Here is a 57,671-nt window from a genome sequence, read left to right as displayed (position 1 = left end):
TCCGGCCACACCCGCAAGGGCTCCGGGTAATTATAGTTAGCAGGGTAGCTCATCATTTCGAGTCCGCCATATTGCTGGTTCAGCTGCCCCTGCGCCACACACCAGCGCGCCGTACTGCCGTCTGCTTCTTTCCGGTTCTTTCCTTCCGAAGTAAAAATAACGCTGTTATCCTTGTTCCAGGCTTCTGTGGCACGGATGCCAAGGCCGCCGTACCGGTATTCCAGCAGTTTTACAGGGCTGGAGCTGGCGCAGCTGAGCTGTACCGTTACATCCATGATGTAATAGCTGTTGTTGCGGCTGTCCGGCCGGTAAATCCGAATGGTTTGCAGCTCGTTGATGGCATTTTTTTCGGTTCCGTCCTTTTTAAAGGCAATATGCTCGTGCAGGGCTTCAAAACCCGAGTAGACGGGCCCGTTATACAGGGCGCCGAATCCTGCAAAGCGTACGGTTCCTTTACGGTCTTTCAGGTTCCAGAAGTCCACGGTATCTTTTTCAAACAATACATGCGTCCACGGGTTCCACATGCCCCAATGGTGATAGTGATCGGGGGCGTTGATCCTTGTTAGTTCTTCGCCGTTAGGCGTCCACAAAGGATGAATAAAGCCGCTGCGCTTATAGGCTGTATCAATGCCTTTGGGGGGATACACGGTTTCTGAATGATACCGGAGGAGGTTTTTACTACCGTACTGAATGGTAAGCGCGCCCTGGTTCATGCGGCCCTGCAGGCTGGTAGCTGTGTTATTGCCGGCTGTTGTTTTGGTGAGCTCAAAACTGCGGATCTTTTGTTTGCCGGGCTCCAGCATCCAGTATAACCGGCGGGTGCCACTGGTTTCGATCTGGAAGGGAACGATAGTTTTTTGCCCGCCCGTTGTTTCGAGCAGCTGCAGGCTGCTGTCTGCTTCAAATGTAATTGCATCCAGGTCCATGTTCATCGGGATGGAGAAGGCTTCTTTGCCGGTTGTTTTTACCTGCCAGCTGCTGATGCGTTGGGCACAAAGCGGGGCCGCCCCGGCTAATAGCGCAAAAGCCAGGAGGTAAAGCGTCTTCTTTGTCATGGTACTATTTGGTTTCTGATTTTTTTGCGAGTTCCAATGCTGCGGTGGTGGTAAAATATTTGGCAATCATATTGGGTACTTCCCAGGCGGGCATCTTCTTTTCTTTCAGGAACTGAAGGTAACGCTGCATTACCTGGCCAAAATGTGCTTCATGTCCCGTATTGTATTTTTCAGGGATCACTACCTGCCATCCTGCGGCGGTCTTTGTAAGTTCAATACCCGGGTATTTTGCCTGTACCTGTGCTAATGCGGCCGTGAGGTCCTTTTCAAAACCGGCATCTGATTTTTTAGCAGGTTCAATATACAGTACCGGTTTATACTTTTGTTCGGCTCCCTGGCGAATGATCAGGTTGGCCCGGGTTCCCCTCATAATGGAATAATGGGTGTCGCCTGTTCCTGCTGGTGCTTTGTACCCCCAGGTTACCGATACCCGGGCGTTTACACCACGTAATTTATAGTTGAAGCTTCCGTTGCTGTAGATGTTGAGTATCGAATCGTTTTTAACATCCTTCTTCAGATAATCCGGAAAAGCGGGTTGCTTTGTAAGCTCCGAAAACTGGCTGAGGGTTACAGGCGTTGTCCACCGTTTTGCAGACACCATCTCAATGTCCTTTTGGTAGTCGATTGCCTGATCGGGGAAGCATTCCCATTGTACCAGATCTACCAGGTGTGTGGTTACATCTACAATTCCCTCGCCTTGCTGGGTAACATCCAGGAACCAGGCTGGGCGCTGCAATACGGATCCTGAAACCAGTTTATAAAGGTAATGCACGCTTTCTTTGGTAACGGCGGGGTTTTCAGGCGTGCCTTTTTCGAGGTCGCCAAATACCTCCCTGATCTGTGAAAATTCCCGTTGTAGCTGGGTGTTGATCTCAAAACGCTCGGTCATGATATCATATAGGAGCACGTTCTTTTCTGCTGCTTTTGCAAAGGCATTTTTTACCAGTTCAAAACCCGCTTTATCAATGGCCATGGGTTTATCTGCCAGCACATTCAGCCCCGCGTCCACGGTATTGAGCACATATTCTGCTTTCTTCTGGTTATTGCCGCTCATGACCACAACATTGCCCTTTTTCTCCGCGATCATTTTCTGGAAGAAATCGGCTCCGGTATAAACGTTTTCTTTCCAGTGTGTTGGGTTTTCTGCACGGGTATTATAGGATTCGATCCTTTTTAAATGCAGGTCCACATCCTGGCCTTCGGGGGCATATACGTATACGTTGCTGTCCACATCGGGGTACATTTCCTTTTGTACCAGGGCAGCATGAAAATGCCCGGGGTCCAGCGTGATCAGCGTGATCCTGGAGGAATCTGCTGTAGCGGAATTGCCCGATTCGTTGTTTTTACAGGAGATCATTGTGGCGAGCAGCGCGGCGGGTAATAGAAATTGCTTCATTTATTTTTTCAGTTTATTCAATACATAATTAGTGCCGTAGGGGTGGCGTTGCGGTCTTGATAAAAGCTTATTGGCTTCAATATTATTTTTAAAGACTTCTTTTTTGGGATCCCAATACAGTTTGGTTCCCAGTTTCATGGCGGCGTGGGCTACCAGACAGGCGCTGCAGGAGCGATGGGCCACTTCCGCCGGGCTGATGGTCGGTTTTTTATTAATAATGCAATCAACCCAATTGAGGTGCTGCTCCCGGCTTTCGTATAAATGTACTTCATTAGGACCAATAACTGAAGTAAGAAGTTTGGGATCGCTGGCACTGAAGGCTTTGCTTGGCTTGGCTCCGGCGCCAGGGTCGGAGGCGGTTACGCCCACATTTCCGCGGGTTACAAAGATCCATCCATTGCTTCCTTCAAACTTAACGCCATTGGGATTTTTACTGTTGATGAGCATGGTAACCCCATTGGCATATTTTGCTTTTATCTCATAGTCGCCATGTACGTTCCACAGGCCGGTTTTTGGAAATTCGGCACTGCCTTCTATTTCAATGGGGCCGGTCAGTTCCGTATTCATCCCCCAGTGGGCGATATCGATATGATGCACGCCCCATCCGGTAATCATGCCGGCACCAAATTGTTCCTGCCGCAGCCAGCCGCCTCTTGATTCCACGTCTTTCTGGTTGTGCACACGATCCTGCGTATAGTAGATATAGGGGGTGGAGCCCAGCCACATATCATAATTAAATCCTTCCGGTATGGGCATTTCGGCGGTATTGCCTCCCGGCGGGTCTGCCGGCAAGCCCACGTGCACAGTGTGCAGTTTACCGATGCGCCCGTTTCGCACCAGCTCGCAGGCTTTTTTGAATTGCGGCCAGGGGTTTACCGAACGTTGCTGGCTGCCCAGCTGAAAAACCACACCGGATCCGCGTACCACATCGCTCATAGAGCGGCCTTCTTCGATGGTCAGCGATGTAGGTTTTTGCAGGTAGATATGTTTGCCGGCAAGGGCTGCTTCCATGGCGGGCTGCGCATGCCAGTGATCCGGGGTACTAATGATGACCGCATCAATATCTTTTTGCATCAGCATTTCCTTATAATCATCATGCATTTTGATATCGATATAACCGGCTTTGCCGGTTTTTTTTTCGTACCAGCCTTCTACTCTTTTTTTACCGGCTTCCAGCCGGTAGCGGTCAACATCGGCCATTGCCACAATCCTTGCCGATTCATGTTTGAACGTTTCTACAAGATCGTGCGTCATCGCAATGCGTCCACAGCCGATCTGTGCAATCTGGATTTTATTGCTGGGGGCATCCTTGGTAAAAAAGGAGGAGGGCACAATCATGGGTACTTTGGGCAGCAGGAATGCGCCTGCTGAAAGAGTGGCGGAGCTCTTGATAAAGTTTCTTCTGCTTTTTGCGTTAGACATGTTCTTAAAAATTAAAACAGTATTGAAGCTGTTGTGTGAATGCCTGGTAGCAACAAAGTTTTGTGAAGCAATCGTTGCAGGCATCTATTGTTGTTACGAATAACTAAAGTAGCAACTTTCATTGACAGGCAACTGAATTAAAAGCTTCAATTTTTACTACAACGTTTGAAATAAAAAAACCGCTCCGGGCATTGTTCCGGAGCGGCTTCAATTAGTCGTCATCTTGTAACAACCGGGTGGTATTCGGCAAATAAATTCAAACAATTCCAAAATACAATTGGTGAATTATTTTTCCACCAGGAGTTACAAGATGACAGGCTCTTTATTTACCCGTCATCATTTTCCTGAGATTTAGCAGGCCATACCGCATGCGACCCAATGCGGTATTGATACTGCATCCGGTTATGTCGGCAATTTCCTTAAAACTCAGGTTGGCAAAGTGGCGGAGGATAATCACCTCGCGCTGCTCCTGGGGCAGCTGCTCCAGCATGTCCTGGGCCTTGCCAATGTTTTGAACGGTGATAATTTTTTCTTCTACATTCTGATCCGAGGAGTTAATGGTATCCAGAACCTCGTGATCCACGCTGTTTTTTGTAAACGGTATCCGTTTCAGCTTCCGGAAATAGTCTACACAAAGATTATGGGCAATACGCATCGCCCAGGGCAGAAACTTGCCTTCCTCCTTGTATTTACCATTTTTTAAAGTCTCAATAATTTTTATAAAAACATCCTGGCAGATATCTTCAGCGTGATATTTGTCCTTTACAAGAAACAATACCGTGCTGAACAGTTTTTCCTGGTAGCGGTTCAATAATGAATCCAATGCAGGCGTATGTCCTTTTGAAAATAGATTTATGAGCTCGTTATCAGTCTTCTTTAAGTAAGTTATCATCCGTTGTCCAGATTAGTGCAGGATTGCTCCTGCATTTAGATTAAAACTTAGTTCAATAGCCTCCGAATTTACCCTTTTCCACATTTATTTTCCAATCCCTGGGTAAACGAGTGTTGCGAAAATAGGCGTTTCAACGTTTATGGGCCGCTCTTGGGTCGGAAAATTGCCCCCAAAATCTTCAAAATAATGTTAAAATTTTTTAACATTATTTGTATTTAGTTGATATACAGGTTTATATATTCTACTCTTTGAGTAGGACTTCTTCGCGCAAGTACGTTAAAATATCTCCTGTTCGTAAAAAATGGGCGCCATTTTCAGGGATTTAAGAGCTAAATTTGTGCCTCTTAAAATTATGATTGGAATGGCGAAGGCAAAAACCGTGGAAAAGAAAGATGAAATTTTTGTGAAAGGCGCCCGGGTGCATAACCTCAAAAATGTAACCGTAGGTTTTCCCAGAAACCAGATTATTGTGGTAACGGGCGTGTCAGGATCCGGCAAGTCTTCCCTCACCATCGATACCCTGTATGCCGAAGGTCAGCGCCGCTATGCAGAAAGTTTGAGCGCCTACGCCCGGCAGTTTCTGAACCGGATGAACAAGCCGGATGTGGATTATATCAAAAATCTGTGCCCGGCCATTGCCATAGAGCAAAAGGTAATTACCCGCACCCCCCGGAGTACCGTGGGCACCATGACGGAGGTTCATGATTATCTCCGGTTACTTTTTGCCCGCGCCGGTACCACCATCTCTCCCGTTTCGGGAAAGGAAGTAAAAAAAGACGATGTAGCGGATGTGATCGCCGCTATTGAGCAATCGGAAGCCGGCAGCAAAATTTTTGTACTGGTTCCATTTAAACTGCATTCCAACCGCAACGTCCGCGAGGAACTGAACATATTATTGCAAAAGGGCTTTACAAGGATTGCCGCAGGAGCCGGCACACAGGAGGGCGGACTGGAGATCCTGGATGTGGAGGACTTGCTGGAGCAGGATGACGCAGCCTTGTCGGGAATACCGGGCGTTTCAAAAACGGGGACAAAAAGCCCGTCCTCCGGGCAGGTATTTGTATTGATTGACCGGATCATTGCACGTGAGCTGGATGAGGACGACCGCCACCGGCTGGGAGATTCGATCGGCACGGCGTTTTATGAAGGAGAGGGTACCGTGTTTATACAAACGATTACCCCGGCCGGCAAGGCGCAGCTGCATAACTTTAACAACCGGTTTGAACTGGACGGAATCCTGTTTGAAGAACCCAATCCCAACCTGTTTTCTTTTAATAATCCGCTGGGCGCCTGCCCCACCTGTGAGGGTTTTAGCCTGGTGCTGGGCATTGATGCAGACCTGGTGATTCCCGATAAACGGCTCAGTGTTTTTGAGGGCGCCGTGGCTCCCTGGAAGGGCGAAAAGCTGGGGAAGTGGAAGGACCGTTTTATAAAGGCGGCAACCGGGTATGATTTTCCCATACATAAGCCGGTGGCGGATCTTACCAAAGAACAATATGCGCTTTTATGGAAGGGCAACAGCTCTGTTTATGGCGTGGATGATTTTTTTAAAGAAGTGGAGCAAAACCTGTATAAAGTACAATACCGTGTGCTGCTGAGCCGTTACCGCGGACGCACTACCTGCCCGGATTGCGATGGATACCGGCTGCGGAAGGAGGCCCTCTATGTAAAAGTAGGCGATAAAAATATTGGTGAACTGGGCGCCATGCCCGCGCGGGACCTGAAGGCCTGGTTTGAAAAACTAAAACTGCCGGCGCATAAGGCGGCTATTGCCAAACGGATCCTTTTGGAGATCAACAACCGGCTCGATACCCTGCTAAAAGTAGGACTGGGCTACCTGACCATGAGCCGGGTTGCCAATACACTCAGCGGCGGCGAAAGCCAGCGGATCCAGCTTACGCGAAGCCTTGGAAGCAACCTCACGAATTCCTTATATATTCTGGACGAACCCTCCATCGGCCTGCACGCGCGGGATACAGACAACCTGATCAAAGTGCTGAAGGAGCTTCGCGATCTGAACAACACGGTGGTGGTGGTGGAGCATGATGATATGATTATGCGGCATGCCGATCATATTATTGATATGGGGCCCCTTGCGGCCCACCTGGGCGGCGAAGTGGTTGCCGCCGGCACCTATAAGGAACTGCTCAAAGATAAAAACAGCCTTACCGGTAAATACCTGGGCGGAACCTTTGCTATTGAACCGCCGGCAACAACCCGTAAATGGACGCGCTTTATAAAGGTGGAGGGAGCGCGGCAAAACAACCTGAAAGATATTACAGTTACTTTTCCGCTGAATGTGCTGGCTGTGGTAAGCGGTGTCAGCGGAAGCGGGAAGACCACGCTGATCAGGCAGATCCTGTATCCCGCATTGCAAAAGATAAAGGGCGAGCCGGTAATGTCTGGCGATAAAGTGGGGTTTCATAAAGCAATAACCGGCGATGTAGACAGTGTGCAACAGATAGAAATGGTGGACCAGAACCCGATTGGCAAATCATCAAGAAGCAACCCGGTTACCTACATAAAAGCCTATGATGAAATACGCGATCTTTTTGCCAAACAGCCTTTAAGCAAGATGCGGGCATTTCAGCCAAAGCATTTTTCCTTTAACGTGGATGGGGGCCGTTGCGATACCTGCAAAGGGGAAGGAGAGCAGGTAGTAGAAATGCAGTTCCTGGCAGATGTGCACCTGCTTTGCGAAAGCTGCGGTGGTAAACGCTTTAAAGAAGAGGTATTAGAAGTGAAATACCGCGATAAAAATATTCATGATGTGCTGGAGATGAGCGTGGATGCTTCATTGGAGTTTTTTAAAGATGAAAAGAAGATCCGCGAGGCCATACAACCATTGAGTGACGTGGGTCTCGGTTATATCAAGCTAGGGCAATCCTCCGATACGCTTTCCGGTGGCGAAGCACAACGGGTAAAACTGGCCTCATTCCTTGGCAAAGGCAAAAGCAATCATAAAGTGCTCTTTATTTTTGATGAACCCACAACGGGTTTGCATTTTCATGATATTAAAAAGTTACTGGCCTCTTTCAACGCATTGATCGAACAGGGGCATACCGTACTGGTGATTGAACATAATATTGATGTGATCAAGAGTGCGGACTGGTTGATAGAGCTGGGCCCCGAGGCCGGCGATGGCGGCGGTGAGCTGGTATATGAAGGCATACCCTCCGGTATTAAGAAAGTGAAAGCAAGCTACACCGCGAAATACTTATAGCGGGAAATGAACATCCCGGCATATTCCTCCATACAATTTAATCGTTAAGTTTAAAACACTTCAAACACAACCCTATCGGTTGCACCACTACTTTTTGTTCTGGTGAACGAGATGGTCTTATCGGAGCTATTTAATTGTTCCAGGGTAAAAGGCTGCATGCTATAACTCAGGTCAATGTAGCTGTAAACGGGGATGAGTACTCCAGAGTTGTTGTTGTCAATTGAAAAAAGAGGCTGTATTTCCTGATCAGCGCTTTCACGGCAAATAGAGCTTCCAAAGTTAACCTTTAGAAGGGCCACAAACCGTTCGGGATCCAGGTTCGTTTCAGGGCGATCCAATATTACTGAAAAGATATCGTCCTTCATACAGCTGAACATGGAATTGTAATAGTCTGTTGTTTTACCATTTTCGGTAATATCCCAGCTTTTTAATTTCAGTTTTGCGTTGGCTAACAAGCGGGCTGCGTCTTTAGAGCGGCCTGTTTTATAGCTGTTTGGGTCTTTGACGGCATCATTGGGGTCGAAGGCCAGAAAGCTGCGGGCAGAGGTTCCGGATGGGCTTAAAAAAGGAAGGCTGGCACCTTTGGAATCGGTAACAAGAATAAAGGTCATGTCTGCTATATTGGACGGAACTGATGTGGTAACCGTAATATATTCTCCGGGCTTTGCATAAAGGATTTCTTTCTTTGTGCCGTTGACGCCAACTTCCGCAGTACGGTTGGGCTCAACAGAGGATCCAAAACGGAATGTGGCGGCAGCAGCAGAGCCATTTGATAACTGGAGCGTATAGGGGACTCCTTCTTTGGGCGGGTTGTTTGCCTCGTTGCTTTTTGAACAGGACAAAAAAGCCAGGCCTGCAAGAAGCAATAATGAAAACTGTTTTATCATAAGGGATTAATTTGCCGGTGAAAGTACCAATTTCCTAATTGTTAGGCTCTTCAATTTTCAGGGGCTGGTACAATACACCCAATCCGCCAACAAGGTTGGTGCCCTGCACAATGATCATATAGTTGCCCGCGCTTTCCGATGTATAAAAGGAGACCCGCGCTTTCCCGCTCTTATCCGTAATCACTTCCGGGTTCCAGTATACGGTGGTGCGCAAATCCGGTGCAGTGGTTTTTTCATCGGGCGTTGTATAGCGCGGACTATAGAATTGTTTTGCCAGCACCGGCGCTACCGGCTTGTAGAGATAGATGCCCGGTGTTTTTTTTGCAAAAGGACCTGCCCCCGATCGGGTAGTGATTTCTACAAACGAAAAATCCCTGGTAGCAGGACCGGAGTTCATTTGTTCCTGGATGCTTAAAAACTCGGAGCGGTAGGAGCTGTTGAATTTTGGAGTATTCATAACTTCAATAGCCCGTATATCTTCAGCCGAAAAATATTTTAAATAGCCATCAAGAAATAGCTGGTAATCGTTGGGGGCTCCGGATCCTCCCTCCCGGCTATAAAAAAAATGAAGATCAACGCCATCGATGATAAACCGGACCCTATTGCCACCAATCATATACGTAAGCTGGGTGCTCCTTGGCGGTGAACCCAGGTAAAATCCTTTCACCTGTTTGTACAAAACGTCCAGCAGGGATAGCTTAGGGGTTTTATCCAGTGCGGCTTCATTAATTATCTGGTCGGCACCACCATTTTTATTCAGATTTTTTGAACCGGGGACGGCAGCCGTTGTTTTTACGACCACTTCATCGAGGTAGTCCCCGTGTTTCCGGATCAGCTTGCGGATGGCCATTTGTTTATTTACAAAGTGAGCGGTGGCCGTGTCCAGCAAAATATTCTGCTGCGCCATAGAAGCAAGGACTCCGCTGTAAGAGGGGAATGAGGGTTCATTTAATTCGATCCCGATATTAAAAGCGCGCCCTCTTTTATTAAATGCTTCTATAACCAGGTTAACGCTGTCGTTGTTAAAATAAGGAAAATGCGCCAGCGTAAATATGCCATTGGCATTGGTGGTGGTGTCCATCAGGAAAGTGCCCTTTTTGCCCTCTTTTCCAAACAGGACCACTTTTGTATGAGCGAAGGGTTTATTAAAAATGTTGGTGGCCTTTCCGCTGATCATAAATTCTTTTTCCCGGTTGAATTTAAAAGTTGATGGCTGCCATTCATAACGGACCCAACCCTGGGTCAGCATCAATGCATCTACGGCTCCGGCTAAAGGATTCCCGAAATAATAATAGGGATCTTCGATGGTTCCTTTCAGGTCGGAGCTCAGGAGCATATAGCTCAGGATGTTTTCCGACTGCGGATCGATTCCTACCTGGCTGGTATCGATAACGGCTATGGAGAAGCTGCCGGAGACAAACTGTTTTTCGGGGTTTTGGGCCGTGAGCAAGAGTGAAACACTGTCCTTTTTCCGGTATACTTCTTTGCCGGAGGCCAATGATAATTGCAGCGGATCATGATGCCAGATAAAAACAGCCCGCTCATTTACAGGGCGCATAAGGCTGTCATAAATAGTAAACCGTGTGATGCCGGAGGGTATCATTTCTTTGGAAATGCGGAGCTGCGCCGGATTTGTTGAAATGGTCAGGGGGCCCTTAGCAAAAGCGATTCCCTTGGCGGTGGCCGTAAAATAGTACTTTTTGCCGTAGAGATCCGGAGTGCCGTCAATCAACACCCGGATGCTGTCAGTAGCAGGACTTGTCTGTACCTGCAACAGGGTGCCCGAAGATTGTGGATCGGGCAGTTGCACCGGCTTCCCGTTTTCAGGAAATGCGGTATAGTGGTTGCCCTGCTGCGGCGTAAAGGAAACAAGGCCCATTCCTTTATGAATAGCAGCAAATTTTGCAATTTCATTACCCTGGGCATCCCGGATGACTCCTTTAACCGCAACGCCCTTCCCATATACGTTAAGCGCCTTAAAGCCCAGCTGCTGTTTTTTGCCGGCAATAAAGCTGCCGCCTTCTGGCAGGAACTGGAGATCAATGGCTGCCTGCCCGCTGGTTTTAACGGGGAGCTGTATTTTGAGATCTTCCTTGTCTGCAATTTCAATAACCAGGTCCTTGTTATCCGCGTTGTTTTTAAGCAATGTGTCGATGTAGAGATTTCCTTCCCCATCGGTTTGGGTTTGCAGGCGGAGCAGGTTCCGGTTTTTGGACCGGATTTTCACTGTGACGTTTTTTCGGGCAATAGGGGCAAGAGTATTGGTGGTTAACCCGGCGGACAGGGAAATACGGTTACCGGCAAATGCTACTTCCCGGATACGTGCGTTCCATTCGTCTGCCCTGGGGTTGATGATGGTAAAGCGACTTTCATACAGCAGCGAATCGCCAAAATTGCGCATCCAGTTGGTATAGGCCCGCAGGATATAGCTTCCCTGGGGGAAATTGTTTTCGGTTAATACAATGCTGCTTTGAAAGCGTCCCCAGTAGCAGGGTGCGGCGGTTCTTTTTACTACTTCGTTGGCGGTATTGATAATTTCGATATAGGCAATGCCGGTACTATCGGTGATGGTATTGTTGCTGGCAGCAAGAATATAGCCCTTCATCCAGATGGTGTCGCCTACTTTATAATAGGGACGGTCATAATGGACAAACAGTTTTTCCCTGGGGGTATTATAGCTGCCCCGGTCATTAGCATCTATCTTTTTTTCCAGCGCATTAAACAGCTGGCTAAAACCTGCAACCGGCGCGGCCAGCGAAAAGCAGAGCAGAAATGCTGCATTTGTTATCCGGGATTTTAATTTGAAAATATTCTTCATTTTTGTACACAATTGTTAGGTTGAATGAAAACCTGTTGAAAATTTAAAACGTCCATCTTGGGATCAATAGATGGATCGTTCTGATCAGAAAAAGTTTAAACCGGTTTCGCATTTATTATTGATTGAGGCAGCCAAGGCCGGATTTGCTGTTTTATCATAAGGGATCCATTTACTGGTGAAGATAAATATTTTTAATTTTTGGCTTCTTCGACTTTCAGGGGCTGGTACAATATACCCAGCTCACCGCCAAGGCTTGCCCCCTGGACAATGATCATATAGCCGCCCGGGCTTTCTGATGTATAAAAGGAAATGGTTGCTTTTCCGTCATGATCGGTGATCACTTCGGGGTTCCAGTATACAGTAGTGCGCAGATCGGGTAGCACCGCTTTTTCATTGGGCGTGGTATAGCGCGGGCTGTAAAATTGTTTTGCCAGCACCGGCGCTACCGGTTTGTACAGGTAGATGCCCGGTATTTTTTTTATAAAAGGGCCGGCGCCGGAGCGGGTGGTGATCTCTATAAATGAAAAATCCCTGGTTGCTGCACCGAACTTCATTCTTGTCTGCATGCCTAAAAATGCAGAGCGGTAGGTGCTGTTGAATTTTGTCGTGTTCATGATTTCAATAGCCCGTATATCCTCCGCCGAAAAATATTTTAAGTACGCATCCAGGAAGGCCTGATAACTGTTATAGTTAGTGCTTTCGTATGCTGGTTCGTAAAATGTTTCCAGCGGATCGTAGATGGTGTGAAGATCGACTCCATCGATAATAAACCGTACATAGTTGGAGTTGATCGTATAAAGCAGTTTGTTACTTTTAGGTATTGAGCCCAGGGCAAACCCCTTTACCTGTTTGTATAAAACATCCAGCAGGGTTTGTTTGGGTGTTTTATCCAGTGTGGCTTCACGGATCACCTGGTCGGCGCCGCCATTTTTGTTCAGGTTTTTGGAACCTGTGATCGCGGCGGTTGTTTTTACTACTACCTCGTCCAGGAACTCGCCGTTCTTCCGGATCAGTTTGCGGATATCCATTTGCTTATTTACAAAATGGGCGGTGGCGGTGTCCAGTAAAATATTCTGCTGCCCCATGGAAGCCAGACTCCCGCTGTAGGACGGGAATGTGGGCTCATTTAATTCGATGCCGATATTAAAGGCTCGGCCTTTTTTATTAAAAGCCTGCATGACCATGCTGATGCTGTCGTTGGTAAAATACGGGAAGTGGGTCAGTGTAAATAAGCCATTTTCGTTGGTGGTAGTGTCCATCAGGAATATGCCGTTTTTTCCTTCTTTACCATACACGATCACTTTTGTATGGGCTAATGGTTTATTAAAAACATTGGTGGCCTTCCCGGTGATCGTAAACTCTATTTCCCTGTTAAATTTAAAACCCGCCGGCTGCCATTCATAACGTACCCAGCCCTGGGTAAGCATCAGCGCCTCAACGGCCTGGGGTAAAGGGTTTTGGAAATAATAATAGGGATCTTCGATGGTTCCTTTCAGGTCGGAGCTCAGGAGCATATAGCTCAGGATGTTTTCCGACTGCGGATCAATTCCCATCTGGCTGGTGTCAATAACGGCTATCGAAAAGCTGCCGGAGCGATGTTGCTTCCCGGGTGACTGGGCAGTGAGTGAAAGTGAGACGCTGTCTTTCAGCTGGTATACATCTTTATCAGAAACCAGCGATAATTGCAGTCCATCGCTATGCCAGATAAAAACAGCCCGTTCATTTACGGGTTGCATAAGACTGTCATAAAGGGTCAGCCTTGCAATGCCGGAGGGGATTACCTTTTTAGCGATAGGTATTTTTATGGGGGTGGGTGACAGGGTGACCGCTCCTTTGGCAAATGAGATTCCCGCAGCTGTGGCGGTAAAATAGTAACTCCGGCCATAGAGATCCGGCGTTCCATCGATCGTTGTCAGGATATCACCAGATGCGGGATCTGTCCGTACCTGTAATAGTGTACCTGAGGGCTGTGGGTTCGGCAGTTGCACCGGCTTCCCGTTTTCAGGAAATGCGGTATAGTGGTTGCCCTGCTGCGGCGTAAAGGAAACAAGGCCCATTCCTTTATGAATAGAGGCAAATTTTGCAACTTCCTTACCCTGGGCATCCCGGATGACTCCTTTAACCGCAACTTCTTTACCATACACATTAAGCGCCTTAAAGCCCAGCTGCTGTTTTTTGCCGGCAATAAAGCTGCCGCCTTCCGGCAGGAACTGGAGATCAATGGCTGCTTGCCCGCTGGTTTTAACGGGGAACTGTATTTTGAGATCTTCCTTGTCTGCAATTTCAATAACCAGATCCTTGTTATCCGCGTTGTTTTTAAGCAATGTGTCAATAACAAGGTTGCCTTCCCCATCGGTTTGGGTTTGCAGGCGGAGCAGGTTCCGGTTTTTGGACCGGATTTTCACCGTGACGTTTTTTCGGGCAATAGGGGCAAGGGTATTGGTGGTTAACCCGGCGGACAGGGAAATACGGTTACCGGCAAATGCTACTTCCCGGATACTTGCGTTCCATTCGTCTGCCCTTGGGTTGATGATGGTAAAGCGACTTTCATACAGCAGCGAATCGCCAAAATTGCGCATCCAGTTGGTATAGGCCCGCAATGTATAACTGCCCTGGGGAAAATTGTCGGCTGCCAGCGGAATGCTGCATTGAAATCGTCCCCAGTAGCAGGGGGCTGCGGTTCTTTTTACTACTTCGCTGGCGGTATTGATGATCTCAATATAAGCGATGCCGCTGCTGTCGGTTATGGTATTGCTGTTTGCAGCAAGGATATAGCCTTTCATCCAGATAGTGTCTTTAACCTTGTAATAGGGACGGTCATAATGAACAAATAGTTTTTCCCGTGGAGTGTCATAGTTGCTCTGGTTGTTGGCATCTACCTTTTTTTCAAGGATCGTAAACTGCTGGCCAAAACCGGTGAACGGCAGGGTCAGCAGGCAACAAAGCAGAAATGTTGTGTGCCTTGCCGGGGAAAACCGGTTCTTCAAATTATAACGAGTGTTCATTTCCCGTAAACAATGGTTTGGGTTGAATGGATATTACGCGTGGAGGCGGGCAAGAGCAGATTTAAAACCCGTCCACAGTTCTGCAACAATTTCAGCCGCGGGGCGGATCGATCCGATGGAGGCTGCAGCCTGGCCAATTTCAAGTTCTCCGTTTTCGAGGTCTCCTTCAAACATTCCTCTTTTAGCGCGTCCCCGGCCCAGCAGTTCGGTCAGCTGTTGAGGTGTGGCGCCTTTAAGCTCTGTTGCCTTTACCTGCTGATAAAAATTGTTTTTTAAAAGACGTACCGGTGCCAGTTGTTTTAATGAAAGTTCGGTATCGCCTTCCCCCACATCGACAACCCGTTTTTTAAAATCGGGATGGCAGGAAGCTTCTTCGCTGGCAACAAACCGGCTTCCGGCCTGTACGCCTTCGGCACCCAACGCAAAAGCGGCCAGCATCTGTTGCCCGGTAGCAATACCCCCCGCTGCAATTACCGGTATCTGCACGGCTGCGGCCACCAGCGGAATCAGTACCATTGAGGTGGTTTCTTCCCGCCCGTTATGGCCACCTGCTTCAAAGCCTTCGGCTACAACGGCATCACAGCCTGCCTCCTGCGCCTTCAGGGCAAATTTGCTGCTGCTGACCACATGTACTACAGTGATACCGGCATCTTTTAAAACGGGTGTCCAGGTTTTAGGATTTCCCGCGCTGGTAAAAACAACCGGTACATTTTCCCCGATAATTGTGCGGATATGCGCTTCGGGTTCCGGATACAACAGCGGCAGATTGACACCAAAGGGTCTGGAAGTGGCGGCCTTGCATTTCCGGATGTGCTCCTTCAGTACATCCGGGTACATTGAGCCGGCGCCAATAAGGCCCAATGCTCCGGCGTTGCTGACAGCGCTTGCCAGTCGCCAGCCGCTCGTCCAAACCATACCCGCCTGGATGATGGGATAGCTGATGCGGAATAGTTTTGTGATGCGGTTTTGAAACAATGGTGGTCATTTACGAGTTAAAGCCTGAAATCGGGCGCAAAATCCTGTACTCATCGGCTTAATGCTTCATGCTGATGAAGATACGAAGATCTTTTTTTGCTTTCAATGAGATTATGTGCCATTTTTTTGCAGCGGAATCCTGCTTCGTCTTGGCTCCTTGGTGTATGTATATGCGTCAGGTTGTTTTGCCTGCCGGATCCCGTAAGTCAATGAGGGGACACACGAAGAGGGAACCTGTCTACCGGCTGGCTGACAGGTTCCCTCTTTGTTCAATTACTCTTTGGGCCTCGCTTAAAAGGAACTGACATTTAACCGCCCGCCGGTGACACATTTGCCCGCGAGGGAGGAGGTGGGCGTTGTTGCTGAGAGAATCGCATTTTTAATAACGGCAGCCGTTGCGCCGGGATGTGTGGATGCGTATAATGCAACGGCTCCTGTAACGTGCGGCGTAGCCATGGAAGTGCCGCTATAAGATGCATAACCCGAACCTATTTTTCCTTTTTTGAGGCTTACCGGCACGGTTGAGTAAATGGAGGCTCCGGGCGCACCTAAATCCACGGTTGCACTGCCATAGTTCGAGAAGCTCGCCAATGCCCCGGTGCTGGTAATGGCTGCTACGGAAATAATATTGGTATTGGAATAACTGGCCGGGTAACTGGGTTTGGTATCATTGTTACTGCCGGCATTTCCTGCGGCAGCTATAAACAGGATTCCTGCATTATTGGCGCGTTCAATGGCATCCTGCAAAGCCTGCGAAAAGCCGCCGCCCCCCCAGGAATTATTGGTGGCCACTATATTGAGCCCCTGGCTCAGCTTCAGATTGGTAAAATAGTCGATCGCTTTTATGGCATTGGCAGTGGTACCGCCATTTGTACCCAGAAACTTTCCGCTGAGGAGTTTTACGTTCCAGCAGATGCCCGCTACACCTTTGCCGTTGCCGCCTACGGCTCCGATAGTGCCGGCCACGTGGGTGCCGTGATCATCGCTAACGCCATCAAACACCGAGTTGTTATTGCTTACAAAATCCCAGCCGTATACGTCATCAATATATCCGTTGTGATCATCGTCAATGCGATTGCCGGGAATTTCCCGGGGGTTTACCCCCGCATTGGCCTGGAGGTCCTCATGCATATACATATATCCTTCGTCAATGATGCCAATGTACACGGTTGCCGATCCGGTATGCCCGGACGACCAGGCGGCAGCAGCCTGGCTGCCGTAACTGTTAGCGGGTTTAGTGGCTGCACCATACATGCCCCAAAGGGCGCCGTTTAAGAAGTAAGGATCGTTGGAAACTTCAAAATGCTGGTAGATATAATTGGGCTCCGCATATTCCACTTCAGGAAATCCCTTTAATTTCTCAATCGTAGCCATGGTACCCGTGCCTGCTTCCAGCAGGGAAATGCCTTCCTTGTGGCCCATCTTTTCCATCAGTTTGGTCATGATTTTTTCCTTTATATGTCCGTTGATCTTATTCAGAATCTCCGTTTTTTTTGAGGACAAAATATCGTCTTTAAATTTTACCAGTATTTCGTTGGGCTCGTAACCGGGGCTGGTGGCTTTAGCCAGCTTTTGAGCGTCATTCTGATTTTGCGCGGTTAATGATAATTTTTGCTCAGGATTATAATTTTTCTGGCAGCCACAAAGTAGTATGCTGAGCATTGCTAAAGCAGCAACAAATGAGAATATTGGTTTCATCTGGGGAATTGTTTTGCGTTAAGAAAATTGGTTGATTAAAAATGCCGTATCTAATTTACGCCATCGTACGCACTTTATTCCGGAATGGGTATCGCTACTTTTGGCGATTGTCCGAAAAAAATCGCCAGCCGATTTAACAATTTAGCCGAAGTTTGCAGTGGAAATATGGATAAAAAGAAGGTCTGGAATATTTTAAAACCCGCACTGAAAATAGCTTTTACCCTGCTGGCTTTGTGGCTGGTGTATACCAAGGTAGATCTGGCTGCCGTGCGCAGATTGTGGAAAGAGGCCAATAGTTGGTGGCTGGTTCCCGCCGTAGCGGTTTTTATCATTTGCCAGGTGGTCACTTCTTTCCGGCTGCTTTATTTTTTCCGGAATATCGGGCTTCCGATTCCCGTGCGTTCCAACATACGTCTGTACCTGCTGGGAATGTTTTACAACCTGTTTTTACCCAGTGGCCTGGGAGGCGATGGCTATAAGATCATCGTATTAAAACAACGCTACGATACCACGCATAAGGATGTGTTTTCCGCTGTTTTTTTCGACCGGCTGGCAGGATTGTGGGGACTGGGATTCCTGGTCTCCTGTTTTAGCCTTACCATGCCGGAAGTAAGACAATATAGTACCTGGATCCTGGCTGCCTTCGGAGTTGGTACGGTAGTGTATTATTTTGTACTGCGCCGTTATTTCAGCCGCCTCAGCCGTCATTTTTTTACCACTCATTTATTGGGTATTTGTACCCAATCGCTCCAGCTGGTGACGGTAGCATTTATACTGGCGGCATTAGGTTGCAAAACGGCCTACTGGCCCTACTTTGCAATCTTTCTCTTATCCTCCCTCGCCTCCCTGTTTCCTTTTAGTGTAGGAGGTTTGGGCGCAAGAGAAGTGGCTATTGTTTGGGGTGCCGGTACCTTCGGCCTGGATAAAGACTTAGCGGTATCGGTGAGTTTAAGCTTTTACCTGGTTACGCTGGTAATAGCCCTGTCTGCAATCTTTATCCTGTTTGGCCGCGAACGGAACGGATCATCCGCAACAGTTGCAGACCCGGCAAAAGAGCAGTAAATTTAATTTTTGGTAAATATGAACGGAAGAAAAGGAACCTGGGCCCTGAGCTATTACGGAACATTTTTATACCGCATCCTGCTGGTGCTGTTCCTTTTTTTTATCTGCCGGTTCCTGTTCTATATACTGAACACACCACTGTTTCCGGGGATCGGGGCTGCAGATTGGGTTAAGATCCTTATAGGCGGGTTGCGGTTTGATGTAGCGGCTATGCTGTATTTTAATGGTCTGCTCATTTTCCTGATGACGGTTCCGGTTCCGTATAAGCTGCGGACGCACAAACGTTACCAGCGTTTGATTCAGTGGGTATTTTATTGTACAAACGGCATCGCATTGCTGCTGAATTGTATCGACTTTATCTACTACCGTTTTACGTTAAGACGCACTACCACCAGCGTTTTTAGCGAGTTTGCACATGAGCAGAACAAATCCGGACTTGCATTTAATTTCCTGATCGATTACTGGTACGTGGTATTGATCTTTGCGGGATTGATAGCACTGATGGTATTTCTTTACCGGAGGGTGAAAGTCCGGGAACAACCGGCTCCGTTGCGGGGAACCATTTATTATATAAAGGCATCCGTGATCTTTCTGGCGGGCATTGTTTTGGCTATCGGCGGTATCCGGGGTGGGTTCCGGCATAGCACACGCCCCATTACCGTAGGCGATGCGGGAGTTTATGTAAAACGCTCGCATGAGGTATACCTGGTATTGAACACGCCTTTTGTTTTTATCCGCACCATGGGGGTAAAGCCACTGAAAGAGCTGCATTATTTTTCCGATGCGGACCTCGCCGGCATTTATTCGCCCCTGCATACCCCGGCCGATTCGCTGCCATTTGTTAAAAAGAACGTAGTGGTCATCATCCTTGAAAGCTTTGGAAAGGAGTCGGTAGGTTTTTATAATAGGGAGCTCGACAACGGCCGGTATACCGGGTTTACACCGTTTCTTGATTCGCTGGCCGCCGTTAGTAAGATCTACTGGAACTCTTTTGCAAACGGCCGCAAGTCGATCGATGCCATCCCTTCCATTTTTTCAAGTATTCCCAGTGGGCTGGATCCTTTTGTGTTAACGCCCTATGTATCGGACAGCACGAGGAGTTTGCCAAAACTACTGGCAAATGAAGGGTATCATACTTCTTTTTTTCATGGGGCGCCCAACGGGTCGATGGGGTTTTTGTCATACACAAAAATGATCGGGATTGAACATTATTTTGGGAAAACCGAATATAATAATGATGCCGATTATGATGGCATCTGGGGTATCTGGGATGAGCCCTTCTTCCAGTTTTTTGAACAAAAGTTAAATCATTTTCCGCAGCCCTTTTTTTCCGGTATCTTTTCAGTATCATCGCATCATCCATTCAAAGTACCAGCGCAATATGAAGGTAAGTTTAAGAAAGGCCCCTTGCCGGTAATGGAGTGCATCAGCTATACCGATATGGCCCTCCGGAAGTTTTTTGACAAAGCAAAAGATCAACCCTGGTTCCATAATACGCTTTTTGTGATATCGGCCGATCATGCCACCGTTTCCTATCATCCGGAATACCAGAATGCCTGGGGCGATATTGCCATCCCTATTATCCTGTATGCCCCGGGCGACAGCAGTTTCAGGGGAGTGGACCCGGGTGTGATACAGCAATTGGATATTATGCCCACCGTGCTGGGTTACCTGCATTATCCCAGACCCTACCTGGCTTTTGGTGAAAATGTGCTGAACCGGAAAGGGCCGGGCTTTACGTACCAATACTCCGGAGGGCACCGCTGGATTGATGGGGATTACCTGCTCTTTTTTGATGGTAAAAAATCCACGGGACTGTACAACTTTAAACGGGATCGCTTAATGAAAACAGACTTGCTGCAGGATTCAGCACAAAGAGTCGCAGCAATGGAGCAGAAAGTGAAAGCATTTATTCAGCAATATAATAACCGGCTGATCCGGAACCAGCTGATGGCACCGGGGAAATAGGTTTGTTTCATGTTCAAAATTTCACGTTCAAAGTTGAAACCTGGCTTGATGGCTGAAATCTGGATGCTGGATACTGGATGCTGGATACCAGACAGCAGATGTCTATTGTCTAAAATCCAGGGTCTATTGTCTTTAGAATATAGATCGGAGTAAAGATCATCGAAGCGGAACGGGAGCTTCATTTTCACATTCCCACATTCCCAAATTATTCCCCATTAACCTTGATCTGATAAAAATTACTGGCAAAGTTTCCCGGTATAAAATCATTAACAAATGAAAACAATAGCCGGTACTTTCCGGGTTGCTGCGGCGCTTTAACGGGTATGCTCAGCTGAATGCTTTCGCCGGGCCTGAGTGTTTTCGGGGGAAGCGCGAAGCTGGAATCCGAATTAATAAAATTGTATTTTTCGATCAGGAAGGCATAATCTATCCGGAGTTTTGATTCCAGCGCCTGCACCTGCCCGCTTTTGTTGATGATAGTAAGCATCATCGGTTGTTCGCTCCCATATTTTATTTCTTTGGTGGGGTGCTCCAATACAATTCTTAACCCGTTGAGCGAATGGTACTGCGGCAGCGATAAAAGCCGGCCGGAGTTGTAAACCGTTTCAATTGGGGTACCCCTCCCGGGCTGCACGCTGGTGTTCTGCGTATAATAAAGCACATCCCTGCCATTTAAAGTATGATCATCCGTGATATTAAAATTTGTTTTGCGGTAGCCTTTATCATTGTATCCTGTGGTTTGCGCATCGGGATGGTAATACCGGTAAAGCGAAGGCAATGCGTAAGAATTGGAGAATACTACAGGCGTACGGCCCGCTTTTTCATAAACCGTATTGGCCCATACGCGGGCATAGGAAAAGGAACGGAAGTGTTTGATAAGATTTGCGGGCCCGTTGGGCACCAGGAAGAGGATGCGGGCCAGCAGGATGAGGCCAATATTGCACCATGCTGTTTTTAAAAGCAGCCGCTGGAACTTTGGGCGGCCATTAACGGCCAATGATAAAAAGAGCGCAATATAAGAGATGGCAGCGATCATGGTCCAGTGTGGTTCCACCGTGTTTTTGAAGGAGGAAAAAAGGAAAAAGATCAATGTGCCGGCAAACATAAAAACGTGGGCACGCATCAGCGCATCGCGGATCTTTAATTTAAAGACGGAGGCGTAGAACAACAGGGATATCAGCGGTCCCCAGATCAATACCTGCCCCAGCAGATAGTCGGTCGTGTAACTTATCCGGTATTTTTTGGCGATGCGTTCTATCAGATGAAAGCGTACTGTTGGCCAGTCGTTCAGGTATTGCCAGTAAAGATGGGGAACAAAGAGCAGGGATACCATCAGTACGATCAGCCAGAAATATTTATTGCCCAGCAGCCTCAGGTTGGAGAGCACTACAAAGCCCACCAGCAGGATGCCGTGATATTTGCTGTAAAACATCCCGGTAATGGCGATAGCCAGCCAGAGGCTGTTGATAAGGTTCTTTTGATTTAAAAAGCATTTATACCTCGAGAAGAACAGGGCCGCAAAAAAGAACAGGGCTGCATCCGGGGTAGTGATGAAGGCATACACATTCAAAACCAGGGTGGAGGCATACAACAGTATAAACCATTTAATCTTTTGCAGGTAACCGGGAAGGCCTTTATAAACGAGCGCAATGGAGCAGGTTGATAATAAAATAGTACCCAGCCGCGTAAAAAACGGCCCATGCCCTAAAAGCTCGCCCAGCCGGATAAAGAGCGTCACCATGGGGGGATGGTCAAAATAACCCCACTGCAGGTTTTGTGCCAGCATCCAGTAATAGGCTTCATCCCCATCTATGCCGAGGAAGGCAGCCTGCAGGCTGTTGATGAGGAACCACAGGATCATAAAACCGGCAAGCAGTTGGGTGTCGCTGCCTGTTGCACGGGCAATTCCCCTGCTGCCGGGGGCAAATGAAGAAAGCGTATCTGTATGTGCAGGCATAGTAAGGATGTCTGTTTACGCGAAAATACTAAATTGGCCACGAAGTCGCCAGGACCGGAGGTTTGGGGGGGCTTTCAAATTGTTGCAGCCCATAGAAGCAACATTACCCGGGAAGTCATCCCGGGCCGCCCCGGGATGTTGCACAACAATATGTATAGATGCTGAAATAAAGCTCAGCCTGACAGCGAAAATTTGAATTGCACCCAGGCTTCTCCAGATCCTCCTAATGATGGTATCCCAGCGAAATGCTGACGCCTATAATCGCCATTACAATAAATGTGACGAGTACATACAGGTAATCTTTTTCTATCAGGAATGCAATAAAGGAGAAGACAAGACGCAGCGCGGGAGTCAGGAAGAGCAGGATGATCCCCAGGAAAATAATGGAAGTGCCGCTGTGGCTTTCGATCCCGGCGATCATTTCTTTCAGCAATTGCCCGATGCTCTTGTCGGTTTCGGTAAAACTGGCGTAGTGCATGGGTTCCCGGCCATGTTTTACAAGGTATACAGCGCCTCCGATAGCACCGATGCTCAGTGCCAGCCATACTCCGTAACGAAGCAGGGTTCCTATAATAGTTTGTAATGTTTTATCCGTGAACCTGTTTTCTCGCATCTGTAACTGGTTTAAATCCTTCCGGCAATGCCGTTATAGATCATGTTAAATGCCAATAGTAAAATAAGGATTGCGAAGAAGATCCGGAGCTTGGCGGGGTTTGAACGGATCAGGATCCGGGATCCCGTCATCGATCCGAAAAGCACGCCGATCATCGTGGGCATACAGATACCGGGCTGCACATATCCCTTTTGCAGATAGATGACGGTGCTGGCGATGGCAGTTACTCCCATCATAAAATTACTGGTGGTGGTAGAAACCTTAAAGGGGATGCGCATGATATTGTCCATGGCAATAACCTTAAACGCTCCCGATCCGATACCCAGCAGCCCGGACATCATACCGGCAACACCCATCATGCCTAATCCTCCCAGTACATTTTTTGTACCATAGGAGATCGGCTGGTCATTATGATCCGGATAGCTGCCGTCCAGTTTTAGTTTCCGGGCCAGCGGGCTGCTTTGTTCCAACACATGCTCTTCTTTTTTTCGCAGCGAATTGATAGCAGAAAAGATCAGGGTCAGTCCAAAAAGTACCGCAATGAGGGAACCGGGGGCTATTGAGGAAATGAGGGCTCCGCAAACGGCCCCGGTGGTAGTGGCGATCTCAAGAAAGACCCCGAGGCGCATATTGGTAATGCCTTCACGTACATAAGCGGCGGCAGATCCTGATGATGTGGCAATAACAGAAACCAATGCGGCTCCAATGGCGTAGTGAATGTCAACACCCATTCCGATCGTGAGCAGCGGAATGATGATGACTCCTCCCCCAAGACCGGATAAGGAGCCGATCAAACCTGCCAAAAAAGCACCCAACAACATGATCAGTGTAAATGTAAGTACAGTCATATGCGATTGAATAGATTTCTGCGGGCGATGTTTGCACACCCTATCCGGCCCGGTTACTCCGGATCATTCCGAAGGTAGGAAGAAATGATGAGGGGATATGCTGTTGATGGATGGGCGGTAAACCGGTATATATGAAAAATGGGGTTAGCTAACCCCATTTACTGTTACTTCTTTATTGATCTTCTGGATCAGGCCCTGCAGTACCTTTCCGGGGCCGGCCTCCGTAAACCGGGCGGCGCCGTTGGCAATCATGGCCTGTATGGTTTGGGTCCATTGTACCGCGCCTGTAAGCTGGGCAATCAGGTTTTCCTTGATGGCATCCTTGTCCATTACAGGCCGGGCTACCACATTCTGGTAAATAGGGCAAACCGGCTGATGAAAGGCTGTTTTTTCAATGGCTTCCTGCAGCTCTTTTCGTGCAGGCTCCATTAAGGGTGAGTGAAAGGCCCCGCCAACAGGCAGTACCAGCGCCCGCTTAGCGCCGGCGGCTTTCATACGTTCCACTGCTATTTCAATTCCTTTGATTGTGCCGCTGATAACCAACTGGCCCGGACAATTATAATTGGCGGCAACTACGATCTCCCCTGTTTCTTCCCGGATGGCCTTGCAGATTTCTTCCACTTTTTCATCCGGCAGGTTTAATACCGCAGCCATAGTAGAGGGCTGTAGTTCACATGCCTTCTGCATAGCATTGGCCCTTACGGTAACCAGCTGCAAGGCGTCTTCAAAAGCCAACACATTGTTGGCCACCAGGGCAGAAAATTCGCCCAGCGAATGCCCGGCCACCATATCCGGCCGGTTGTTCTCCATAACCTTATAGGCCACGATCGAATGCAGGAAAACAGCAGGCTGTGTCACTTTTGTTTCCTTTAGCTCATCTGCAGTTCCCGTAAACATGATATCGGAAAGGCGAAATCCCAGGATCTCGTTGCCCTGCTCAAACAATTTTTTTGCAAATGCGTTGTTGTCATAATGCTCTTTTCCCATTCCCGTAAATTGAGAGCCCTGCCCGGGAAATACCACTGCCTGTTTCATATTCACTAATTTATTTTGGTTCTTTTTCTTTTAACTTAAACGTGCGCTGATGAGTTTTAAAAATTCGCTCCGGGTTGAGTTTTTCTGAAACTCACCGTCAAACGCCGAAGTGGTCGTTTCAGAATTTTGCTTTTGAACGCCCCGCATCATCATACACAGGTGTTTGGCCTCAATAACTACCGCCACGCCCAGTGGGTTCAATGTTTCTTTAATAGCATTCATGATCTGCACGGTCAGGCGCTCCTGCACCTGAAGCCGGTGCGAGTAAACGTCTACAACCCTTGCAATCTTGCTAAGCCCGGTAATCCACCCGTTGGGAATATAGGCCACATGCGCCCTTCCAAAAAAAGGAAGCATGTGATGCTCACAAAGACTGTACAGTTCAATATCTTTTACAATGATCATTTCGCTCACATCCTCATGAAATTTTGCAGAGTTAATGATCTCGTGCGCATCCATCGAATAACCCTGCGTCAACACCTGCATGGCCTTGGCGACACGCTCCGGTGTTTTCAACAATCCCTCCCGCTGCGGGTTTTCGCCCAGCTGTTCTATCACCTGCTGATAATGTTGTATGAGCGCCTGGGTTACAGGCTCATTATAACTGTCTTCTCTTTTATAGGCCATATTTTCCGGTCATTTAGGATGATGGATATTCAACAAAATTTCTGGGGGTTTCATACAACCGGACCTGCAGGTCATGATCGCTGTGGATATGCGGACGCAGGAGATCGTAAATCACGATTGCAATATTCTCTGCAGTTGGATTTTTATGTTTAAATACATCGGTATCCAGATTCAGATTCCGGTGATCAAATTGCTCGATTATATTTTTTGCAACCAGCTGGCTTAATACTTTAAGATCCATTACAAAACCTGTTTGAGGATCCACTTCTCCGGTTACCTTTATTTCCAACTCATAGTTGTGACCGTGGTAATGTGGTAAAGAACATTTTCCAAAGACTTTTTCATTGGTAGCATCGTCCCATGCCGGGTTATAGAGCCGGTGTGCCGCGTTAAAATGTTCTCTTCTGAATACGGATACTCTCATACGGGATAAAGGTACGTATAAACTTAACCAAAATACTCCACATAAATCCGTGGCGTTTCATAGAGTTTTATGCAATGAAGCAGTACGCCCCCGGGTAAATGCGGGCTTAGCTCATTCCATATAGCAATTGCCAGATTTTCAGTGCTGCACAACTTTCCCTGCATAAAATCCACGTCCTCATTCAGGTTGCGGTGATCCAGTTTTTCGATAATATGATCTTTGATGATCTCGCTCAATTTTTTTACATCATATACAAAACCGGTGTCCGGATCCGGTTCCCCTTTTACCGTAATGTATAATTCATAATTATGCCCATGCCAGTTTTTATTGGCGCATTTGCCAAAAATCTGTTCATTCTGCGCCTCTGTCCATGCGGGGTTGTAAAGTTTGTGCGCGGCATTAAAGTGTTCAATTCTTGTGAGATATACCATATATCATAAATAAGTAAGCCGGCAATTGCCAAGCCCTGAAGAGGGAGCGTACCCAAAAAAGATCCCCCCTTTCAAAAAAACAGACTGCAAAGGTAACATTTCCCTCAATTATAAAAATGCCGAACTTCGCGGACAACACATTATTTTCTCACAGACAACACAGCCATCCACAGATTTTAATGTTCTTCTGTGCCAATCCGTGTAGTTTGTGAACAAATTTTATCAGGTATAACATTTTTGCAACAGCTAAAAAGAACATGCATAAAAAGATATTATTGATCGCGGCCACGGAGCTGGAAATAGGCCCCTTAAATTCTTTGTTGAAAGAGCAGGGCACTGTTGATGTGGTGGTTGCCGGTATTGGGGGGGTATGCACGGCTTATGGGCTTGCAAAACAGCTAACGCGGCAACGCTACGACCTGGTGCTGCAGGGCGGCATTGGCGGTAGCTTTACCACGCAGTATGCGCCGGGCGCTGTGGCGGTGGTTAGCAGTGATTGCTTTGGCGACCTGGGCGTGGTGGAAGCAGGACAGCGCCGATCCGTTTTTGACCTGCAGCTGGCGCAGGCAGATGCCCCGCCATTTACCGGGGGACGGTTATTGAATCCACACCATGGGCTGATGGCGCTTTCGGGGCTGAGCCGGGCAATGGGCGTTACGGTTAATGAGGTTACAACAGACAGGGATACGATCCTGCATTTTAAAAATGACCTGGGCGCGGAAATCGAATCGATGGAAGGCGCAGCGCTCCATTATGTGGCCTTGCAGGAATCGGTGCCCTTCCTTCAGGTAAGGGCTGTATCTAATTATGTGGGCGAACGAGATAAAACAAAATGGGCGCTGAAGGAAGCGGTTTTTAAGTTGAATGAAACCCTGGGGCAACTTATTTCTGTGCTGATGCAGAGCGCGTAAAGGGTATTCGTGAGCGGTGAACGGCGGGTATCTGTCTTGATTCCGGATGCTCAAGGCTGAAAACTCAAAACCGAAAAGTATTTAAGATTTAAAAGAAACAATATGAAACTGAAACTGGGATTTTCTCCCTGTCCGAATGACACATTTATTTTTGACGCATTGGTCAACGGAAAGATCGATACCGGTGGACTCGAATTTGAAGCGGTGCTGGAAGATGTGGAAACGCTGAACCGCTGGGCCCTGGAGGGGCGGCTGGATGTAACCAAACTGAGTTTTCCGGCCTATTTTAAAACGCAGGAGCAGTATACATTGTTAAACTCCGGAAGTGCCCTGGGGAAAGGGGTAGGGCCGCTGCTGATCAGCCACCGGCAACAGCCTTTTACGGAAGCGGAGATCAACGGGGCAGCCGTTGTGTTGCCGGGTATCAATACCACGGCGCACCTGCTTTTTAGTTTCGCTTATCCTGATGCACATCATAAATCATTTGGCGTGTTTCATGAAATAGAAGATGCCGTGGTTAACAATGGAGCAGCGCTGGGCGTCATCATTCATGAAAACCGGTTTACTTACCAGGATAAGGGGCTGGTGAAAGTGACGGATCTGGGTGAGTACTGGGAGCAAGCCATGAAAGTGCCCATCCCCCTGGGTGGCATTGTCATAAAGAAATCGTTGGGTAATGCTGTTTTTGGCCAGGTGGATGGGTTGATCCGTAAAAGTCTTGAACATGCTTTTAGCCGGTACCCGGAAGTGCCGGCTTATGTAAAAGAGCATGCACAGGCGATGAGTGAAGAAGTGATGCGTAAACATATCGACCTTTATGTAAACAATTACAGCCTGGATTTGGGCGCTGAGGGCCGCGCGGCGGTAGATACTTTGTCGGCGGTTTACAACCGGCTGCATACAGGCGCTTAGGCAAAAAGCAACTGGTTATGGCGGTGTTGAAGGGTCTTTGTCAAATTGCCTGCATAGTACGTTCCGTCAAATTGTGCCACCGCACGGATGCCCCGAAGTGCGTTGGTCAAAAATAGCTCATCGGCTTCCCTGAGCGTTTCGGGGGTACATGAGCGCTCTGTGATCCCCGGTTCGGCCTCCAGCAGGTAAGTACGAAACACACCGGCTACACAACCATCAGTAACCGGCGGTGTAAACAAGGCTCCGTTTTTGATCCAAAACAGGTTAGTCATAGTGGTTTCAACCACCCGGCCCTCCTTGTTCAAAAGGATACTGTCGTTCCATCCCCGCTCGTTGCAATATTGCGCCGCACGGCTATATATAAAATTTCCGGATAATTTTAGCTCTGAAAACCGGTGCGCTTCTTTTGCCAGTTCGTTGTATATGCCCAGCACCAAGGCATCTTCCGGGGTGGCGGCAAAGGGCATGGCTTCTGCCAGGTAGTGCAGTGCAGATGCCTCAAAAAGGCCGCCGTCCCCGTTTGAAAAGGAGAGGCGCACCCGGGCGCTTTCTGCGCAGCCGTTTAAATGGCAGAGCTCAATAATGTTTTCATAGATCCTGCTCAATGTAGCCCCCTGTGCAAAACGGTAGTTTAAAAGCGACAGGCTCTTCAGGATTCTGCTCCGGTGCAGGTCCCACAGGGGCACGGTACCACGGTGTACCCGCAGGGTTTCAAAAAAGCCATCGCCGTAGCGGTAACCCTTGTTGGCTGCAGCAATAACAGGAGTTGCCGCATCTGAAAAAATACCATTGAAGCACAGGTAATGCATAACGGGAATCTTCAGGTGATTATTTTGGAATACGTGCAGGTTTCGATAGCGCCGGGGCCGCAGTGCGGGCGGAGTCTCCGCGGGCGCCCTTTGCGGTATCCTGTTTGGCACGCGCCTGCTGGGTGTTGATGGAGTCCAGCATAGCTACAAACAGGTCGGGTTTGCGCTGGTAGTATTCAAGACTTTTATCGAATTCTTTTTTAGAAATTTTATGCAGCGCAAAAATCTGGTTTAATACCTGCTGGTTTACTGCTGCGCGGTTCAGGTTAGGGTGGCGAAAGTATATATAACCATTCACAAACTCACCTCCTTTTGCAATATCCCATAAAACAGCCTGCATTTTATCCTGGGGCAGCACATCCTTGGGTCGCCCGAGCCCGCATGCTGTAAGGGTAATGGCCAGTATCAGTAATGGAAATGATTGCTTCATATTGTTGTGCCGGGTTTGATGATCGTATCAAGAATATCCTGCGCCACTGCCGTTTTTGATTTGGATTCAAAACCGGATTTTTCACCGGTTTTGGAGTAGATGGTTACTTTGTTGGTGTCTGCGCCAAAAGCCGCTCCGTCATTTAAGGAGTTGAGCACAATATAGTCCGCATTTTTTTTATGCAGCTTTTCAAGCGCATGCACTTCCTCATTATTGGTTTCAAGTGCAAAGCCAAGCAACAGCTGGTTGCCTGTTTTAATGGCCCCCAGTGATGCCAGGATATCACGGGTCTTTACCAGGTTCAGTTCCAGCCCCGGTTCCTGTTTTTTTATTTTCGTTTCGCTAACGGTTGCCGGCCGGTAATCGGCCACGGCTGCGGCCATCAGGGCTATATCTGCGGAAGGAAAATGATCCATACAGGCCTGGTACATTTCTTCTGCGGAAGTGACTTTTATCACAGTGATGCCGGTAAGGTCCTGTTGCAGCACGGCAGGTGCCGGCCCCAGCACAAGGGTTACCTCCGCGCCACGCATCCGGCACTCCTTAGCAAGGGCATAGCCCATTTTCCCGGAGGAGTGGTTGCCGATAAACCGTACCGGGTCAAGGGCCTCATGTGTTGGTCCTGCCGTTACCAGTACTTTTTTCCCTTCCAGGCTCCTGTCTGCTTTAATTTTGAAAAAGGCTCCGATTTGTGCAAGGATGGCTTCCGGTTCTTCCATGCGCCCTTCACCGATCAGGCCGCTTGCCAGCTCACCGTGATGCGGCGCCAGCACAATATGCCCGGATGTCTTCAGTATTCCGATATTTTTTTGAGTGGCGGGGTGGTGCCACATATCCTCATCCATGGCCGGGGATACCATTACCGGGCAGGTTGCAGAAAGGTATACAGACAGCAGCAGGTTGTCACAATGCCCCTGCGCCATTTTTGCCAGGGTGTTGCAGCTTAAGGGGGCTATCAGTAAGAGATCGGCCCATCTTCCCAGTTCCACATGGTTAGCCCAGGTATTGCCCGAAGCGATGTCGATGAGTACTTCATTTTTTGAAAGTGTAGACAAAGTAAGCGGCGATACAAAGTCCATAGCTGAAGGCGTCATAATCACTTTGACAATTGCCTTTTGTTTTACCAGCAATCGCACCAGGTGAATGATCTTGTATGCAGCAATGCTGCCACTGATGCCAATGACGATTTTTTTCCCTTCCAACATTTTTCAAAAGTAAGTCAAAATGAAACAGCCGCAATGAATAACTGGATCCATTGCGGCTGCATTTCAAATATAATGATCGTGCTTAGCTAAACAGTTCGTCTTCAGCCTTGCGATAGTAGATTTTGTCATCCAGGAACTCCTGTGTGGCTAAAAGTGCAGGGTTCGGCATCCGCTCGTATGCCTTCGAAATTTCGATCTGCTCTTTATTTTCATGGATTTCTTCCAGCGTGTCGGTATGGCTGGCAAATTCATCCAGTTTATTATGAAGCTCTTCCTTAATGGAAATATTGATCTGGTTGGCTCTTTTACTTACAATGGCAATAGATTCATAAATATTGCCGGTTTTATTTTTTATCTCCTGCAGGCTTTTTGTTTCCACGCTGCTGGGAGTACCAACACTAAGATGCCTTCTTAATTTGCTCATTATTATTGAATTTTTGAATTTGTGTTTGAGACATAGCCTGGTATTTCTCAATTTCGGCCTTGTACTTACTTTCGGGAAAACGATCTAAAAACTCCCGGCACTCGTCCATTACATTTTTAAAACGTTCGGCCTTTTTATCAACGATACTGTTTTCGGCAAAAAGATAATAGGCTTTTACCGACATCATTTTATATTCATCTGCAATCTGCGATTCGGGAAAATTATCCAGCAACGCAGCAAAACTCACGCCGGCGGCCCTGAAAAATCCCATGTCGTAATAAAGCTTTGCGCTTTTATAGTCCTTTACCTCCAGCTTTTTCCTCAGCTCATCCAGTATCCGGTTGGCTTCCGGAAGCCGTACCGAGTTGGGGTGGGTATTTACGAAGGTTTGCATAAAACCAACGGCCTTAAAAGTAGTGCTTTGGTCCAACTCGGGTTTGGGCGATTGTTTGTAAAATGCAAAGGCCCGCATAAACTCGATCTCCTCCGATTTTGGACTATTGGGAAAACTTTCCAGGAAGGTTTTAAAATAATTTTCAGCCATGGCATAATCCCGCTGGTAATAGGCGGAATAGGCGTACTTGTAATAAATATCCTGAAACTGGGCAGTGGTTTTGTAATACGGTAAAATATCTTCGTAAATCAGTTGCGCCTTGTTGTATTTTTTTTTGGCGTAAAAAGCTTCTGCCATTTTCAATTTGTAGGCAGCATCCTTGCTCTTTAAAATCTTATTCATGCCCGGCCCGCAGGACGACATTAAGAATAAAGCAGAAATGATAACAAAAAACCTCATAAAGTTTGCAAAGTTAACGATAACCATGCAAATATTCATAAAAACCTTAGTTGCCCAAAAAACGGGGCGTTAAGTTTTTGATAAAGAGCGCCTGGGGTGTTATTTGTCACCATTGCGGGCCAGAAACTGGTCCAGCGCGGTGATCATGCTGGGTGTTTTGGGCAGAGGGGCCACAATTTGGGGATTGAGGCCGGCTTTTATGGCGGCTTCACGGGTGTTGTCGCCAAAAGTACCAACCACCATTTCCTGCTGTTTAAAGTCAGGGAAATTGTCAAACCAGCTTTTTACCCCGCTGGGGGTAAAAAAGCAAAGAACATCGAACTTTATAGCGCCCAGCGATTTTTTTACATCATTGCTTTTGGTGCGATACATAAAGGCAAGATCAAACGAGCAATCATGCTGCTTGAGCCAGCTGATAATTTCATTATCTTGTTGATTTTCAGAACATACATACAGGAAATTGAGGTTCTCCTTATGCTTGTTGATCACATCCAGCAGGCTTTTATTACTGCCATCGGTACCGTAGAAGACTTTTCTTTTGCGGTAAAGGATGAATTTTTGAAGATAAAGCGCCACCGCTTCGGTAATGCAAAAATACTTGGTGTCCTGCGACACATTTATTTTCATTTCTTCACAGGTCCTGAAGAAGTGATCAATGGCATTGCGACTGGTAAAGATGACTCCTGTGTAAGTGAGGATGCTGATTTTTTGACGTCTGAAATCTTTCCCCGTGATCGGCTCCAGCATAATCAATGTCTCAAAATCCAGGGTAACGCCGTGCTTTTTTTCAAGGTCGAAATAGGGAGATTTTTCGCTCTTTGGTCTTGGCTGGCTGATGAGTATATGTTGTACTTTTCCAGCTGCCGGCTTTGCCATGGGTTTTGTTGCTACGTTACTTGACATTAAGATTCTCCTAAATTGGGTGCAAAGGTACGCTATTCTCCGTTAAAAAATGTAAAATAAACTTATAGATTACGAAGGCCGGGAGCAGTTCGAATGCAACGAAATAGATAAAAAAATGAAAGAGGCTGATCTTATTGCTCTTTTGTACCATTTGAAGTGCTACAATAAACCGGTAAATGAACAGGCCTGCAATGGTCAGCCAGCTGAGTGTCCAGATAATGGTTTTGATTCCCGTGCCGCCCAATGATGTAATAATGAGCACCGGAAGGAGAAACAGTACAAGGATCTTGCTTACAAGAAAAATAAGAAAGATATAGGCATCAGTAAGATGCTGCAGTTTAAACAGCCAGCCAAATAACTTCAGCAGGAAAAATTTGGCCAGGTAGGCCAGCGATACAACGGCCACAGCAAAGGCAAATAGCTGCCAGAAAGGATAGGCTGGTTTGTGGGTAGCCAGTTGGGTAGCCATCAGCGCCAGGTAATAGCCGGCAACAAATACAAAGAGGATATTAAAAAGGAAAGAAGGTAATGTGTTCTGGCTGAGCTGTTGCTGCAGCTGGCGCTGCTTCAGCGTACGCCTGAAGAAAAGGGTGGTAAGATCATCGAAGTATTTTGAAAACGCCGTTTTAAACCCGGCAAACAACAACATGATGCCGGCCAGCGTATAAAAATAAATTTCTTCACCTGGCTGCCGGGGCCGCTTACTGTAAGGCGTAATAACGGGTGCGGCAGCAAAGGCATAATAGGGATGTTGGGCCAGGATCTTTTTTGTGAGGTTAAAATTGCGCTCCAGCGCCGAGAGCTGCTGGAGGTTTTTCAAGCTGTCGGCTATGGCAGCCCTGATCCGTGTACTATCTGCCGCAGCGAGATGTGGTATTACAGTACCGATCCGGTTCAGGGTGTCCTTTTTAACGGAAGCTTTCCTGGTAGTATGCGTCAGCGAGTCCTGTTTGATGCCGGTTCCTGTGGCCACCCCGGGTTTCTTTACCCCGGTCGTATCTTTTTTTGCTGTTGATAGCCGTAGGGCCTTTACGGTCGTATCTTTTTTTCGCGAAGAGTCTTTTTGCGCATTGGTTTTACCCGTATTGGGTACTCTTTGTAATTGGTGTTTAGGGGGGGCTTTTGCCGGCGTGGTTGTTGCAGTTCCCTTTTTTCCTGCAGCAGCAGGCGTTGTTGGTTTTGTTACCGGCGGATTTTTTACGGCTGGCCGGCTGGCCGCCGGTTGCCGGTTATTATTGGGTTTGGACACAGGTTTTGTTGCCCGCTGCGCCGGTTCTTTAGCACTGTCTTTTTTTTGAGCAGATGCGTTGCTCATAGAAAAGAAACTCAGGAAAAGTATAATGATTAAACGAACCAAACTAAATACATCTTTGAACCGCAAAAATAACAAGCTGGCCTCAATATTGCCGAAAAAGATGGAGCATCTGCGGAGCGAATAAGTTTTCACCGGATCATTCAGGAGTTTTCGGTATTGGACATATAGAGCATTTTTGTATTTTGATCTGCGGGAATCTGAGGCCCTGATTTGTTCTATTGCCGGAATTGTGATACTTTCCTGTTGTCAAAAAATGTTTATGAAATATTGTTTATTACTGGCCGGGTTATTTATATGCGGTATTTCCGAAGCTGTAGTTAATGTAAATCGGGACTCTGCGCTTAATTATGAAAGCAGCCGTTTTGAGAAAGATGGGTATATACTGCATTTTACCTCCAATGCAGCAAACTTTAGCGCAGCGGTTAAAAAGCGGATGGTGGATGCTTTCTTCACCGTATACCCGAAGTTGGTAAAGGATTTTAATAAGGATGCCGCAAAGGAAGTCCGTTTTAAAATAGATACCGCTTATCATGGTGTTGCGGCTACCGGTGGCGGAAACGTGGTGTACGATCCTACCTGGTTTGCAAAAAATCCGGGAGATATTGATGTGGTTACCCACGAGGTTATGCATATTGTGCAGGCTTATGGAAGAAGTGTTGGCCCCTGGTGGATCACAGAGGGTATTGCCGATTATATCCGGTTCCAATATGGGATCGATAATGAAGGGGGACACTGGAAACTACCGGCGTACACAGACCGGCAGAAATATTCAGATGGATACCGGGTAACGGCAAGGTTCCTGGCCTGGATAGAAGCAAAGGCAAAGCGCGGAACTGTAAAAGCGCTGAATAAGGCGCTGCGGGATCATTCTTATACGGCAGACAGCTGGAAACAGATCACCGGCAGATCGCTGGATGAACTCTGGCAGGCGTATTCAAAAGATCCTGTGTTATAAAGGCCACTGTGTTTTATGAATGAAATAAACAAAGTTTAACCGGTCCGGCTCGCCATGATAGGCAATCCATTCTTCTTTTAATTTGGCGGCGCCCAGCTTTTCAATCGCTTTTTGCGAACGGTAGTTTTCTGCACCTACGTGAAAGTAAACGCTGCTTACAAACCGGAATATATAGTCCAGCATCAGTTGCTTTACCTGTGTGTTAAGCCCCGTTCCCCAAAATTTTGTGGCATAAAAAGTATAGCCGATAAAAATGCTATTGTTCCCCGGGTTGTAATTGTAAAACCGGGTGCTTCCCGCCAGTTCCCCCGATGTTTTATCTATACAAAGAAAGGCACCTCCGCTTTGCAGGGCTCCTTCAAAGAAGGTTTTGAACACCGTTTGCTGGTAACGGTTTCTGTTGGGATGCATTTGCCATATTGCGGCATCGGAGGCCACGGCAAATAGTTGTTCAAAATCGGGTTCTTTCAAGGGAATAAGGGTTACATAATTATTCTCAAGCAGCGGCTGCATGCTAAATGGAGGCGTTGTGTGCGGGTCTGACATAAAAATTGAATCGGGTTGGGCGTGAAGGTAGCAATAATCGGCGTTTTACGCAATGGCGCAAGGAAAGCCTGGAGGCTGAGTTCATGCCAGGGAAAGAATACTCATTGCCTCACCGGAGCAGCTCATACAAGCCCTCCGCTTCAAATAACAGGCGACCGATCTTCAGATCAGACCAGCCGTCTTCAAGTTTATAGGTAAACCGGGGCCTGCCGTTTTCGATAATACAATCTATGTGCAGTACCTGAACTATATTGCTGGTAATAACAGGCTGGGTTTTCAATTCATGCAAATGAGTGGAAACAAGAAAACAGGAGTTCTCAAACCGATGCATTCCTTCGAGTGTACTGGCAGTAATGGCAAGGGCATCTGCACTATTAGTGCCTTTGAACAGCTCATCAAAAACGGAAAAACAACGTTTTCCCCTTGCTGCTTCCAGGATCAGGTTTTTAAGGTTTTTGATCTCATACATAAAATGACTGTACCCGTTCTGAAGGTCATCCCGGTGATTGATGAAAATCGCAATATGATCAAAAAAGGGTATTTTGGCTGCGCTTGCGGATACTGCTATACCGGTATGCGCCAAAAAAACACAGAGGCCGATTGCTTTGAGCAGGGTCGACTTTCCCGCCATATTGGGCCCGGTAAGCAGGCCCACATTTTTGGAAAGTACCATATCGTTTTTTACCGGATCGCTCAGGAGGGGATGATAAAGATCCCGGATGGTTATTGGCCCGTTGCCAAATGCCGGAAAGGCAAAACTCTTTCGCACAATGGCAAGACTGACGGAGGTATAGGCTTCAAACAGGAAAAAGGCCGGCCAAAACCGTTGCCAGCTGCCGTCCTGTTTACCGGCAACAATTTTTGCAGAGAGCTGTTTTACCGCTTTTTGTCCGAATTGCTGCTCACTCAAAAGCCCCGCATAATAGGGGAGATCAAGGTCCGTTAGTTGCTGCTGCAGGGTTTCAAGGGTGGCTTTGTAAGTGCCCGGAAAAAAGGAAAGACTGATCATGGTAATCCATTTGCGCAGGAGCTCGTCAAAGAAAAGTACAAACTGTGCATAGGCGTTCATCAATGCCTGCCGCTCCCCTTTCTGAGCCTTTGAGGTAAAGATGCCATTGCCGGTAAACGGCTGGTCCCGGGCTTGTATAAACTGGTACACCTCGGTAAATGCTGCCCGGGAGTAATTGTAACTTTTAAGACAGGGATAGTTCTTTACAAAACCTTTTAGTATCTGCTGGCGCTCTTCTATAAGCGCTATTGAGGGGAGCGGCCGGGTAAGCAGTTCTGCAAGTACCTGCTCCGCAAACGGATTATTGGTATAGTTGAAAACAGGCAGTATCTCTTTCAGAATGTTGAGATCAGTTATTTGATGGTTGTTGGTCAATGCCCCGGGTTTTTGGTACTCAATTTACCGGTTTCCCGCGATATTGGGATTGTCCTTTGTCCTAAGTATTTCATAAAGTTTTGGGCAGGGATGGGGCCCGTCTTAAAAGAAAAAGACCGCTCAAAAATGAACGGTCTTTAATCAGATGAAATGTTTTCCTGCTATTCTACGATTAGTGGTTTTACATTATTTTCTGCACCAGGATAACCTATGTTTTGATTGATGACTCCTTTTAAGTTAGTCGTAATCGATTTTGACGGAACCGGCCATAATATATGATGCACGCTGACTTTGTACTCGGCCCATTTGTGTCTTACGCCCTTGTTATAAAAATTGCTCCGGCTTACCACACGGTCGTACCAGAAATTGATTCCCGTTTGTTTTATATTGGAATTAGTGCCACCGGGACCGCTGATGTTTTCAAGCTTATATACACGACCGCCAAAGATCTCGCAGGGTTTGCCGGTTTTTGCATAAGTATAGGCGATCCGCACCAGTTCAATATGCCGGTTCTCTTCATAATAAAGTTCGCGGGCCCGTTCATCCAGGATCTCCCCGATATTAATATCAGCGGCGGTTAAGGGCGTGGCGCCAGCCCGGGTACGTACTTCGTTCATGGCAACAGCAGCCGATCCCAAATCATTCTTCCAGTAGTAACATTCGGCCAGCATCAGGTATACTTCCGCTGAGCGGTAAATATACCATGGGGTCTCTCCTCCGCGCCATTGTGTTTGTAATGGATCGGGAACAAAGAGCTTGTAATGCGGCCAGGAAAACCAAAGGCGAATGGTATCTTCCACGCTCATGGCGGCCGGTTTTATAAAGTGTTTGCCATACCAGGGATTATTGGTGCTTTTGAGCTTGGGCTCGTTGTACCTGAGGTCTTCCATTTTACGCCAGCTATCCTTATTTAAAATACCGCGCATGTCGGTCGCTTCTTTATCTGTTCGCCATATTTCGTTCGTAAAATACCAGGTAGGGCGCAAGCGGCCAATACCGCGTCCGTAGGTTTTATTGAGATCCATCTCCGGATCTGTTTCTCCGGGAGCAACGGATACACTGGTTCCGGCCTTGCCATCGGGTGTTTTAAGGTTGCCGCTGTTCCAGAAGGGAACGCCATTGCGCATGGTTTGGATCTGATCCGATCCATCCACTTCGGGGTACGATACCACATACATCAGGCCCTCGGTATTGCTCATATCCAGTTTGGCTTCTACGCTGTGCAGGTCAAACATCAGGTTGGTATTGGGCTTGGATTTATTGGTGGTAAACCGGGTTTTCATCAGTGGGTGTGCGGCTACAATTTCCTTGCCTATTTCTATAGCCCGGTCAAAATCCGTAAGGGCCATACACACTTTCATTAACAAAACCCCGCAGGCGGCCTTTGACGTACGGCCGCGATCTACTTTTTCGGGCACCCATTGATAGGCAAACTCCAGTTCTTTTTTCATACGCGCCAATATGCTCCAGCGGTCGTACGAGTAAAAGTCATATTTGGGTTCATTGATCTCTTTGTCAATAAAAGGAACATCGCCAAATTGGTGCGTTAGTTTAAAGTAGCGGTAAGCTCGTTGAAAATAGGCGGCGCCTAAGATCTCGTTTTTTTGATTTTCATTGGCAAAAGTGGCTTTATCTATTCCGGATATTACCGAGTTGGCATATTTAATGCCTTTGTAGCCCTCATACCAATACCAGCCTACTTTTGTATAATCGGTGTGATTCAATTGCGCATCGGGCATTAGCGAAATGTCCATATCCATTTGGGGGCCGGCTTTGTCCGTAGTACCCTCAACCGCCACTTCAGATTGGATGATCTCCGTGAGGATGGGGGCTGCGTCTCCAAAATATTCGTGACGCATGTTCCGTTCACAGGCTGTAAGCGTTGCATACATACCTGCAGCATCAGAAAGAGCAATCCCCGGTTCGTAAAACGAAAGCGGCTTTGGTTTTAACCATTCTTTATTACATGCGGCCAATACAAGCCCCATGAAAGAAAGCGGAATAAGTCCTTTTAAAAGTATATTACGATTCATTGTTGTAAAATTAAAGTGTCAGATTAAAGCTTAAATTATAGGTGCGGGGTGTGGGCTGTCCCGGTGTATATTCGTTTCCGTTGCCGTCCCGGGTGCGGTATCCACCCGATTCGGGATCGCCGTATTTCCAGTGTGGCGCCCAGAACGCCACATTTCTTACCGCCGCAGAAATACGCAGGCTCTGTGCCTTTATAGTATTTAACCAGGATTGGGGTACGGCATAAGACAATGAAAGGTTGTCCAGACGTATAAAGGACCGGTCCACATAATTGGTACCTATGTTTTTAGAGCCGATACGTCCATAATCGTTAATGGGGTTTTGGGGAGTCCATCTCGGCTGAACATAATCAGTGGCCCTGTCCGGAAAACTATTATTATTAGCCGCCCGATTAAATTGTTCTTTTTGACCCCAGTTGGAATAGATAAAGACAGAGAGGCTGAACTGTCTGTAGTTGAAATCGTTCCTCCAGCTCCAACGAAATCGGGGGCTTTTATAGCCCAGGAAGATCCTGTCGGCGTTGGTCATTACACTGTCACCGTTCAGGTCGTTATACCTGAAATCCCCGGGTTGATTTCCATATTTTTTTGCGTAATCCTCCTGGCCGATTTGCCATACGCCAATGCGCTCATAGTCCCAGAACTGGTCAGGGTCCCTTCCTATAAACCATTTGTTGCCAATATCGTCTGCCTCTTTTTGCCCGATCACATTTCCATCGGCATCTTTTACATCGATCATGTCTCCATACAGATGTTCAATCGCTCTCCGGTTGCGCGAAAACGTAAGGGAGCTGTTCCAGTCGAAGTTTTTCTTTCGGATAATGACACCGTTCAAAGAGAGCTCAATGCCTTTGTTGTTGAGTAGTCCGAGGTTGGATGCTACACTATTGAATCCGATGATATCCGGCAGACTGCGGTCGATCAGCAAATCCTGCGTATTAGCGGTGTAAAGGTCAAGAGATCCGCTTAACCGGCTCTTGAGTACGGAAAAGTCGATGCCGATATTGTAGGATGCTTTTGATTCCCATTTTAATGCCAGGTTGGCCATCCGGTCTACATATAACTGGGATGCAACATATACATTGCCCGACTGGTCAATATACGGGTGTAAGCCAGAGGCCATATTTGACAAGGCTTCATATTGGCCGATATCCCGGTTTCCGTTTTTACCCCAGGAAAGACGCAATTTCGCGTAGTCGAGCCAGTTGCTGGTATTTTTCATAAAACTTTCCTCCGAAACATCCCAGGCAAAAGCAAGGGCCGGAAAGGTAGCGCGGGGATTTTTTGCGCCAAATGCGGAATAACCATCCCTTCGTATGGATGCCGTCAGCATGTAGCGGTCTTTTAATGAATAGAACAGGCGGGCCATCAGCGCGTCTCCCGTCCTGTAAGTATCATTGCTCTCATTTAAAGGAACCGTACCGGCCTGGAGACGATGATAGCCGAGAATATCCGTTGGGCTGTAACCGGATGTTGTAGCCTTGGTCATCCAGTATTGCCCTTTCTCTGCGTTTTGCAGCAGGGTTACCTCAAAATTATGGATATCAAAGCGCTTCTTCCATCTTAGCACATTGTCGACCTGCCAGTTGTAGGTTTTTTCAAACCGGCGTTCACTTTCTCCGCCTTTGGCGTTCCATTCAAGACTCTTGGATGATTCGTGATTATAATACTCTCTCCAGGTAAAAGACGGCGTAAAGTTCGACTGAAACTCGAAGCCATAGGGGAGCGTTACAATACCGTAGATACTCGAGTTTAAAGTGCTGGACTGATCCTTCCGGTCCCGGAACTGGTTATCATAAAATGGGTTTACCGGTGTGGCATCGCCGGTGGGCAGGCGTTGGTAGATGCTGGTGAGGTCGTTGATATTATTGGAGCCGTAAGGAGAAATAACTGCTGATTGCCCCCAGTTTGCCTGTAGAAAGCCTTCATTGCGCACGGCGAAATTGGTATTGGCCCCTACCTTTAAAAATGAAGTAACTTTTGATTCGAGGTTCAGTCGCGTGCGAAAGTTTTTAAAACGGTTGCCTACAACGATCCCTTCCCTGTCTACATAGTTTAATGAAAAGTAATAGCTCGATGTTTCATTTTTATTGGAAACAGCGGTGGTATAATCCTGCTGAAAACCTTTTTGGAAAACGAGGTCCTGCCAGTTGGTTAATTTGTTGGCCAGGTAATTGTCTATTTCGGGCACTTTTAGTTCAAGTCGTGTTAACCAGGCCCGGAGCAGTTCTTCATCGGTTACAGAAGTTACCGGTGTTTTCTGATCGTAGTTGTACCAGTCCAGTGAATTTACATTAGTTAATTTACGGGGGTCTACAAACATTTCGGGGTATTGGTTATGATAGGCATCGGTCCTTCTCCCTATTTCATAATCGTACCGCCATTTCAAAAACTCTTCGCCATTCATAACGCGGGGCATACCTGCTTTTTCAACAAACCCCAGGTTGGCGTTAAAGGTGATCCGGGGCTTGCCCGAAGCGCCTTTTTTGGTAGTGATGAGGATGACGCCATTGGCGGCTTTTGCTCCGTATACGGCCGTGGCGCTGGCGTCTTTCAGGATGTCGATTGATTGAATGTCGTTTGGATTAATATCGGAGAAAGACCCGTCAAAGATCACCCCGTCTACTACGTTTAAAGGATTGCTTCCCGCCTTTAGCGTGCCCGATCCCCTCACCAGGATATCGGCATCTCCCCGGGCCGTATTACCCGGATTGCTCTGGCCAACGATGATACCTGCAGCATTACCTCTCAACAGATCCTGAACAGACCGGGGCGCCTCTTTTTCCATTTTTGTGGCTTGTACGGAGGCTACGGCACCGGTAAGGTCTTTTCGTTTGGCTGTGCCGTACCCTACCACTACTACTTCATCCAGTCCGAGGGTTTCTGTTTCCATTACAACATTCATTTCCTTCTCTCCGCTCACTGCCTGTTCCTGTGTACGGTAACCCGTAGACGTAAACTCCAGTTTTGTATTGCGGATGTTGGGAACCGACAACGTAAACCGGCCATCCTGGTCGGTTGTGGTTCCGGTGGTGGTGGCTTTAATAAGCACGGTAACTCCCGGTAAGGGCGCACCACTTTGATTCTTAACCGTGCCGGATACTTTCCATCTGCCTGTTTGGGCAATGGAAGCCTCCGCTTTCCATATTCCGATAAGTGTAATAAATACAATTATCCAGTTTCTACAGCTGTGCATAGTTTAATTGGTTTAATTTATAAAAAAGATTGATCCGTCAATACTGCATTGTGCGGGTACAATTACCCGTCAGGACACTATCCGGGAATACCGGTGAAAGCGTGTTACCAAGACAAAAAAAGCTTATACAATCGTAATTTCGACTATAACATTTCGCATGCTCAAGCAAAACAAATGTAATGATTAATCTATGAATAAAATGCAGCGGAAGGGTGAAAGGATTTACGAAAACGTTGTAAATCGTTTACAATGTTCCCGCAATGACGTTAGGGGGCCGGAACGTGAAGTTGTTATTGCCGCGAAGGCAGAAAGACACGGAGACGCACTGAGGGTGGGATGTCTTTGTGCTGCGTTGTTCCTTGTTGGCGTTGTGGCGTTTCCCGCAATGACACGGCATCTTTGTGGCATTAAAGCGTTGCCTTCAACCAGCTAAAAAATTCGCGCTGCCAAACCGTGGCATTTTGTGGTTTCAGTACCCAGTGGTTTTCGTCAGGGAAAAAGAGGAACTTGCTTTTGATGCCCCGTAATTGCGCCGCCTGGAAGGCGCCCTGTCCCTGCTCGATGGGTACCCGGTAATCTTTTCCACCCTGAACGATCAGGATGGGCGTGTCCCAGCTGGCTACAAAATTCAATGGTGAAGCTGCGTAGGACCGTTGTGCGGCTTTATTATCTTTTTCCCAGTAATAGCCCCCTTTTTCCCATTGTTCAAACCACAATTCATCCGTGGTGCCGGTCATAGCGGTGAAATCAAAAACACCATCATGTGCAATAAATGTTTTGAAGCGTTTTTGATGGCATCCGGCCAGTGCAAAAACAGAATAGCCGCCAAAACTGGCACCCACGGCAGCCCGGCGGTCTTTATCTACAAACGGTTCTTTTGAAATAGCATCGATGGCGTCCAGATAATCCTGTATAACCTTTCCACCCCAGTCTTTGCTAACTGCTGCATTCCACTCAGTGCCAAAGCCGGGCATACCGCGCCGGGATGGGATTACCACAATATATCCCTGGGAGGCCATCAGCTGAAAATTCCAGCGATAGGAGTAAAACTGCGTGGTGGCTGATTGCGGACCACCCTGGCAGTATAGCAGTGTGGGGTATTTTTTGGAAGGATCAAATCCGGGCGGGTAAACAACCCATAGCATCATTTTTTTATTATCGGCCGTAGTCACCCAGCGGCGTTCGGTTTTAACCGGGGCAATATTTTCGTAGGCGGCATCGTTTACGTGAGTAAGCTGTGTAAGACTGCCGGTTTTGATGTTGAGTTGATAGAGCTCCGATGCGCGGGAGATATCCTCCTTTGCCACGATCAACGTTTCGCCGGTTTGGGCTATGATGGATGTGATGTCAAAATCACCTTTGGAAAGCTGCTGAATACGGGGCAGCATGCGGGTAAGGCCGATATCGTTTACAGAAAAGACCTGCTCGGTTCCGTTGATGGGAGCGATAAAAAACAGGCTTTTGCCATCGTTGCTCCAGGTAAAGGAGGATACGTTGATCTGGTCGTTATGGCCCGTCAGGTTTACGGTAGTTCCGTTGGTCATTACAACCAGGTCGTTCTTGTCGGCTTCATAGCCCTCTGTTTTCATTTGCAGCCAGGCCATTTTGCCCTGCTTGCTGAAGGCCGGCGCTACATCATAGCCCTTATTGCTTTCGGTAAGATTTTTTGTGATACCGGTAGCAATATCATATTCATAAATATCCGTATTGGTGCTTACCGCGTAATCGGTGCCAAACTTTTTTTTGGTTACATAAACGATCTTTTTACTGTCGGGCGACCAGATGAAATCCTCATCTCCGCCAAAGGGTTGCTGGGGGCAAAAGAAGGGCTCGTCCGGCATAATGTCTTTTTTTTCGCCAGCCTTCCCATTGGCGTAGGATGCAAAAAATACATGACTGAAACGACCATCAAACCATTTGTCCCAGTGGCGGTAATTAAGGGAAGTATATACCTGTGCGGAGGTTTTATCCAGCTCCGGGTAAAGATCTTTGCCCATTACTTTTTTTATCAATACCTCTTCACTGCTCAGGATATATTGGCCATTGGGGGCGATGCGGTTATTTTCCAGGAGCTCTGCTGAATTATTCAACTCCTTTGCCACGCCACCGGAAAGCGGGACGGCATATTCCTTTGTGTCCATTTTGTTTTCTGCAATATTGGGTGTAGACACTTTATAGATCAGTGATTGCTGGTCTTTGGAAATACCGATGGCAGATACGCGCCCCAGTTTCAGTAATGTTTCGGGGTTCAGATGTTGTTGTGCGTTGGTTTTTAGCATAGCGCATGCGAATAGGAGAATGAATAATTTTCTCATCTGAAAAAATTTTGAGCAAAGGTACTTTCTTTGTTCCAGGTTTGGGATAAAGTTTGACGTTTAATGTTTGATGTTGTTCCTGTTTTTATACCCGATGCCCTGTGTTGAGTTTAACGTTCAAAGTTCAATGTTCAACGTTATTGTCCTGCGTGCCTGATGCGCGGTCTCCGCAATGCGTTTCAGTGGTTGAATGGTATTGAAGATTGTTGAATGGCACAACGGATTGTACACTATTGCCTATTCACTATTGCCCCCACATTTCAACCGAAATTTCCCTACTTGCCATTTGCTCCTTGCTTATTTCCACATTTCCACATTTCCATATTTTCACATTGTTCTCTAAAAATAATTGATAAACCCAAAATGGATTTTGGATTGCCGCAGGTTGAAGCTGGTATCATTGCGCTTGCCAACGGCCCAGGCCAGATTGAATACCCCAGCCTTTGTTTCGAAGGCCAAACCGATACCCAGGCCCAGGTAGTTGTAATGCCGGCGAACGCCCCTGCTACCATCATAGCCCCATCCGCCGTCCGCAAAAGCGTTGAGGTAAGAGTTTTCGCCTACAAGGTACCGGTATTCCAGCGTGCCAATGGCATACTGCGATAGGAACTGGCTTTGCTCATCAAACCCGCGCAGCAGGCGGTACCCGCCAATTTGAAAGAGTTCATTTCTGAAAATATTATCCCCTGTAAGATATCCGCCCTGCACCGCTGTTTTGAGGGTGCTGGCGCCGCGTGCTGACAGCGGAAAATAGTGGGCGGCAGACAGCAGGACACGCGCTTGCACTGATTGCAGTTTTATGGTATCGTAAAGGCTGGAAAAATCAAAAAGCGGATCCTCCGGGTCTTCCAGCTCCAGCACCTGGCTGTTCTTTTTTATTTTTTTGCTGCCCACCGTACCGGTAAACCGGAGATCCAGTCCGGATACAGGGTTAAAAATATAATTGGTGGTATTTGCCTGGTACTCCACCCCGATATTTGAAATGCTGAGGGCCGCTTCGGCAGGCAGTTTCCGGGTTTGCAGCAGCGCGTTTTTATCAATGGTGTTAATGATCGTTGAAAACTGGTTGTAAAAAAGCTTTGCCGTTTGGCGGTTATTGATGGTGTACTGCGTGCCAATGCGGTATTCGAAATTGAGATAGCTGGAATCCCGTTTGAGCATATCAAATGCAAGATCAAATCCAAAACGTGAGCGAAACAGGTAGGGTTGGAGGAAGGCCGCGTTCAGCCGTTGGGAAGCCGCTTCCAGTTTTTGCCATACCAGCCCGATGCTTTCCCCGCCGCCCAGGGCATTCTTAAGATTTAAAAGCCCTTCCCCGGTAATGAGCAGTTTTTTTGAAGGAGCGGCGCTGCTGTTGGGCAGGAAGCCCACTATAAAATTGACCTGGTTGCTTTTTTTTTGTTGCAGAAACAGTTCCACAACGCCGCCCGTGCTGCCCCAGTAAAACCGGGGCGGGTAAATTTCCTCCACATAATTGAGTTTTTTGAGCGCTGTGCTGATACGTTGCAGCTTTTCTTTATTATATAAAGCCCCGTTTTTAAGGTCGAGGTAATGCTGAAGGTAGTCATTGCTGAGTTTGGCATTGCCTGTAACCCGGATGCTATCCACGCGGTAGAGCGGGCCCGGTTGCACCTGCAATTGCCCCGATACCTTGTTGCCATTGATCTGCAGCGCAGGCAGGGTGATCTTTGCAAAGGGGTAACCATGGTTTTCAAACCAACGGAGCATCCGCTGCTGTACATCTTCCAGTAGTTCATAATCCAGGATCCGGCCCGTAAACAGGTGTGCATCATACCCGATAAGGGCAAGCCACTTAAGGCTTTCCTCGCTGGCACTGAGCGACTCCCAGGTATAGGCAGCACCCACAAAAAGTCGCATATAGGCCGCGGTGGAATCAAACCGGAGCGAGTCGATAGATGCCGTTACATAACCCTTTGCCTGCAATACGGAAAGCAACTGCCCGGTATACTGGCTGCAGTCATCCCGGTTAATAAAATCCGTTTTAATGGCAAGATCTTTTTTAATAAAATTGCTGTCCTTATCAACGGGGTCAACCGCAAGGGTATACCGGTTTTGGGATGCGGCGTAGAAGCCGGTCCATAAAAATAACAGGAGCATTAAATGGTATTGTACCTTTGCCATTTGGAAATACAAATAAACAGTATTTTGGCGAATGGCGAATGGTAAATGGCGGGTAGGGAGTGGCAAAGAGGGAATGGCAAAGAGGGAATGATCTATACTGGCATTCCTACTACCCACTAACTATTATCTATTTATTAACTCACCATTGACTATTCACCTATTGACCATTCACGATAAACAACGAATCATTGTCCGGTATTTACATTCATATCCCATTTTGCAGACAGGCCTGTCATTACTGCAATTTTCATTTTTCCACATCCCTGCACCACCGGGAGGCCCTGGTACAGGCGCTTGGAACGGAGATGGCGCTTACCGCTGGTAGCGGCTTCATTGCCCCGGAGCCGGTGGCAACGGTGTACTTTGGCGGCGGAACGCCCAGCCTGCTGCCTGCCACAGATATCGCCTTCCTGCTGGAGCAGCTGCGGAAACATTACCCGGTTACGGCTGATGCGGAAATTACCCTTGAAGCCAACCCCGATGATCTTACCGTCGCTAAACTGACCGATTGGAAAGCTATGGGCATTAACCGGCTAAGCATTGGGGTACAATCGTTTTTTGAGGAAGACCTGCAATGGATGAACCGGGCGCATAATGCGGTACAGGCAAGGGAAGGGCTGGAGCTGGCCATGCAATACTTTAACAATATAACCATGGACCTTATCTACGGCACCCCGGGGCTCAGCAATGAGCGCTGGAAACAGAACGTAGCAACCGCTTTGGCATTGGGCGTTCCGCATTTATCCTGCTATGCGCTAACGGTGGAACCGCAAACACCGCTGGATAAAATGATTCGCACACACCGGGCGGCGGATGTGGACGCGGACCAGCAATCGGCCCAGTTCCTGTTGCTGATGGATTGGCTGCAGGAGGCGGGTTACGAGCACTATGAGATCTCCAATTTTGCCCGGCCGGGGTTTCGCAGCCGGCATAACAGCGCGTATTGGAAGGGTACGCCGTATTATGGACTGGGTCCGGCGGCGCATTCTTTTAACGGGGAGGTACGCCGCTGGAACGTTTCCAATAACCAGCAGTATATCCGCGCTATTACTGCGGTGCAAATTCCATTTGAAGAAGAAGTGCTGACACCGGTTCAAAAACAAAATGAATATAGGATGATTGCTCTGCGTACCGCGGAAGGGTTGGAGTTGGGGCGGCTGGATGCAGCGGCGCTGAAGCTGGCCGCCGATTACGAGGCGCGGGGCTGGCTCCGGATTGAAGACGGGTGGATGAGCCTGACCCGGGAAGGTAAATTATTTGCTGATGGAATTGCGGCTGATTTGTTTATAACGGATAATTAGCCAATACACTGCAAACGAATACGGCATCGGATTTTACAAGAGCCGCTAAACTCCGGCGCTGTATTTTTTTATTCCAAAAGAACGGGTGAGTGTTGTATTTCGTTTCTTGATGAAGAGAATTATAATAAATATTGTATTGTGTTTTTTTGTAATAAACATGGTTTTATTCATTCGGGATTTTGTACAGATTGAATTAATGAATGACCATCATATATATAGCGGAACATTTGGTGCGTATCAAAGAAGTTCATGGAGAAAATTTCTTATCCTGCCTTTCCTTTTTTTATTAGTCGTTTTGCTTCCCTATAATTTTATTATTTTATCTGCTGAAAAGAAAAAGAAATCCTTAGGGATACAAAAGAAAATGCTTCTTTTTACTGCGATACAGGTGCTTGCCTTCCTTTTAGTTGGTTCGTTTGCTAATATTTGGCCCGGCAACGGCACTACTTATTTTGTATACCTGGCATATATGTTTTTTAATACGGGCTTGTTTGTGACGCTATTGCATTTTTTGGTTGATAGCGGACAGTTGATAAAAAAAGCTTTGAAAAGTGAACGCCCCGTTTCTTAAATGGCTTTGTAAAGCTGCTTCTGACGCAGAACGCCCGCTCTTTTGACACATTCATCCGCCCTTTATTTTCCAGCCTGGCAGTACATTTGAATAACAAAAAACTAAAATTATGGCAACGATCCATCCTCACATTAATTTCAATGGCAATGCAGAAGAAGCCTTCAACTTTTACAAATCAGTATTTGGCGGCGGGTTTACAAAAACAATCCGGTTTAAAGATATAGCCAGTGCTGAATTTGAGGTAGCAGAAAATGAAGCAAATAAAATAATGCACATTGCCTTGCCCATTGGCAAAGCTGTTTTGATGGGGAATGATGTACCCGAAATAATGGGACGAACAAACGAAAATGAGAACCGGAGCAAAATTGTGGTCAGTGCAGAAAGCAAGGAGGAAGCCGACCGGTTATTTAATGGACTTTCGGCAGGCGGACAAATTGAAATGCCGATTGCAGACAGCCCCTGGGGGTCTTATTTTGGTATGTTTAGAGACAAATATGGGATTGAATGGATGGTGGATTTTGACCCTGCGGCAAAGTGAATGGTGAATGGTGAACGGACAATCAATACCGTTTCCTTAAGCCTTGAAACGAAGCCGTGACAGGAAAGAACGCCAGGTGGGATTTGCCTTCTTTGCAGACAAGATTTTTTGCCTGCTTTTTTATTCCCGATTGATCGCATGCGCGTCAGGTTAATTTTTGCCCCGGGAGCTGCAGCGCAGCGCTGATCCTGTTAGTAAACGACCATACGGGTAATAAAGGTGCAGCGCACCGGTAATCATTGCGGTTTGTACAAGCCGTGCACAGGAAATTACCGCCGCGCTGCGGCTACGGGATGTTTTGGGTGCTCATCGTTATAAGGGTCAACGGCGCGCTGCGCCTGTTTGCTATTAAAAGATGCGATCTTTTTGGCGCGAAAGGCTTACCCGTACTACATTTCATGGCAACATGATCTGTTCTTAACCTGACGCACATGCGATTGATCGGGAAAAAAAGTAGGAAGAAAACTAAAGAAACGGCTCTTTGTTATCAATACAGATTATTTTAAGAAGCGCTGTACTTCTTGTAGTTTCCCTATCTGTCGGTCGGAAATGGCAACCGAGGAACAGGGATGTTTAAGGAAACGACATTGAACGGACAATAGGCAATGGGTCGAGAATATGAAAGGGGATTTATCGGGGAAAAAGTGATAAAAAAGGAAACCGCAGCTACCTTGTTAACACAGCAGCTGCGGCAATACTATTAAAATAAAACGGGCTTATTTCTTCATCACAAAACTCTCCATGAACTTGGTATTGAAATTCCCGGCCCGGAAATCTTCATGCTGCATCAGCTGCAGGTGAAAGGGAATGGTGGTTTTGATACCTTCGATCACATACTCGCTCAGCGCCCGGTACATGGTATTGATGGCTTCATCGCGGGTGCGCGCCACGGTGATCAGTTTGCCGATCATGGAATCATAATAAGGCGGAATCGTGTACCCGGCATATACATGACTGTCTACCCGCACCCCATGGCCGCCGGGAACATGAAGGTTGGTGATCTTTCCGGGAGAGGGACGAAAATCGTTATAAGGATCTTCGGCATTGATGCGGCATTCAATAGCGTGCATTTGCGGCAGATAATCAGCCCCGGAAACCTTTTCGCCCATGGCAATTTTGATCTGTTCTTTGATCAGGTCAAAATTGATCACTTCCTCGGTTACACAATGTTCTACCTGGATGCGGGTATTCATCTCCATAAAATAGAAATTCCGGTGCTTATCTACCAGGAACTCAATCGTGCCCACGCTTTCATAGCCAATGGCTCCGGCTGCTTTCTTAGCCGCCTCACCCATGGCATAGCGCAGCTCATCGGTCATAAACGGCGAGGGCGATTCTTCTACCAGCTTTTGGTGCCGCCGCTGAATGGAACAGTCCCGCTCACTGAGGTGGCAGATGGTGCCATACTGGTCGCCGGCTACCTGTATTTCGATATGACGGGGTTCTTCTACAAACTTCTCCATATAGATGCCGTCATTTTTAAAAGAAGCCGCTGCTTCGGCCTTGGCGGTATCATAAGCCCGCTCCATTTCTGCTTCTTCCCAAACAATGCGCATACCCTTACCGCCGCCGCCTGCTGTTGCTTTCAGAATAACCGGGTAACCAATCTCTTTGGCAACACCCTTAGCCTGGCTCACGCTTTGCAGCAGGCCTTCACCTCCGGGAACTACAGGAACGCCGGCCTTGATCATGGTTTCCTTGGCCGTAACCTTGTCGCCCATTTTGTTGATCATTTCGGCTGTAGGGCCAATAAACTTGATGCCGTTTTCATTGCAGATATTGGCAAACTTTGCGTTTTCTGCAAGGAACCCGTAACCCGGGTGTACCGCATCGGCATTGGTAATTTCCACCGCTGCCATAATATTGGGTACATTCAAATAAGAATCAACACTGGCGGGTCTTCCGATACAAACGGCTTCATCTGCAAACTTTACATGCAGGCTTTCGCTGTCGGCAGTAGAATAAACGGCAACGGTTTGAATGCCCATTTCCCTGCAGGTACGGATCACACGCAACGCAATTTCGCCCCTGTTGGCAATTAATATTTTTTTAAACATGTTTCTAATTTGATAATTTGAAAAGATGCCAATTTGAAAATAAAAAACCAATCAGAGTATTTTGAAAACAGCGCTCCATTTTCAAATCTTCAGATTGGTTAATTATCAAATTAAATTATGGTTCTACCAGGAACAACGGCTGGTCAAATTCAACGGGGGATGCATCATCCACCAGTACTTTAATAATTTTGCCGCTCACTTCGCTTTCAATTTCATTGAAGAGTTTCATGGCTTCAATAACGCAGATCACTTTACCGGGGCTCAATATATCGCCTTCTTCTGCAAAATTGGGTTTATCCGGAGCCGGTCTGCGGTAAAAAGTACCAATCATCGGGCTTTTGATCGTAATGGTGTTGGACGCCACTTCTGCGGCTTTGGGTGCGGCGGGAGCTGCCTGGGCCGGTAATGCCGCCGGTACCTGGGCTTGCTGAAGCTGTACAGGCGCTGCTGTAACCACCTGGGTCACCTGCTCCTCTTTTTGGCGGATGGTGATCTTGAAATCTTTCTGTTCAATACTTAGTTCGCCGATATTGGATTTGTTGATTATTTTGATCAACTCCTGGATTTGTTTAAAGTCCATAATTCTTCAAGATTTTTAAATAGTTTGGGTTCTTTTATTAGTAACCATTAACAGAAAATCAACATAAAAATGTGAAAAGCTAAGGTAAAGAATTCAATAGCATTTCTGCGATATTTTAAGGAAAATACCCTGTTTATATGAAAAATGGCTTAAAATCGGTCGATTTAAGCCATTTTTCAGGGATATTTTGTATTACTCTTTTACACGCTCCACATACTCACCGGTTTTTGTATTTACGCGGATGAGCTCTCCTTCATTCACAAACAGTGGCACATTTACAGTAGCACCGGTTTCAACGGTGGCCGGCTTCAGCGTACGGGTTGCAGTATCGCCCCGCAGACCGGGTTCGGTATAAGTAACCAGCATTACAATTTTATCGGGAAGCTCCACGCTAACGGGAAGCTCGGTTTCGGTATTGATGGCGATTCCAACTTCCTGTCCTTCTTTCAGAAATTGCGGTGCATCAATCAGGCTTTCTGCAACGCTCATTTGCTCAAAAGTTTCGTTATCCATGAAATTGTAGCCGGTTTCATCCTGGTACAGGTATTGGTAGGCTCTTTTTTCAACCCGAACAGGGTAGATCGTATCCCCTGAATTCCATGTCTTCTCAATAGTGCGACTGTTATCCACACCTTTTAGCTTGGCCCACACCTTCGCTGCTGCGCGTGCAGTTTTGTTTTCGCCAAATTCAACTATCGAATAAAGGTTGCCATCGAGCTTCAAAATCATGCCGCGGCTGATGTCTGCTGTATTTGCCATGTAATTTTTTTTGCCCGAAGAACCCCTTCGGGAAGGCGGCAAAGATAGCAGTTGAAAATAAGTCCGCAAACGGCCAAAGAAAAAAATATCCCGGCAAATATGAATTAAATTACGATATATACAAATTATAATAAAAAATATGTATTGTTAAGTTTGTATAAAAATAAATATTTTATATTTTTATATCGGTATTATAAATATAAATTAAATATTTAATGTTTTTCTTATTATCTCTTTTAATAAGAAACAGACCGGATCATGACCTTAATAGCAGTCGTTTTATGAAATATATTCATTTTAAATAACTGATATACAATAAAAAACGAATCAGAAAAGCCTGATTTTTTGAAAATTAATAAATAGGACTTAAAACAAATTAAAATTTTATTTAATGAGAAAAATTCTGTTGCTTACAAAAACGATCTTTATCTCCGGAGCCTTATTTGCCCAGGATGGAACCACCAGCGGGGGAGAGAAAAAAGGCGATCTGCAGGTGAATGGTTCTGTTGACGCATATTACCGGTTTAACTTTAATCATGCAAAGTCTGTTCAGCAGGCAAATAATTTTACCAGTTTTACTAATTCGCACAACTCGTTTGAGCTGGGCATGGCATCGCTGAAAGCCGGCTATACCAAAGGCCGGGCCGGAGTGGTGGTTGACCTGGGTTTTGGTACAAGAGCAAGAGAGTTTTCTTATAATGAAACCGGCATTGCACAGGCCATTAAACAGGCATATATTACCTATGCTCCTACAGATGCTATTAAATTCTCTGCTGGAAAATGGGGGACGCACCTGGGGTATGAACTGCTGGACCCGCAGCTGAACCGGAATTATAGCATGAGCTATATGTTTTCTTACGGTCCTTTCTCCCATACCGGGCTAAAGGCCGATTTCTCACTGGGCAAAGGGTTGGGTCTTATGGCAGGGGTTACCAATCCTACGGATTATCTTTCTGCTCCATGGAATAAGAAGTTTATTATCGGGCAGTTTAGCAAAACGTCCGAAAAAGTAAATATCTACCTGAATTATGTAGGTGGAAAAGATACGGCCGGCGTTGCGTTCAACCAATTGGGACTAACAGCCACTGCAAAGGTCAATAGCCTGCTTTCGCTGGGTTATGATGGCACTGTGAAGATGGCAAAGCCTGAAGACCTGTCTTCCCAAAGCTGGTGGGGGTCTGCATTATATGTCAATGTGGATCCTTCTGCAAAGTTTGGGATTACGCTGCGCGGCGAATATTTTGATGACAGGAAGGGTATGATCACGAACCCGGATGGCAGCGCTTTATTGGGCACTTCTGTGGTACAGGGCACTTTGTCATTGAATATTAAGCCGGCCGGTGGATTAACCATCATTCCTGAATTCAGGGTCGATAGTGCAAAGGATCCCATTTTTATTAAAAATTCCGGTGATGGAACCAAAAGCACGGGTACCTTTTTACTAGCGGCCGTGTATGCTTTTTGATATCGGAGTGTGTTTGTGGCGGCCCGGTGGTTTATTTCATGCAAAGGCGCAACGGGTTTATCGAATGCTTCGTGTCCTTGTTTGGGCGTTAACCGCAAGGTTCGCAAGGTGATCGCAATGATCGCGGAGGTGTGTTTAAAAAACGCCGTTGCGAACGTTGCGTTTGAGGTGTTAATTGCGTGTTTGCTGGGGGATTAATTGTAAAAAGCCATTGCGCACCTTGCGGTTAAAAAATAGCCTGCGGTTCCGGCGCATTAAACAGAAACGGCGCAGTTGATCCAGGCTCCGTCAAACTGTGCATTGTATTTTTTATAAAAATTAATAGCGGGCTCATTCCAGTCGAGCACCTGCCAGCAGATCCGGCTGAGCCCCTTTTCTTTTGCCTCTTCAAATAACCGGTCAAATAACCGGGCGCCGATCTTATGACCGCGCATGGCTTCGGTTACCAAAATATCTTCCAGGTACATGGCCTGCCCCTTCCAGGTGGAAAAGCGGATATAGTAAAGCGCAAAAGCCACAATCCCGCTTTCCGTTTCCGCTACAAAAGCCCACCAAACCGGGTTTGGACCAAATCCGCTTTCCGTAAAATGCTCCAGGGATACTGTAACTTCCTGCGGGGCTTTTTCATAGAGAGCCAGCTCCTGTACCAGTTCCAGTATTCGTTTGCAATCGGCTGCTGCGGCCCTGCGTATCTTTATTTCCATGGCTGCAAAATAGGATATTTTTAAATGGAGTCCCCCCTGTTTGCAGGGATAAATTCATATGTTAATTCCTGTACAACCATTTGTGTGCTTTGGCGGGTTCAGCTATCTTTGCGGCATTTATGACCGGTTTGCTCCAATATATTGTTGCCGGATTTTTAATGCTGGTAATCGTTTTTGCAGCTTTTTCTCCCGACATCGTTCGGATGTATGAAAAGTCTGTAAAGACGAAAGATATGGCCCTTGCGGCCGATGCCGGCATGGATAAGAATACCTGCGAGATCTGGGAGCTGCTGCCTGAACAGGAATTTATTCACAATGATAGCTGCGCTGAACTGATCCCGGGAGCCTCTTTTGTAAAAACGTTCGGTACTTTCCGGCAGCCCTATGTGCATCCGCTTCACAGCCCCATTCCCACACCACCTCCACGGCCGGCGGTTTAAAGACCGCTTTATATTTACCGGGATGTAATGTTCCGGATCTTATTTTTTATTTCTTTAATTTAATTGATGATATCATGATGAACCACAAAATTGTTGTGCGTGCACTGGGTGCGTTTATTTTTTTAAGTTTGACAGCTGTTGCGGGTGCGCAAACCTTAACGGATAAGGAGCTTAAAACCCGGGTGACCGAAATTGAAAATCCATTGCAGAAGATTGTACAGCTGGAGCCCCGGCAGTTCGAATACAAAGCGAAGGATTATAAATACCTGAAGCTGGCCGAAGGGGCACAGTACGGTTTTATGGATGACAATATGAAAAAGGTATTTCCAGGGCTTGTTAAGGAAAAAAAAGTATCCTATATGTTTGGTAAGAATGCCTACCGGGATGTTAAAGTACCCACAATCGATGAGGCGGGGCTGATACCGGTATTGGTAGCTTCCATCAAGCAGCAGCAGCAGGAAATTGAAATGCTGAAATCGGAGCTGCTGAAACTGAAAAAAGAAACAGCCGGCAAGTAAAGCGGGGGACGCCCCGGATACGGGACGATGCGGCCGCTTCCCGAATATGCAGTTTAGAGGGATCCTTCAGGGGAACTTTGCCAACCGGTTTGGCTAAAATGCATTAACTTCATTTCATGTTGGTGAAAATCAATGGAAGCGCCGTTTATGGGGTAGAAGCCATCCCCATCATTATAGAAGTTAACTGGATGCCCTCGGGCAAAGACCCCATGATCGTTGGCCTGCCGGATAGTGCCGTTAAGGAAAGCTGGCAACGGGTGGAAAGCACCATCAAAACGAATGGATTTGAAATGCCCCGGACCAAGGTGGTGGTAAACATGGCGCCTGCCGATATAAAAAAGAGCGGAACGGCTTTTGATCTTCCGATCGCCATCGGGTTACTGGCGGCAACCGAACAATTAAAAAATGCAGCAGCGCTGGAAGGCTATGTGATCATGGGTGAATTGAGCCTGGACGGGGCGTTGCGTTCCGTCAGAGGTGCATTGCCCATCGCCATCCAGGCGCGTAAGCAGGGCTTTAAAGGGTTGATAGTACCAAAGGTAAATGCCCGGGAAGCGGGGATGGTAAACAACCTCCAGGTATATGGGGTGGATCATATAAAGGAGGTCGTTGATTTTTTTGAGAATGGGGAACAGGGGCTGACACCCGTGGCGGTCAATACCCGCGATGAATTTTTTTATTCGCAGTACGATTTCGATATCGACTTTTCGGATGTAAAGGGACAGGAAAATATTAAGCGGGCGCTGGAGATTGCAGCGGCAGGAGGGCATAATGCGCTGCTCATTGGCCCGCCTGGTGCGGGAAAGACCATGCTTGCCCGGCGCCTGCCCACCATTCTTCCGCCGCTGACCTTGCAGGAGGCGCTGGAGACCACCAAGATCCATTCTGTTGCCGGAAAATTGCCAGAGAACGCCACACTGATCTCCAGGCGGCCCTTCCGGTCTCCGCACCACACTATTTCCGATGTAGCCCTGGTGGGTGGGGGAGGCACGCCGCAACCAGGGGAAATTTCGCTGGCCCATAATGGGGTTTTATTCCTGGATGAACTCCCGGAATTTAAACGTGCAGTTCTGGAAGTGATGCGTCAGCCTATGGAGGAACGAAGAGTGACCATTTCAAGAGCAAAAATGGCTGTCGATTTTCCTGCCAGTTTCATGCTGGTAGCGTCTATGAATCCCTGCCCCTGCGGGTTTCATAATCACCCGGAGCGGGAATGTACCTGCCCGCCCGGCGCAGTGCAGAAATACCTTAACAAGATCTCCGGGCCATTGCTGGACCGGATCGACCTGCATGTGGAAGTAACACCGGTCCATTTTAATGAGCTCACCACCGCTCACCGCGAGAAGAGCTCTGAGGAAATACGGGAAAACGTGATCCGCGCCCGTGAAGCACAGCTGGACCGTTTTAAAGACCAGCCCGGGATTTATTGCAATGCTCAAATGAGCAGCCGGCAGTTAAAGGAAATCTGTGTTGTTGACCAGGTAGGACAGGCGCTGCTGAAAAAGGCGATGGAAAAACTCAACCTGTCAGCAAGGGCCTATGATCGCATTTTAAAGATGGCACGTACCATTGCCGATATTGAGGGATCCGAAAACATTAAGCCGGAATATCTTGCAGAAGCGATTCAATACCGGAGCCTGGACCGGGCGGGATGGGCGGGATAAGGAATGTAAAATAAGAAATGTAAAATGAGAAATTTAAAACGGGGAATGCAGAACCCGGTTCGTGAGGAGTGCGGCCGCTTCTTATGTTGATGACCTGGAAACAGAAAAGCCTGGATTGCTGCGGCAATATGGCGATAAGTCGTTGCACCAGCAATCCCACGGAGAATCCTTTTTTTCTTTAATGATGCACCGGTTTCACGGCCAGGGGCTCTATATTTTGGATGAGCCGGAGGCTGCGCTTTCACCACAGCGGCAACTGGCATTTTTAGTGCGGATGCATGAACTGATCAGAGCACAAATAAACCCGAATTACGATGAAATTTGTTGAATTTCGACTTACTCAGCAGACCCTAACTAATCCTGTTCCGCCAATTGATCAATTGCCTTTGTGAGCCCCGTCAGATCGCTGGGCCGGGGTGCATCCATATTTACAAACGCGCCTTTTTTGTTCACCAGCATATAAGTGGG

The 57,671-nt window shown here is 47.3% G+C and carries 48 protein-coding genes (2 of these 48 cut by a window edge); 14 read left to right on the top strand and 34 right to left on the bottom strand.

Going from position 1 to position 57,671, the window contains the following annotated elements:
* The 4 genes from GGU45_RS11325 to GGU45_RS11310 all read right to left on the bottom strand — a co-directional run.
* A protein-coding gene (locus GGU45_RS11325) for a DUF6807 domain-containing protein (RefSeq protein ID WP_435224783.1) crosses the window boundary here: on the bottom strand, positions 1–1,055 show its 5' portion. Its footprint begins 190 nt before the window's first position; only the first 1,055 of its 1,245 coding nucleotides appear in the window; it begins with the start codon at positions 1,053–1,055; its stop codon lies beyond the left edge, outside the window.
* A gap of 4 nt (positions 1,056–1,059) precedes the next feature.
* On the bottom strand, positions 1,060–2,451 hold the full coding sequence (locus GGU45_RS11320; RefSeq protein WP_435224781.1) for a putative oxidoreductase C-terminal domain-containing protein: 1,392 nt from the start codon (positions 2,449–2,451) through the stop codon (positions 1,060–1,062).
* Positions 2,452–3,873 carry a Gfo/Idh/MocA family protein gene (locus tag GGU45_RS11315; protein ID WP_435224779.1) on the bottom strand — a complete coding sequence of 474 codons (1,422 nt, stop codon included), beginning with the start codon at positions 3,871–3,873 and terminating at the stop codon, positions 2,452–2,454.
* A 322-nt stretch (positions 3,874–4,195) separates the two neighbouring features.
* Entirely contained in the window at positions 4,196–4,765 is a 570-nt protein-coding gene (locus GGU45_RS11310; protein ID WP_435224778.1) for an RNA polymerase sigma factor, read from the bottom strand.
* Positions 4,766–5,126: 361 nt separating this feature from the next.
* Here GGU45_RS11310 and uvrA point away from each other — a divergent pair, with 361 nt between their 5' ends.
* The gene (gene uvrA, locus GGU45_RS11305) at positions 5,127–7,988 is read left to right on the top strand and encodes an excinuclease ABC subunit UvrA (protein WP_435224776.1); all 2,862 of its coding nucleotides are present in this window, start codon (positions 5,127–5,129) and stop codon (positions 7,986–7,988) included.
* A 50-nt stretch (positions 7,989–8,038) separates the two neighbouring features.
* Here the strand turns inward: uvrA and GGU45_RS11300 are convergent, their stop codons facing one another.
* From GGU45_RS11300 to GGU45_RS11280, 5 genes are all read right to left on the bottom strand, one after another.
* The gene (locus tag GGU45_RS11300) at positions 8,039–8,875 is read right to left on the bottom strand and encodes a hypothetical protein (protein ID WP_435224774.1); all 837 of its coding nucleotides are present in this window, start codon (positions 8,873–8,875) and stop codon (positions 8,039–8,041) included.
* A 34-nt stretch (positions 8,876–8,909) separates the two neighbouring features.
* Entirely contained in the window at positions 8,910–11,693 is a 2,784-nt protein-coding gene (locus GGU45_RS11295) for a hypothetical protein (protein WP_435224772.1), read from the bottom strand.
* Between the two features lie 191 nt (positions 11,694–11,884).
* Positions 11,885–14,698, bottom strand: coding sequence for a hypothetical protein (locus GGU45_RS11290; protein ID WP_435224771.1), 2,814 nt, complete (start codon positions 14,696–14,698; stop codon positions 11,885–11,887).
* A 33-nt stretch (positions 14,699–14,731) separates the two neighbouring features.
* Complete coding sequence (locus GGU45_RS11285; RefSeq protein WP_435224769.1) at positions 14,732–15,673, bottom strand: NAD(P)H-dependent flavin oxidoreductase; 942 nt, start codon at positions 15,671–15,673, stop codon at positions 14,732–14,734.
* A gap of 291 nt (positions 15,674–15,964) precedes the next feature.
* Positions 15,965–17,371, bottom strand: a complete 1,407-nt coding sequence (locus tag GGU45_RS11280) for a S8 family peptidase (RefSeq protein WP_435224767.1) — start codon at positions 17,369–17,371, stop codon at positions 15,965–15,967.
* 165 nt (positions 17,372–17,536) lie between these two features.
* Between GGU45_RS11280 and GGU45_RS11275 the strand changes: the two genes are divergently transcribed.
* Both GGU45_RS11275 and GGU45_RS11270 read left to right on the top strand, forming a co-directional pair.
* The gene (locus GGU45_RS11275) at positions 17,537–18,433 is read left to right on the top strand and encodes a lysylphosphatidylglycerol synthase transmembrane domain-containing protein (RefSeq protein ID WP_435224766.1); all 897 of its coding nucleotides are present in this window, start codon (positions 17,537–17,539) and stop codon (positions 18,431–18,433) included.
* Between the two features lie 18 nt (positions 18,434–18,451).
* Complete coding sequence (locus GGU45_RS11270) at positions 18,452–20,401, top strand: LTA synthase family protein (protein WP_435224765.1); 1,950 nt, start codon at positions 18,452–18,454, stop codon at positions 20,399–20,401.
* Between the two features lie 205 nt (positions 20,402–20,606).
* On the opposite strand, the gene GGU45_RS11265 is transcribed toward GGU45_RS11270, so the two are convergent.
* The 7 genes from GGU45_RS11265 to GGU45_RS11235 form a co-directional block, all read right to left on the bottom strand.
* On the bottom strand, positions 20,607–22,358 hold the full coding sequence (locus GGU45_RS11265) for an ArnT family glycosyltransferase (RefSeq protein ID WP_435224763.1): 1,752 nt from the start codon (positions 22,356–22,358) through the stop codon (positions 20,607–20,609).
* Positions 22,359–22,581: 223 nt separating this feature from the next.
* Positions 22,582–22,971: a DUF1634 domain-containing protein gene (locus GGU45_RS11260; RefSeq protein WP_435224761.1), complete on the bottom strand. Its 390-nt coding sequence runs from the start codon at positions 22,969–22,971 to the stop codon at positions 22,582–22,584.
* 11 nt (positions 22,972–22,982) lie between these two features.
* A complete protein-coding gene (locus tag GGU45_RS11255) occupies positions 22,983–23,819 on the bottom strand; it encodes a sulfite exporter TauE/SafE family protein (RefSeq protein WP_435224759.1) in 837 nt (278 codons plus the stop codon).
* A 144-nt stretch (positions 23,820–23,963) separates the two neighbouring features.
* Positions 23,964–24,854: an ACP S-malonyltransferase gene (fabD, locus tag GGU45_RS11250; RefSeq protein WP_435224757.1), complete on the bottom strand. Its 891-nt coding sequence runs from the start codon at positions 24,852–24,854 to the stop codon at positions 23,964–23,966.
* Positions 24,855–24,884: 30 nt separating this feature from the next.
* A complete protein-coding gene (gene folE, locus GGU45_RS11245; protein ID WP_435224755.1) occupies positions 24,885–25,481 on the bottom strand; it encodes a GTP cyclohydrolase I FolE in 597 nt (198 codons plus the stop codon).
* 13 nt (positions 25,482–25,494) lie between these two features.
* Positions 25,495–25,905 carry a 6-pyruvoyl trahydropterin synthase family protein gene (locus GGU45_RS11240; RefSeq protein ID WP_435224754.1) on the bottom strand — a complete coding sequence of 137 codons (411 nt, stop codon included), beginning with the start codon at positions 25,903–25,905 and terminating at the stop codon, positions 25,495–25,497.
* 23 nt (positions 25,906–25,928) lie between these two features.
* Positions 25,929–26,336 (bottom strand): 6-pyruvoyl trahydropterin synthase family protein, encoded by a 408-nt coding sequence (locus GGU45_RS11235; RefSeq protein WP_435224753.1) that lies wholly within the window; start codon positions 26,334–26,336, stop codon positions 25,929–25,931.
* Between the two features lie 257 nt (positions 26,337–26,593).
* Between GGU45_RS11235 and mqnB the strand changes: the two genes are divergently transcribed.
* Positions 26,594–27,247: a futalosine hydrolase gene (mqnB, locus tag GGU45_RS11230; protein WP_435224752.1), complete on the top strand. Its 654-nt coding sequence runs from the start codon at positions 26,594–26,596 to the stop codon at positions 27,245–27,247.
* A 102-nt stretch (positions 27,248–27,349) separates the two neighbouring features.
* Complete coding sequence (locus tag GGU45_RS11225; RefSeq protein WP_435224750.1) at positions 27,350–28,159, top strand: 1,4-dihydroxy-6-naphtoate synthase; 810 nt, start codon at positions 27,350–27,352, stop codon at positions 28,157–28,159.
* On the opposite strand, the gene GGU45_RS11220 is transcribed toward GGU45_RS11225, so the two are convergent.
* From GGU45_RS11220 to GGU45_RS11190, 7 genes are all read right to left on the bottom strand, one after another.
* Positions 28,156–28,968 (bottom strand): aminotransferase class IV, encoded by an 813-nt coding sequence (locus tag GGU45_RS11220; protein ID WP_435224749.1) that lies wholly within the window; start codon positions 28,966–28,968, stop codon positions 28,156–28,158. The two genes, GGU45_RS11225 and GGU45_RS11220, sit on opposite strands and share 4 nt — an antisense overlap.
* A 19-nt stretch (positions 28,969–28,987) precedes the next feature.
* Positions 28,988–29,398: a DUF4296 domain-containing protein gene (locus tag GGU45_RS11215; protein ID WP_435224747.1), complete on the bottom strand. Its 411-nt coding sequence runs from the start codon at positions 29,396–29,398 to the stop codon at positions 28,988–28,990.
* Positions 29,395–30,603 (bottom strand): bifunctional phosphopantothenoylcysteine decarboxylase/phosphopantothenate--cysteine ligase CoaBC, encoded by a 1,209-nt coding sequence (coaBC, locus tag GGU45_RS11210; RefSeq protein ID WP_435224745.1) that lies wholly within the window; start codon positions 30,601–30,603, stop codon positions 29,395–29,397. The genes GGU45_RS11215 and coaBC overlap by 4 nt, the downstream gene beginning before the upstream one ends.
* 82 nt (positions 30,604–30,685) lie before the next feature.
* On the bottom strand, positions 30,686–31,027 hold the full coding sequence (locus GGU45_RS11205) for a DNA-directed RNA polymerase subunit omega (RefSeq protein ID WP_090393568.1): 342 nt from the start codon (positions 31,025–31,027) through the stop codon (positions 30,686–30,688).
* Positions 31,002–31,820, bottom strand: a complete 819-nt coding sequence (locus GGU45_RS11200) for an outer membrane protein assembly factor BamD (protein WP_435224743.1) — start codon at positions 31,818–31,820, stop codon at positions 31,002–31,004. The genes GGU45_RS11205 and GGU45_RS11200 overlap by 26 nt, the downstream gene beginning before the upstream one ends.
* Positions 31,821–31,919: 99 nt before the next feature.
* A complete protein-coding gene (locus GGU45_RS11195) occupies positions 31,920–32,723 on the bottom strand; it encodes a uroporphyrinogen-III synthase (protein WP_435224741.1) in 804 nt (267 codons plus the stop codon).
* A gap of 10 nt (positions 32,724–32,733) precedes the next feature.
* Positions 32,734–34,038 (bottom strand): DUF4271 domain-containing protein, encoded by a 1,305-nt coding sequence (locus GGU45_RS11190; RefSeq protein ID WP_435224739.1) that lies wholly within the window; start codon positions 34,036–34,038, stop codon positions 32,734–32,736.
* 259 nt (positions 34,039–34,297) lie between these two features.
* Here GGU45_RS11190 and GGU45_RS11185 point away from each other — a divergent pair, with 259 nt between their 5' ends.
* Positions 34,298–34,993, top strand: a complete 696-nt coding sequence (locus GGU45_RS11185; RefSeq protein WP_435224738.1) for a basic secretory protein-like protein — start codon at positions 34,298–34,300, stop codon at positions 34,991–34,993.
* Here the strand turns inward: GGU45_RS11185 and GGU45_RS11180 are convergent.
* The 6 genes from GGU45_RS11180 to GGU45_RS11155 all read right to left on the bottom strand — a co-directional run bounded on the left by GGU45_RS11180 (position 34,988) and on the right by GGU45_RS11155 (position 46,606).
* On the bottom strand, positions 34,988–35,539 hold the full coding sequence (locus GGU45_RS11180) for a GNAT family N-acetyltransferase (RefSeq protein WP_435224736.1): 552 nt from the start codon (positions 35,537–35,539) through the stop codon (positions 34,988–34,990). The two genes, GGU45_RS11185 and GGU45_RS11180, sit on opposite strands and share 6 nt — an antisense overlap.
* A 109-nt stretch (positions 35,540–35,648) precedes the next feature.
* Positions 35,649–36,923: a MutS-related protein gene (locus tag GGU45_RS11175; protein WP_435224734.1), complete on the bottom strand. Its 1,275-nt coding sequence runs from the start codon at positions 36,921–36,923 to the stop codon at positions 35,649–35,651.
* Positions 36,924–37,084: 161 nt separating this feature from the next.
* Positions 37,085–38,956: a RagB/SusD family nutrient uptake outer membrane protein gene (locus GGU45_RS11170; protein WP_435224732.1), complete on the bottom strand. Its 1,872-nt coding sequence runs from the start codon at positions 38,954–38,956 to the stop codon at positions 37,085–37,087.
* 10 nt (positions 38,957–38,966) lie between these two features.
* Complete coding sequence (locus GGU45_RS11165) at positions 38,967–42,149, bottom strand: SusC/RagA family TonB-linked outer membrane protein (RefSeq protein WP_435224731.1); 3,183 nt, start codon at positions 42,147–42,149, stop codon at positions 38,967–38,969.
* Between the two features lie 407 nt (positions 42,150–42,556).
* Positions 42,557–44,464 carry a S9 family peptidase gene (locus GGU45_RS11160; protein ID WP_435224730.1) on the bottom strand — a complete coding sequence of 636 codons (1,908 nt, stop codon included), beginning with the start codon at positions 44,462–44,464 and terminating at the stop codon, positions 42,557–42,559.
* Positions 44,465–44,803: 339 nt separating this feature from the next.
* On the bottom strand, positions 44,804–46,606 hold the full coding sequence (locus tag GGU45_RS11155; RefSeq protein WP_435224728.1) for a POTRA domain-containing protein: 1,803 nt from the start codon (positions 46,604–46,606) through the stop codon (positions 44,804–44,806).
* A gap of 188 nt (positions 46,607–46,794) precedes the next feature.
* On the opposite strand from GGU45_RS11155, the gene hemW reads away from it, so the two are divergent.
* The 3 genes from hemW (at position 46,795) to GGU45_RS11140 (ending at position 49,016) form a co-directional block, all read left to right on the top strand.
* The gene (gene hemW, locus GGU45_RS11150; RefSeq protein WP_435224727.1) at positions 46,795–47,907 is read left to right on the top strand and encodes a radical SAM family heme chaperone HemW; all 1,113 of its coding nucleotides are present in this window, start codon (positions 46,795–46,797) and stop codon (positions 47,905–47,907) included.
* Positions 47,908–48,064: 157 nt separating this feature from the next.
* Complete coding sequence (locus GGU45_RS11145) at positions 48,065–48,478, top strand: hypothetical protein (RefSeq protein WP_435224725.1); 414 nt, start codon at positions 48,065–48,067, stop codon at positions 48,476–48,478.
* 109 nt (positions 48,479–48,587) lie between these two features.
* The gene (locus GGU45_RS11140; RefSeq protein ID WP_435224723.1) at positions 48,588–49,016 is read left to right on the top strand and encodes a VOC family protein; all 429 of its coding nucleotides are present in this window, start codon (positions 48,588–48,590) and stop codon (positions 49,014–49,016) included.
* Between the two features lie 716 nt (positions 49,017–49,732).
* On the opposite strand, the gene accC is transcribed toward GGU45_RS11140, so the two are convergent.
* From accC to efp, 3 genes are all read right to left on the bottom strand, one after another.
* A complete protein-coding gene (gene accC, locus GGU45_RS11135; RefSeq protein ID WP_435224721.1) occupies positions 49,733–51,073 on the bottom strand; it encodes an acetyl-CoA carboxylase biotin carboxylase subunit in 1,341 nt (446 codons plus the stop codon).
* A 115-nt stretch (positions 51,074–51,188) separates the two neighbouring features.
* Positions 51,189–51,653, bottom strand: coding sequence for an acetyl-CoA carboxylase biotin carboxyl carrier protein (accB, locus tag GGU45_RS11130; RefSeq protein WP_435224720.1), 465 nt, complete (start codon positions 51,651–51,653; stop codon positions 51,189–51,191).
* A 192-nt stretch (positions 51,654–51,845) separates the two neighbouring features.
* Positions 51,846–52,412: an elongation factor P gene (gene efp, locus GGU45_RS11125; RefSeq protein ID WP_435224719.1), complete on the bottom strand. Its 567-nt coding sequence runs from the start codon at positions 52,410–52,412 to the stop codon at positions 51,846–51,848.
* Between the two features lie 391 nt (positions 52,413–52,803).
* Between efp and GGU45_RS11120 the strand changes: the two genes are divergently transcribed.
* A complete protein-coding gene (locus GGU45_RS11120) occupies positions 52,804–53,877 on the top strand; it encodes a porin (RefSeq protein WP_435224717.1) in 1,074 nt (357 codons plus the stop codon).
* Positions 53,878–54,131: 254 nt separating this feature from the next.
* On the opposite strand, the gene GGU45_RS11115 is transcribed toward GGU45_RS11120, so the two are convergent.
* Positions 54,132–54,581 carry a GNAT family N-acetyltransferase gene (locus tag GGU45_RS11115; RefSeq protein ID WP_435224715.1) on the bottom strand — a complete coding sequence of 150 codons (450 nt, stop codon included), beginning with the start codon at positions 54,579–54,581 and terminating at the stop codon, positions 54,132–54,134.
* An 89-nt stretch (positions 54,582–54,670) separates the two neighbouring features.
* Between GGU45_RS11115 and GGU45_RS11110 the strand changes: the two genes are divergently transcribed.
* The 4 genes from GGU45_RS11110 (at position 54,671) to GGU45_RS11095 (ending at position 57,531) form a co-directional block, all read left to right on the top strand.
* Entirely contained in the window at positions 54,671–55,021 is a 351-nt protein-coding gene (locus GGU45_RS11110; protein WP_435224714.1) for a hypothetical protein, read from the top strand.
* A gap of 74 nt (positions 55,022–55,095) precedes the next feature.
* The gene (locus GGU45_RS11105; RefSeq protein WP_435224712.1) at positions 55,096–55,539 is read left to right on the top strand and encodes a tail fiber domain-containing protein; all 444 of its coding nucleotides are present in this window, start codon (positions 55,096–55,098) and stop codon (positions 55,537–55,539) included.
* A 116-nt stretch (positions 55,540–55,655) separates the two neighbouring features.
* Positions 55,656–57,203, top strand: coding sequence for a YifB family Mg chelatase-like AAA ATPase (locus GGU45_RS11100; RefSeq protein WP_435224710.1), 1,548 nt, complete (start codon positions 55,656–55,658; stop codon positions 57,201–57,203).
* A 61-nt stretch (positions 57,204–57,264) separates the two neighbouring features.
* On the top strand, positions 57,265–57,531 hold the full coding sequence (locus GGU45_RS11095; protein WP_435224709.1) for a hypothetical protein: 267 nt from the start codon (positions 57,265–57,267) through the stop codon (positions 57,529–57,531).
* A 26-nt stretch (positions 57,532–57,557) separates the two neighbouring features.
* Here GGU45_RS11095 and GGU45_RS11090 read toward each other — a convergent pair whose 3' ends face one another.
* On the bottom strand, positions 57,558–57,671 hold the end of the coding sequence (locus GGU45_RS11090) for a TlpA family protein disulfide reductase (protein ID WP_435224708.1). It continues 2,466 nt past the right edge of the window; 114 of the gene's 2,580 nt are visible here — the last part of the coding sequence; its start codon lies off the right edge, out of view — the gene reads right to left on this strand; it ends in the stop codon at positions 57,558–57,560.

This window comes from Niabella hirudinis, assembly GCF_051201075.1.
Taxonomy (GTDB): domain Bacteria; phylum Bacteroidota; class Bacteroidia; order Chitinophagales; family Chitinophagaceae; genus Niabella; species Niabella hirudinis.
The sequence above is the reverse complement of the archived record's forward strand: the minus strand, read 5'-3'. Positions and strand labels throughout refer to the sequence as shown.

Bases quoted from the DNA above. Each gene is read 5' to 3' on its own strand.
- GGU45_RS11160 (WP_435224730.1), bottom strand. From the start codon at position 44,464: ATGAGAAAATTATTCATTCTCCTATTCGCATGCGCTATGCTAAAAACC.
- GGU45_RS11180 (WP_435224736.1), bottom strand. From the start codon at position 35,539: ATGTCAGACCCGCACACAACGCCTCCATTTAGCATGCAGCCGCTGCTT.
- GGU45_RS11280 (WP_435224767.1), bottom strand. From the start codon at position 17,371: ATGAAACCAATATTCTCATTTGTTGCTGCTTTAGCAATGCTCAGCATA.
- GGU45_RS11205 (WP_090393568.1), bottom strand. From the start codon at position 31,027: ATGAGCAAATTAAGAAGGCATCTTAGTGTTGGTACTCCCAGCAGCGTG.
- GGU45_RS11120 (WP_435224717.1), top strand. From the start codon at position 52,804: ATGAGAAAAATTCTGTTGCTTACAAAAACGATCTTTATCTCCGGAGCC.
- GGU45_RS11320 (WP_435224781.1), bottom strand. From the start codon at position 2,451: ATGAAGCAATTTCTATTACCCGCCGCGCTGCTCGCCACAATGATCTCC.
- GGU45_RS11165 (WP_435224731.1), bottom strand. From the start codon at position 42,149: ATGCACAGCTGTAGAAACTGGATAATTGTATTTATTACACTTATCGGA.
- uvrA (WP_435224776.1), top strand. From the start codon at position 5,127: ATGGCGAAGGCAAAAACCGTGGAAAAGAAAGATGAAATTTTTGTGAAA.
- accB (WP_435224720.1), bottom strand. From the start codon at position 51,653: ATGGACTTTAAACAAATCCAGGAGTTGATCAAAATAATCAACAAATCC.
- GGU45_RS11295 (WP_435224772.1), bottom strand. From the start codon at position 11,693: ATGAAGAATATTTTCAAATTAAAATCCCGGATAACAAATGCAGCATTT.
- GGU45_RS11190 (WP_435224739.1), bottom strand. From the start codon at position 34,038: ATGAGCAACGCATCTGCTCAAAAAAAAGACAGTGCTAAAGAACCGGCG.
- GGU45_RS11275 (WP_435224766.1), top strand. From the start codon at position 17,537: ATGGATAAAAAGAAGGTCTGGAATATTTTAAAACCCGCACTGAAAATA.
- efp (WP_435224719.1), bottom strand. From the start codon at position 52,412: ATGGCAAATACAGCAGACATCAGCCGCGGCATGATTTTGAAGCTCGAT.
- GGU45_RS11220 (WP_435224749.1), bottom strand. From the start codon at position 28,968: ATGCATTACCTGTGCTTCAATGGTATTTTTTCAGATGCGGCAACTCCT.
- GGU45_RS11185 (WP_435224738.1), top strand. From the start codon at position 34,298: ATGAAATATTGTTTATTACTGGCCGGGTTATTTATATGCGGTATTTCC.
- GGU45_RS11100 (WP_435224710.1), top strand. From the start codon at position 55,656: ATGTTGGTGAAAATCAATGGAAGCGCCGTTTATGGGGTAGAAGCCATC.
- GGU45_RS11235 (WP_435224753.1), bottom strand. From the start codon at position 26,336: ATGGTATATCTCACAAGAATTGAACACTTTAATGCCGCGCACAAACTT.
- GGU45_RS11260 (WP_435224761.1), bottom strand. From the start codon at position 22,971: ATGCGAGAAAACAGGTTCACGGATAAAACATTACAAACTATTATAGGA.
- GGU45_RS11145 (WP_435224725.1), top strand. From the start codon at position 48,065: ATGGTTTTATTCATTCGGGATTTTGTACAGATTGAATTAATGAATGAC.
- GGU45_RS11265 (WP_435224763.1), bottom strand. From the start codon at position 22,358: ATGCCTGCACATACAGATACGCTTTCTTCATTTGCCCCCGGCAGCAGG.
- GGU45_RS11200 (WP_435224743.1), bottom strand. From the start codon at position 31,820: ATGAGGTTTTTTGTTATCATTTCTGCTTTATTCTTAATGTCGTCCTGC.
- fabD (WP_435224757.1), bottom strand. From the start codon at position 24,854: ATGAAACAGGCAGTGGTATTTCCCGGGCAGGGCTCTCAATTTACGGGA.
- coaBC (WP_435224745.1), bottom strand. From the start codon at position 30,603: ATGTTGGAAGGGAAAAAAATCGTCATTGGCATCAGTGGCAGCATTGCT.
- GGU45_RS11290 (WP_435224771.1), bottom strand. From the start codon at position 14,698: ATGAACACTCGTTATAATTTGAAGAACCGGTTTTCCCCGGCAAGGCAC.
- GGU45_RS11225 (WP_435224750.1), top strand. From the start codon at position 27,350: ATGAAACTGAAACTGGGATTTTCTCCCTGTCCGAATGACACATTTATT.
- GGU45_RS11155 (WP_435224728.1), bottom strand. From the start codon at position 46,606: ATGGCAAAGGTACAATACCATTTAATGCTCCTGTTATTTTTATGGACC.
- GGU45_RS11315 (WP_435224779.1), bottom strand. From the start codon at position 3,873: ATGTCTAACGCAAAAAGCAGAAGAAACTTTATCAAGAGCTCCGCCACT.
- GGU45_RS11140 (WP_435224723.1), top strand. From the start codon at position 48,588: ATGGCAACGATCCATCCTCACATTAATTTCAATGGCAATGCAGAAGAA.
- GGU45_RS11300 (WP_435224774.1), bottom strand. From the start codon at position 8,875: ATGATAAAACAGTTTTCATTATTGCTTCTTGCAGGCCTGGCTTTTTTG.
- accC (WP_435224721.1), bottom strand. From the start codon at position 51,073: ATGTTTAAAAAAATATTAATTGCCAACAGGGGCGAAATTGCGTTGCGT.
- GGU45_RS11270 (WP_435224765.1), top strand. From the start codon at position 18,452: ATGAACGGAAGAAAAGGAACCTGGGCCCTGAGCTATTACGGAACATTT.
- GGU45_RS11105 (WP_435224712.1), top strand. From the start codon at position 55,096: ATGATGAACCACAAAATTGTTGTGCGTGCACTGGGTGCGTTTATTTTT.
- folE (WP_435224755.1), bottom strand. From the start codon at position 25,481: ATGGCCTATAAAAGAGAAGACAGTTATAATGAGCCTGTAACCCAGGCG.
- GGU45_RS11170 (WP_435224732.1), bottom strand. From the start codon at position 38,956: ATGAATCGTAATATACTTTTAAAAGGACTTATTCCGCTTTCTTTCATG.
- GGU45_RS11255 (WP_435224759.1), bottom strand. From the start codon at position 23,819: ATGACTGTACTTACATTTACACTGATCATGTTGTTGGGTGCTTTTTTG.
- GGU45_RS11310 (WP_435224778.1), bottom strand. From the start codon at position 4,765: ATGATAACTTACTTAAAGAAGACTGATAACGAGCTCATAAATCTATTT.
- GGU45_RS11115 (WP_435224715.1), bottom strand. From the start codon at position 54,581: ATGGAAATAAAGATACGCAGGGCCGCAGCAGCCGATTGCAAACGAATA.
- GGU45_RS11215 (WP_435224747.1), bottom strand. From the start codon at position 29,398: ATGAAGCAATCATTTCCATTACTGATACTGGCCATTACCCTTACAGCA.
- GGU45_RS11240 (WP_435224754.1), bottom strand. From the start codon at position 25,905: ATGAGAGTATCCGTATTCAGAAGAGAACATTTTAACGCGGCACACCGG.
- mqnB (WP_435224752.1), top strand. From the start codon at position 26,594: ATGCATAAAAAGATATTATTGATCGCGGCCACGGAGCTGGAAATAGGC.
- GGU45_RS11195 (WP_435224741.1), bottom strand. From the start codon at position 32,723: ATGTCAAGTAACGTAGCAACAAAACCCATGGCAAAGCCGGCAGCTGGA.